54 protein-coding genes and 2 pseudogenes (1 of these 56 only partly in view) are annotated in these 55,706 nt (G+C 63.5%); 22 read left to right on the top strand and 34 right to left on the bottom strand.

Going from position 1 to position 55,706, the window contains the following annotated elements:
* The 19 genes from AC0L23_RS23650 to AC0L23_RS23560 form a co-directional block, all read right to left on the bottom strand.
* Positions 1-517 carry the 5' portion of a xanthine dehydrogenase family protein molybdopterin-binding subunit gene (locus AC0L23_RS23650; RefSeq protein ID WP_473297687.1) on the bottom strand. Its footprint begins 503 nt before the window's first position, so the window shows 517 of its 1,020 coding nt (coding positions 1-517); it begins with the start codon at positions 515-517; its stop codon lies beyond the left edge, outside the window.
* A 1-nt stretch (position 518) separates the two neighbouring features.
* Positions 519-2,102, bottom strand: coding sequence for a xanthine dehydrogenase family protein molybdopterin-binding subunit (locus AC0L23_RS23645; RefSeq protein ID WP_473297685.1), 1,584 nt, complete (start codon positions 2,100-2,102; stop codon positions 519-521).
* Between the two features lie 11 nt (positions 2,103-2,113).
* Positions 2,114-2,590 (bottom strand): (2Fe-2S)-binding protein, encoded by a 477-nt coding sequence (locus AC0L23_RS23640; RefSeq protein WP_007593025.1) that lies wholly within the window; start codon positions 2,588-2,590, stop codon positions 2,114-2,116.
* A 5-nt stretch (positions 2,591-2,595) separates the two neighbouring features.
* Complete coding sequence (locus AC0L23_RS23635; RefSeq protein ID WP_018458732.1) at positions 2,596-3,414, bottom strand: FAD binding domain-containing protein; 819 nt, start codon at positions 3,412-3,414, stop codon at positions 2,596-2,598.
* Positions 3,411-3,860, bottom strand: a complete 450-nt coding sequence (locus AC0L23_RS23630; RefSeq protein ID WP_018458733.1) for an SRPBCC family protein — start codon at positions 3,858-3,860, stop codon at positions 3,411-3,413. Before AC0L23_RS23630 ends, AC0L23_RS23635 begins: the two co-directional genes overlap by 4 nt.
* Before the next feature lie 5 nt (positions 3,861-3,865).
* Positions 3,866-4,303: an SRPBCC family protein gene (locus AC0L23_RS23625; protein ID WP_018458734.1), complete on the bottom strand. Its 438-nt coding sequence runs from the start codon at positions 4,301-4,303 to the stop codon at positions 3,866-3,868.
* 9 nt (positions 4,304-4,312) lie between these two features.
* The gene (locus tag AC0L23_RS23620) at positions 4,313-7,216 is read right to left on the bottom strand and encodes a flotillin family protein (protein ID WP_026233647.1); all 2,904 of its coding nucleotides are present in this window, start codon (positions 7,214-7,216) and stop codon (positions 4,313-4,315) included.
* Between the two features lie 25 nt (positions 7,217-7,241).
* Positions 7,242-8,075 carry a phosphoenolpyruvate hydrolase family protein gene (locus AC0L23_RS23615; RefSeq protein ID WP_473297681.1) on the bottom strand — a complete coding sequence of 278 codons (834 nt, stop codon included), beginning with the start codon at positions 8,073-8,075 and terminating at the stop codon, positions 7,242-7,244.
* Between the two features lie 3 nt (positions 8,076-8,078).
* On the bottom strand, positions 8,079-10,292 hold the full coding sequence (locus AC0L23_RS23610; protein ID WP_018458737.1) for an ABC transporter permease: 2,214 nt from the start codon (positions 10,290-10,292) through the stop codon (positions 8,079-8,081).
* Positions 10,285-11,067 carry an ABC transporter ATP-binding protein gene (locus AC0L23_RS23605; protein ID WP_007593014.1) on the bottom strand — a complete coding sequence of 261 codons (783 nt, stop codon included), beginning with the start codon at positions 11,065-11,067 and terminating at the stop codon, positions 10,285-10,287. Before AC0L23_RS23605 ends, AC0L23_RS23610 begins: the two co-directional genes overlap by 8 nt.
* Complete coding sequence (locus AC0L23_RS23600) at positions 11,060-12,178, bottom strand: branched-chain amino acid ABC transporter permease (protein ID WP_473357446.1); 1,119 nt, start codon at positions 12,176-12,178, stop codon at positions 11,060-11,062. Before AC0L23_RS23600 ends, AC0L23_RS23605 begins: the two co-directional genes overlap by 8 nt.
* 1 nt (position 12,179) lies before the next feature.
* Positions 12,180-13,190 carry a branched-chain amino acid ABC transporter permease gene (locus tag AC0L23_RS23595; protein ID WP_018458740.1) on the bottom strand — a complete coding sequence of 337 codons (1,011 nt, stop codon included), beginning with the start codon at positions 13,188-13,190 and terminating at the stop codon, positions 12,180-12,182.
* A gap of 200 nt (positions 13,191-13,390) precedes the next feature.
* A complete protein-coding gene (locus AC0L23_RS23590; RefSeq protein ID WP_027569321.1) occupies positions 13,391-14,218 on the bottom strand; it encodes an AraC family transcriptional regulator in 828 nt (275 codons plus the stop codon).
* A 130-nt stretch (positions 14,219-14,348) separates the two neighbouring features.
* On the bottom strand, positions 14,349-15,599 hold the full coding sequence (locus AC0L23_RS23585) for an ABC transporter substrate-binding protein (RefSeq protein ID WP_026233649.1): 1,251 nt from the start codon (positions 15,597-15,599) through the stop codon (positions 14,349-14,351).
* 339 nt (positions 15,600-15,938) lie between these two features.
* Entirely contained in the window at positions 15,939-16,904 is a 966-nt protein-coding gene (locus AC0L23_RS23580; protein WP_018458743.1) for an ABC transporter ATP-binding protein, read from the bottom strand.
* Complete coding sequence (locus AC0L23_RS23575) at positions 16,901-17,875, bottom strand: ABC transporter ATP-binding protein (RefSeq protein ID WP_026233650.1); 975 nt, start codon at positions 17,873-17,875, stop codon at positions 16,901-16,903. Before AC0L23_RS23575 ends, AC0L23_RS23580 begins: the two co-directional genes overlap by 4 nt.
* 3 nt (positions 17,876-17,878) lie before the next feature.
* Complete coding sequence (locus tag AC0L23_RS23570; protein WP_018458745.1) at positions 17,879-18,739, bottom strand: ABC transporter permease; 861 nt, start codon at positions 18,737-18,739, stop codon at positions 17,879-17,881.
* Complete coding sequence (locus AC0L23_RS23565) at positions 18,736-19,680, bottom strand: ABC transporter permease (RefSeq protein WP_007608695.1); 945 nt, start codon at positions 19,678-19,680, stop codon at positions 18,736-18,738. Before AC0L23_RS23565 ends, AC0L23_RS23570 begins: the two co-directional genes overlap by 4 nt.
* A 78-nt stretch (positions 19,681-19,758) precedes the next feature.
* A complete protein-coding gene (locus tag AC0L23_RS23560; protein ID WP_473297677.1) occupies positions 19,759-21,300 on the bottom strand; it encodes an ABC transporter substrate-binding protein in 1,542 nt (513 codons plus the stop codon).
* A gap of 15 nt (positions 21,301-21,315) precedes the next feature.
* Here AC0L23_RS23560 and AC0L23_RS23555 point away from each other — a divergent pair, with 15 nt between their 5' ends.
* Together AC0L23_RS23555 and AC0L23_RS23550 are read left to right on the top strand one after the other, a co-directional pair.
* Entirely contained in the window at positions 21,316-21,516 is a 201-nt protein-coding gene (locus AC0L23_RS23555) for a hypothetical protein (protein ID WP_157643066.1), read from the top strand.
* 23 nt (positions 21,517-21,539) lie between these two features.
* Positions 21,540-22,496 carry a MurR/RpiR family transcriptional regulator gene (locus tag AC0L23_RS23550; RefSeq protein WP_456652362.1) on the top strand — a complete coding sequence of 319 codons (957 nt, stop codon included), beginning with the start codon at positions 21,540-21,542 and terminating at the stop codon, positions 22,494-22,496.
* Positions 22,497-22,529: 33 nt separating this feature from the next.
* On the opposite strand, the gene AC0L23_RS23545 is transcribed toward AC0L23_RS23550, so the two are convergent.
* Together AC0L23_RS23545 and AC0L23_RS23540 are read right to left on the bottom strand one after the other, a co-directional pair.
* Positions 22,530-23,897, bottom strand: coding sequence for an amidase (locus tag AC0L23_RS23545; RefSeq protein ID WP_473297672.1), 1,368 nt, complete (start codon positions 23,895-23,897; stop codon positions 22,530-22,532).
* On the bottom strand, positions 23,878-25,074 hold the full coding sequence (locus tag AC0L23_RS23540; RefSeq protein WP_204510816.1) for an MFS transporter: 1,197 nt from the start codon (positions 25,072-25,074) through the stop codon (positions 23,878-23,880). The genes AC0L23_RS23545 and AC0L23_RS23540 overlap by 20 nt, the downstream gene beginning before the upstream one ends.
* 26 nt (positions 25,075-25,100) lie before the next feature.
* Between AC0L23_RS23540 and AC0L23_RS23535 the strand changes: the two genes are divergently transcribed.
* On the top strand, positions 25,101-25,436 hold the full coding sequence (locus tag AC0L23_RS23535) for a hydroxyisourate hydrolase (protein ID WP_026233653.1): 336 nt from the start codon (positions 25,101-25,103) through the stop codon (positions 25,434-25,436).
* Here the strand turns inward: AC0L23_RS23535 and AC0L23_RS23530 are convergent, their stop codons facing one another.
* From AC0L23_RS23530 to AC0L23_RS23515, 4 genes are read right to left on the bottom strand one after another with little or no spacing between them, the layout of a single operon-like run.
* Positions 25,437-26,252, bottom strand: coding sequence for an ABC transporter permease (locus tag AC0L23_RS23530; protein WP_018458752.1), 816 nt, complete (start codon positions 26,250-26,252; stop codon positions 25,437-25,439). It abuts the gene before it with no gap.
* The gene (locus tag AC0L23_RS23525) at positions 26,252-27,115 is read right to left on the bottom strand and encodes an ABC transporter permease (RefSeq protein ID WP_085362425.1); all 864 of its coding nucleotides are present in this window, start codon (positions 27,113-27,115) and stop codon (positions 26,252-26,254) included. The genes AC0L23_RS23530 and AC0L23_RS23525 overlap by 1 nt, the downstream gene beginning before the upstream one ends.
* Before the next feature lie 17 nt (positions 27,116-27,132).
* Positions 27,133-28,179 carry an ABC transporter substrate-binding protein gene (locus AC0L23_RS23520; RefSeq protein WP_007608710.1) on the bottom strand — a complete coding sequence of 349 codons (1,047 nt, stop codon included), beginning with the start codon at positions 28,177-28,179 and terminating at the stop codon, positions 27,133-27,135.
* Positions 28,180-28,209: 30 nt separating this feature from the next.
* Complete coding sequence (locus AC0L23_RS23515; protein ID WP_473297669.1) at positions 28,210-29,304, bottom strand: ABC transporter ATP-binding protein; 1,095 nt, start codon at positions 29,302-29,304, stop codon at positions 28,210-28,212.
* A gap of 88 nt (positions 29,305-29,392) precedes the next feature.
* On the opposite strand from AC0L23_RS23515, the gene AC0L23_RS23510 reads away from it, so the two are divergent.
* Entirely contained in the window at positions 29,393-30,784 is a 1,392-nt protein-coding gene (locus AC0L23_RS23510; RefSeq protein WP_085362426.1) for an amidase, read from the top strand.
* Here the strand turns inward: AC0L23_RS23510 and AC0L23_RS23505 are convergent.
* Positions 30,781-31,530: an aspartate/glutamate racemase family protein gene (locus tag AC0L23_RS23505; RefSeq protein WP_018458756.1), complete on the bottom strand. Its 750-nt coding sequence runs from the start codon at positions 31,528-31,530 to the stop codon at positions 30,781-30,783. The two genes, AC0L23_RS23510 and AC0L23_RS23505, sit on opposite strands and share 4 nt — an antisense overlap.
* Positions 31,527-32,243: a GntR family transcriptional regulator gene (locus AC0L23_RS23500; RefSeq protein ID WP_018458757.1), complete on the bottom strand. Its 717-nt coding sequence runs from the start codon at positions 32,241-32,243 to the stop codon at positions 31,527-31,529. Before AC0L23_RS23500 ends, AC0L23_RS23505 begins: the two co-directional genes overlap by 4 nt.
* 206 nt (positions 32,244-32,449) lie before the next feature.
* Here AC0L23_RS23500 and AC0L23_RS23495 point away from each other — a divergent pair, with 206 nt between their 5' ends.
* A complete protein-coding gene (locus AC0L23_RS23495) occupies positions 32,450-33,190 on the top strand; it encodes a maleate cis-trans isomerase family protein (RefSeq protein WP_473297665.1) in 741 nt (246 codons plus the stop codon).
* Positions 33,190-34,611: a dihydropyrimidinase gene (gene hydA, locus AC0L23_RS23490; protein ID WP_018458759.1), complete on the top strand. Its 1,422-nt coding sequence runs from the start codon at positions 33,190-33,192 to the stop codon at positions 34,609-34,611. Before AC0L23_RS23495 ends, hydA begins: the two co-directional genes overlap by 1 nt.
* A gap of 225 nt (positions 34,612-34,836) precedes the next feature.
* Here hydA and AC0L23_RS23485 read toward each other — a convergent pair whose 3' ends face one another.
* The 3 genes from AC0L23_RS23485 to AC0L23_RS23475 all read right to left on the bottom strand — a co-directional run bounded on the left by AC0L23_RS23485 (position 34,837) and on the right by AC0L23_RS23475 (position 37,049).
* Entirely contained in the window at positions 34,837-35,133 is a 297-nt protein-coding gene (locus AC0L23_RS23485; protein WP_231188681.1) for a hypothetical protein, read from the bottom strand.
* A 141-nt stretch (positions 35,134-35,274) separates the two neighbouring features.
* Complete coding sequence (locus AC0L23_RS23480) at positions 35,275-36,435, bottom strand: iron-containing alcohol dehydrogenase (RefSeq protein WP_018458761.1); 1,161 nt, start codon at positions 36,433-36,435, stop codon at positions 35,275-35,277.
* Positions 36,436-36,470: 35 nt separating this feature from the next.
* Positions 36,471-37,049 carry a TetR/AcrR family transcriptional regulator gene (locus AC0L23_RS23475; RefSeq protein WP_026233656.1) on the bottom strand — a complete coding sequence of 193 codons (579 nt, stop codon included), beginning with the start codon at positions 37,047-37,049 and terminating at the stop codon, positions 36,471-36,473.
* 86 nt (positions 37,050-37,135) lie between these two features.
* On the opposite strand from AC0L23_RS23475, the gene AC0L23_RS23470 reads away from it, so the two are divergent.
* The 5 genes and pseudogenes from AC0L23_RS23470 to AC0L23_RS23450 all read left to right on the top strand — a co-directional run bounded on the left by AC0L23_RS23470 (position 37,136) and on the right by AC0L23_RS23450 (position 42,651).
* The gene (locus tag AC0L23_RS23470; protein WP_247299695.1) at positions 37,136-38,218 is read left to right on the top strand and encodes an efflux RND transporter periplasmic adaptor subunit; all 1,083 of its coding nucleotides are present in this window, start codon (positions 37,136-37,138) and stop codon (positions 38,216-38,218) included.
* 39 nt (positions 38,219-38,257) lie between these two features.
* Positions 38,258-38,713, top strand: coding sequence for a nuclear transport factor 2 family protein (locus tag AC0L23_RS23465; RefSeq protein ID WP_018458764.1), 456 nt, complete (start codon positions 38,258-38,260; stop codon positions 38,711-38,713).
* A 64-nt stretch (positions 38,714-38,777) separates the two neighbouring features.
* Positions 38,778-39,161: pseudogene (locus AC0L23_RS23460) on the top strand (efflux RND transporter permease subunit); the annotation flags it as partial.
* Positions 39,162-39,591: 430 nt separating this feature from the next.
* Positions 39,592-40,791: an ABC transporter substrate-binding protein gene (locus tag AC0L23_RS23455; RefSeq protein WP_018458766.1), complete on the top strand. Its 1,200-nt coding sequence runs from the start codon at positions 39,592-39,594 to the stop codon at positions 40,789-40,791.
* Between the two features lie 57 nt (positions 40,792-40,848).
* Entirely contained in the window at positions 40,849-42,651 is a 1,803-nt protein-coding gene (locus AC0L23_RS23450; RefSeq protein ID WP_018458767.1) for an AMP-binding protein, read from the top strand.
* A gap of 26 nt (positions 42,652-42,677) precedes the next feature.
* Here AC0L23_RS23450 and AC0L23_RS23445 read toward each other — a convergent pair whose 3' ends face one another.
* Positions 42,678-43,190, bottom strand: coding sequence for a winged helix-turn-helix transcriptional regulator (locus AC0L23_RS23445; RefSeq protein ID WP_018458768.1), 513 nt, complete (start codon positions 43,188-43,190; stop codon positions 42,678-42,680).
* A 238-nt stretch (positions 43,191-43,428) separates the two neighbouring features.
* Between AC0L23_RS23445 and AC0L23_RS23440 the strand changes: the two genes are divergently transcribed.
* Entirely contained in the window at positions 43,429-44,061 is a 633-nt protein-coding gene (locus AC0L23_RS23440; protein ID WP_018458769.1) for a 2-hydroxychromene-2-carboxylate isomerase, read from the top strand.
* A 98-nt stretch (positions 44,062-44,159) separates the two neighbouring features.
* Positions 44,160-45,359, top strand: coding sequence for a CaiB/BaiF CoA transferase family protein (locus AC0L23_RS23435; RefSeq protein WP_018458770.1), 1,200 nt, complete (start codon positions 44,160-44,162; stop codon positions 45,357-45,359).
* A 33-nt stretch (positions 45,360-45,392) separates the two neighbouring features.
* Here AC0L23_RS23435 and AC0L23_RS23430 read toward each other — a convergent pair whose 3' ends face one another.
* Entirely contained in the window at positions 45,393-46,070 is a 678-nt protein-coding gene (locus AC0L23_RS23430; protein WP_247455632.1) for a glutathione S-transferase family protein, read from the bottom strand.
* Between the two features lies 1 nt (position 46,071).
* Positions 46,072-46,815: an SDR family NAD(P)-dependent oxidoreductase gene (locus AC0L23_RS23425; RefSeq protein ID WP_026233658.1), complete on the bottom strand. Its 744-nt coding sequence runs from the start codon at positions 46,813-46,815 to the stop codon at positions 46,072-46,074.
* A 229-nt stretch (positions 46,816-47,044) separates the two neighbouring features.
* Between AC0L23_RS23425 and AC0L23_RS23420 the strand changes: the two genes are divergently transcribed.
* The 7 genes from AC0L23_RS23420 to AC0L23_RS23390 all read left to right on the top strand — a co-directional run bounded on the left by AC0L23_RS23420 (position 47,045) and on the right by AC0L23_RS23390 (position 53,071).
* The gene (locus AC0L23_RS23420) at positions 47,045-47,290 is read left to right on the top strand and encodes a hypothetical protein (RefSeq protein ID WP_157643067.1); all 246 of its coding nucleotides are present in this window, start codon (positions 47,045-47,047) and stop codon (positions 47,288-47,290) included.
* Between the two features lie 14 nt (positions 47,291-47,304).
* A complete protein-coding gene (locus AC0L23_RS23415) occupies positions 47,305-48,042 on the top strand; it encodes an SDR family oxidoreductase (protein WP_018458774.1) in 738 nt (245 codons plus the stop codon).
* A 9-nt stretch (positions 48,043-48,051) separates the two neighbouring features.
* On the top strand, positions 48,052-49,233 hold the full coding sequence (locus AC0L23_RS23410) for an acyl-CoA dehydrogenase family protein (RefSeq protein ID WP_018458775.1): 1,182 nt from the start codon (positions 48,052-48,054) through the stop codon (positions 49,231-49,233).
* 23 nt (positions 49,234-49,256) lie between these two features.
* Positions 49,257-50,387, top strand: a complete 1,131-nt coding sequence (locus AC0L23_RS23405) for an acyl-CoA dehydrogenase family protein (protein WP_018458776.1) — start codon at positions 49,257-49,259, stop codon at positions 50,385-50,387.
* Between the two features lie 14 nt (positions 50,388-50,401).
* A complete protein-coding gene (locus tag AC0L23_RS23400; RefSeq protein ID WP_018458777.1) occupies positions 50,402-51,589 on the top strand; it encodes an acetyl-CoA C-acyltransferase in 1,188 nt (395 codons plus the stop codon).
* A gap of 22 nt (positions 51,590-51,611) precedes the next feature.
* On the top strand, positions 51,612-52,622 hold the full coding sequence (locus AC0L23_RS23395; protein WP_018458778.1) for an NAD(P)H-dependent flavin oxidoreductase: 1,011 nt from the start codon (positions 51,612-51,614) through the stop codon (positions 52,620-52,622).
* 152 nt (positions 52,623-52,774) lie between these two features.
* A complete protein-coding gene (locus AC0L23_RS23390) occupies positions 52,775-53,071 on the top strand; it encodes a YciI family protein (protein WP_018458779.1) in 297 nt (98 codons plus the stop codon).
* A gap of 24 nt (positions 53,072-53,095) precedes the next feature.
* On the opposite strand, the pseudogene AC0L23_RS23385 reads toward AC0L23_RS23390, so the two are convergent.
* Positions 53,096-53,263, bottom strand: a pseudogene (locus tag AC0L23_RS23385) (acetyl-CoA C-acetyltransferase); the annotation flags it as partial.
* A gap of 170 nt (positions 53,264-53,433) precedes the next feature.
* Between AC0L23_RS23385 and AC0L23_RS23380 the strand changes: the two are divergent.
* Entirely contained in the window at positions 53,434-54,321 is an 888-nt protein-coding gene (locus AC0L23_RS23380; protein ID WP_018458780.1) for an AraC family transcriptional regulator, read from the top strand.
* 206 nt (positions 54,322-54,527) lie between these two features.
* Positions 54,528-55,601, top strand: a complete 1,074-nt coding sequence (locus tag AC0L23_RS23375) for an ABC transporter substrate-binding protein (RefSeq protein ID WP_026233659.1) — start codon at positions 54,528-54,530, stop codon at positions 55,599-55,601.
* Positions 55,602-55,706: the final 105 nt, after the last annotated feature.

The raw sequence follows: 55,706 nt of genomic DNA, 5'->3' as shown, positions 1-55,706 counted from the left end.
CGACATTGGACAGAGGAACCAGGAAGATGCCACGACCCGCGATAGTCTTGCCCTGCTTGAACTGCGCGGCGATGGCGACGTCCTTGGTGGAGATCGAGCGGTGCGGCGCGCCCTTGACGTGGATGTTGCCACGTCCGTCGGTTTCGAGATCGGCGGCGTTGACCTCAAGTTCTTCTGCGGCCGCCTCCATCATCACGCCGCGCGCCTCGCGCGCCGCCGCCATCACTGCATTGCCGACGCGATGGGTGCCGCGCGAGGCGAACGAGCCCATGCAATGCGGGCCGGTATCGGAATCGGCGGTATCGACATAGACGTCCTCGACCGGTACGCCGAGCGTCTCTGCGCAAATCTGCCGCGTGACCGACTTCATGCCTTGGCCGAGGTCGATCGAGGACAGCGCCACGGTGAATTTGCCGCTCGGATTGGAATGAACCAGGGCTTGGCTGGGATCGCCGCCGAGGTTCATGCCTATGGGATAATTGACCGACGCGATGCCGCGTCCGCGATGTCGCGTCATCTCAACGCCTCCTGGTGCCGAACACGGATGAGAACCGGGCCGCCCCATGCGAGGGCGATGTTGGTCGCGGTGGCGGTGCGGGCGGTGGGGGCTCGCGCGGGGGTTCGCGCGACGCGGCCGTTGGCAGGCGATCATAGCTCGTGCGCTGCTGCGCCGGCGCGGTCGTCCGTACGTGGATGTCGGCAGGCGTCCGCGGGATGGCAGCGCGGCTGCCGCCTCCGTCTTTGCGGGAGGAGGCGCGCTTGAACTCGTCGCGGATCGGCCATTTGGCTTTCTCGGCCGCGACCTGGACGCACTCGATCAGCGCCGTGTTCTTGGCCTCGCGCCGATGCGCCTTCATGTCGCCGTCGCGATAGGCATTGAGGATGCGGAACTCCATCGGATCCATGCCGACGAGGTTCGCGAGCTTGTCCATCTGGCATTCGATCGCAAAGTCCATGGCGGTGACGCCGAAGCCGCGCATCGCGGTTGCAGGCGTACGGTTGGTGAAGACGCAGTAGACGTCGCCATAGACGTTCGGGATGGTGTAGGGTCCTGGCAGATGGGCTGCGCATTTCACCGCTGCATAACTGGAGAGCCGCGTATATGCGCCGCTGTCGAAATATGCGCGGATCTTTCTCGCGACGACGCGGCCATCGCGCATCACGCCGTCCTTGATGTAGATGCGCTCGGCGCCGCGCGGCGGGCCGTATTGCATCTCTTCTTCGCGTCCGAACACGTAGCGCACGGGACGTCCCGTCAGCATCGCACCCAGGATGCATAACGGTTCGGTCAGCGTGTCGACCTTGCCGCCAAAGCCGCCGCCGACGGTGCCGCCAATGAAATGGAAGGTGTTGGAAGGGACGTCGAGGATCTTGGCGCAGGTGTCGACCGAGAAGAACAGCGCCTGCGTCGACGTATAGACGACATAGCGCCCGTTGGTGTCGGGCGCCGCGATCGACCCATTGGTTTCGGTCGGCGCGTGCTCGATTGGTGACATCTGGTAGCGTTGTTCAAGCACGTGATCGGCGGTCGCGAGTGCGGCATCGGCATCGCCGAAGCGGAGCTTTTGGTGGTCGTATGTGTCGTGATAAATGAAGGCATTCTTCGGATAGGTATCGTTGACGACGGGCGCGCCGGCCTTCAGCGCATCTTCCACGTCGAACACGGTTGGCAACGGCTCATAGTCGATCCGCACCTTTGCGATCGCCTCGAACGCCTCGCGCTCGCTGTCGGCGACGATGGCCAGGATCGGCTCACCCTTGTAGCGGACCTTGTCGACGGCCAGCGATGGTTCGTCGTCCTTGCCGAAATTGATCAGGCTCAAAAGTGTGTTGAGGTTGCGGGGCACGTCGGAGCCGCGGATGATCCGGCGCACGCCGGCTGAGCGCTCGGCGTCCGCGGTATCGATCCGCCGGATCCTTGCATGCGAATGGGTCGAGCGAACGACTTTCAGGTGCAGCATGCCCTGGAGCTTGTGGTCGTTGAAATAGCTCGAGGTGCCCGTGACATGGCCAAGCATGTCCTGGCGCTGTGTGCCCTTGCCGATCTCGTTGAGATTATCGTCGCGCTCGTCGGCGAAGATGTCCTTGCGTAGTTCCAGCATGATCTGGTCCTTCAGGCGCTCACCCTGCCGCCGGAGGCGGCGAGGATGGCGTTGATGATCGGCTCGTAGCCGGTGCAGCGGCAGATGTTGCCGGAGATCGCCTCCACGATCTCGGCGCGGCTCGGGGAGGGATTGCGGTCGAGCAGCGCCTTGGCAGCCATCAGCATGCCCGGCGTGCAATAGCCGCACTGGGCAGCAAAATTCTCGGCGAAGGCGCGCTGCAGCGGATGGAGGTTCGGTCCCTGCTTCAGGCTATCCAGCGTCTCGACAGAGCGGCCGGCGACGGTCTCGGCCAGCGTCAGACAGGAGAGATGGAGCTCGCCGTCGATCAGGACGCTACACGTGCCGCAGCCCCCCTGGCCGCAGCCGAATTTCGGCGTCATGTCGCCGATCAATTCGCGAAGCGCGACGAGCAGGTTGGTGCCGCCATCGACGAAAATGGCGACATCGCTGCCATTGTGACGAAATTGCAGGGCAGTCTTGGCCATACGATCTATTCCTGACCCAAGAGAAGACGACGCAGATGGACGCCGACGATCTCGCGGCGGTACCAGGCGCTGCCGAGCGCGTTGTCGGAGGGCGATGTTCCTTCCGCCGCTGCGGAGGCTGCGGCCGCAACGGTCGCGGCATCGAGCGAGCGACCTTCCAGAGCGCGTTCGGCCGCCCGCGCACGTATTTGCGTCGGCGCCATCGATCCCAATGCGATTCGTGCCCCGGCGACCCGCCCGCCACTGATGGGCAGATGTGCGGCGAGCGTGATGACCGAGCCGCCCTTGGGCTTGATCCGTGCGATCTTGCGGTAGCGAAAAGCCTCCGCGCTAGTCGGTCGCGTGCATGACACCGACAGCACGAGCGCGCCCGCCTGCCTTTCACGTGACTGCAAAAACTCCTCAATTGGAATGTCGCGCGATCCAAAGCCGCCTTGCAGGGCCACCGTGGCATCGAGCGCAAGCAGGGCGACGGTGAAATCGCCATAGGGATTAGGCGCAAACAGATTGCCGCCCACCGTACCCATGTTGCGCACCGCCGGGCCGCCAATCGAGCGGGCAGGGGCGTGCAGGAAAGCGAGGTCACGCTCGCCCAGAATCCGGGCGAAAGTTACGCCAGCACCCAAGGTGATCCGCGGACCAGATGGGTCGATGCGCGTCAAGGCTTGGTCATTGGCGCGCACGATGGTCGAGAGCGAGATATCGCCTTCGTTCAGAGCGCGCATCACGAGCGTGCCGCCACCGAGATAGCGAGCGGTGCGATCGGACGACAGCGCGGCGGCGGCCTCGCTCGAGCTTGTGAAGGTCTTCACCGTCACAGTCATGTTGACACAGCCTCCTTGAGGTGTCGGCGGATCGCTACGAATCCCGCTTGGTAGATATCTTCCGCGACCATGTGGGTGATACGATCCTTGTCCTCCGGCCGCGTCGAGAAGCGCGATTCCCAGTGCCAGAAGGTACGGTCGCCGTCCGTCACGGGCAGCAGGCGGACGTGGGCTACGTAGTTGAACATCGGGACCGGCGTATCGAGCAGGCAGTAGCTGAAGGTCTGCTCCAGATCCGACAGCGTCAGCAATTGCTCGCGCAGCTCCGAGCCGTCCTGCAGCTTGAACCGCCTGACGCAGCCGATCTTGTCCGAGGCCTGCGCCCGCTCGATCGTGGAGGCCGCGACCGCCGGATGCCAGCGATCGTGCCCGTTGAAATCGCGCAGCACCGCCCACACGGACCCGGTCGGCGCATCCAGGATCGTGCTCTTGACGATATGCGGCACTGCGCTCAGCCTCCGAACTGGCGTTTGAGGGCGTCGAAGCCGCCCTGGAACACGCCGCCGCCGATATTCGCGACAAGCTCCGCCTCCCGCTCGGGTGCGCATTCGAACTCAGCGGTCCATTCCATGAAGGTCTGGTCGCCATCCGTGACCGGCGTCAGCCGAAGCGTCGCGACGTAGTCCTCGACCCCCATCGGGGATTCGAGGATCGAGTAGGTGCAGAACATGTCGTAATCGGACAGGCCAAGCAGCTTTTCCCGGATGCGATCGCCGTTGCGGAGGCGAAAATCCCTGACGCAGCCGATCTTGTCGGAGGGCTCGCCACCCTCGATGCGGCTTTCCGCAATCGCGGGATGCCAGTTCGGCAGACCGTTGAAGTCGCGCACGCGCGCCCAGACGCGATCGTTGCGCGCCTTGACGACGGTCGAGACGTAGACGCGGGCCATGGTGCGACCTCAGCTCTTCTTTCGGGGGCTGCGCTCGGCGGGCGGCTCGCCGTCGGCTGCAGGCGAGGGTGCAGCGGCTGGCTTCTCGCCACCGCCGCCGCTCTTGCGCGCGGAGTCCTTGATGCCCTGCATGTCGCGAGCTTCCCGGATCAGGCCTGGCATCTTGGCGAGGCTGCCACCTTCGACGCCGATGTCCGCCAGAAGCGAATCGATCAGCGGCGCCTGGACGCGGTAGCGCAGCGCCGAGTCGATCACCTCGTCGGTGGCGCTACGGCCGCCATTCCCGCCATGGCCGTTGCCGTTGAGACCATCGACTTGCAGGATGCGGATGCCCTCGATCTTCTCCATCGGCTTGACGCTCTCACGGACGATGCCCTCGATGCGGTCGAGCAGCTTTCTACGGAATAGCGAGTAGCGCGCCTGGTCGGTCAGCACGTTCTCGGCCTCGTTGAGCATACGCTGCGCCTCGGCCTCGACTGCAGCGCGGATCCGTTCGGCTTCCGCGGCAATTCGCGTCTCCTCGGCCTGCTTCTCGGCGATCAGGATCTCCACGGTCTTGCGACGCTTCGCGATCTCGCTCTCGCGCGCGGTTATGACGCGCTCGGTGGCTTCAGTGGCATGCACCCGCGCTTCCTCAGCCGAGGCCTTGGCCGCGGATTCCTCCAGCGACTTGAGGTGGATAGCAATCGCCTTTTCCATCAAGACGGTCTCGACCTCCTTCTCGCGATTGATTTCGAGCTTGCGCAACTCGCGCTCGCGGCCGATGCGGGCCTCGTCGAGGCCGCGATCGGAGGCGATGCGGGAGCGCTCAACCTCTTCCCGCGCGGCAATCTCGGCTTCCTGGAGCGACTGGACGCGAGCGACTTCGAGCTGTTCGATCGAACGGCGGCGTTCGATTCGCGCCGCCTCTAGCGCATGCTCGCGCGAGACGTCGGTGGTCTCGACCTCCTTGCGCGCGACAATCTCGGCCTGCCTGACCTGGCGGTCGGCGTCGATGCGCTCGGACTTCTTGGTCGAGAGCGCGATGACGCGGTCCTCATCCGCGATCTCGATCGCCTTCTTGTGCTCGATATTGAGGACTTCGCGCTTCTTGGAGGACGTGATCCGCTCGGCCTCGAGCGCGAGATCGACGCCGATGCGCTGGCGCTCGATGGCGTCGCGGCGCTTCAACTCGGCCGCCTCGAGCACGGCTGAGCGCTCGATCTCGAGCGCGCGTGTGTCACGCTCGGCCTGGATACGCTCGGCTGCAACGGACTTCTCCTGCGCGATCCGGGCGGCTTCGATGGCTTCCCGCGAGGCAATGTCGGCTTCCTCGACGGCGCGGTTGCGGGCGATTTCCAGCGACCGCACGCGCTCTTGCTGGGTGATGCGGGCAGCTTCGGTGGCTTCGCGCGCCGCGACCTCTGCGACTTCCAGCGTCTGATTTCGCTCGATTTCCAACTGCCGGGTATTCTGCTCGACCGCGATGCGCTCGACGGCGAGCCTGTGCTCCCGGTCGATTCGCGCCGCCTCGACCGCGCGCTGCGCCTCAATCTCGGCTTCCTGGATGTTACGCACCTGCTGGATCTCCAGCGCACGGGTGCGCTCATCGGATGCGATGCGCTCGACATTGACAATCATGGTCTGGGCGATGCGGGCCTTTTCGGTCGTCTCGCGGGCAGCAATCTCGGCTTCGTCCACGGCGCGGGTCCGGTCGATCTCGCGGCGCCGGGTCTCCTCTTCGTTAGCGATGCGGGCGTCGGTCACGACGCGGTCCTGCTGGATACGCGCTTTCTCGATCGCTTCGCGGGCGGTGATCTCGGCTTCCTCGACGGTCCGCATCCGCTCGATTTCGCGCTGGCGCACCTCGCGCTCGGAAGCGATGCGGCTGGTATCGATCGAGCGCTGGTTGGCGATCCGGGCTTTTTCGATTTCCTCCCGTGCGAGCAGTTCCTTCTCCTCGATGGTGCGGGTGCGCTCGATCTCCCGCTGGCGGGTCTCACGCTCCGAGGCGATACGGGCTTCGGCGATCGCCTGGTCGTTGGCGATTCGCGCCTTCTCGATGGTTTCACGGGCGGAAATCTGCGCCTGCTCAGCTTCGGTCTCGCGCAGGGCCCGTTCGCGTGCGACCTCGGTGCGTTGCAGGGCGCGGCGCATCTCGATGTCACGCTCCTGTTCGAGGCGCGCCGTCTCGCTTTCGCGTTCGATCTCGAGAGCCTGCCGCTCGGCCTCCAGGTTGCGGGAGCGGATCTTGATCATCGAATCCTGCTCGATGTCGTTGCGCAGTTTGCGCTTGGCCTCGATGTCCTCCATCAGGCGGGTCAGACCTTCGGCGTCGAAGCGGTTCGAGGGGTTGAAGAATTCGAGATCGGTCTGGTCGAGATCGGTGATCGCGACTGATTCCAGCTCGAGCCCGTTCTGGGCGAGGGCCTCTGCGGCGTTCGCCTTGAGGCGGGCGACGTACTCACCGCGCTGCTCGTGCATCTGCTCGAGGGTCATCTCCGAGGCAACGGAACGAATGGCCGAGATGAATTTGCCGGCGAGGAGGGCGTGGAGCTGTTCGGGCTCCATGGTGCGGCGGCCGAGTGTGGCGGCCGCGATAGACACGGCTTCGCGGGTCGCCTGCACGCGGACATAGAAATCGGCCTCGATGTCGACGCGCATGCGGTCACGGGTGATCACGGCGTCCTGGCGGGAGCGCACGATGCCCATCGGCTGCACGTTCATGTTGACGGGCGTGTAGTCGTGGATGAACGGCAGCACGAAGGCGCCGCCGTTGATCACAACGCGCTCGCCGAGCAGGCCGGTCCGGACGAATGAGGTCTCCTTGGACGAGCGGTGATAGAGCCAGTTCACGATGTAGACGCCGACCACGATCACCACGACGGCGACGATCAGCCAGAGGATCAATTCACCGACCAGAGTCCCTGACATGTTTCTCTCCCTCGACCTTTCGGCGTTATCGCGCGCCGATCGCCTTGAATTTGCGAACCTGATCCGTCAGCGCCCGCTCGACCGGCAGCCGTTCCATTGAGGAGGCGCCGTAGAAGCCGTGGCAGTTGCGTGTGTTCCTCATGATGAAATCGGCATCGTCCGGATCGCAGATTGGTCCGCCGTGAGCGAGCACCAGAATGTCCGGATTGACGCCGAGCGCGGCGGAGGCCCAGGTGTCGATGTGCGCTGGGCAATCGGTCAGCTTGAGTGCGGTCTGCGCGCCGATGCTGCCCCCGGTCGTCAGGCCCAGATGACAGACGATGATATCCGCGCCTGCGATCGCCATCGCGGCAGCTTCCTTCTCGCTAAAGACGTAGGGCGTCGTCAGCAGGTCCTTCTCGCGCGCCTTTGCGATCATGTCGATCTCGAGGGCATAGGACATACCGGTCTCTTCGAGATTGGCGCGGAACACGCCGTCGATAAGGCCGACGGTCGGAAAGTTTTGTACGCCAGCGAATCCGAGCGCTTTCAATTGGTCCAGGAAAAGATCCATGTCGCGGAACGGATCCGTGCCATTGACGCCGGCGAGCACTGGCGTCCTGGTCACCACGGGCAGCACTTCGCCGGCCATCTCCAGCACGATGGCGTTGGCGTCGCCGTAAGCCATCAATCCCGCGAGCGAGCCTCGGCCGGCCATGCGGTAGCGGCCGGAATTGTAGACGACGATGAGGTCGACACCGCCGGCCTCCTCGCACTTGGCCGACAGGCCGGTGCCGGCGCCGCCGCCGACGATGGGCTCGCCGCGCCTTGCCATCTCGCGGAAGCGATTCAACAGTGCAGCGCGTTCAAACCGGGCCATCGGTCACCTCGCTAGTCTCCGGCGCGCCCCAATGCGGCCGAACAATGTTCGGAACGCGCTGACGATGGTGGAGGCGAACTCGGGGTCATTGATATTCTTGGGAATGCGGATGAGCTGACGGTTGGCGGTCTGCCGCACGTTGCGCTCCAGCGTGCGGAACAGCGCCGCATCGGCGTCCGGATCCCAGAATGACTGTCCTCGCGCGTCGAGCGCGGAGACACCGCCCTCAGGCAGGAAGAAGCGCACCGGGCCGTCCATCCGGTTGAGCCGGTCGGCGATCCAGTGCCCCATGCGCTCGTTCTCCTCTGCAGTGGTGCGCATCAGCGTGACCTGCGGGTTGTGGACGTGGAATTTCCTGCCGCGGTAGCGCTCCGGGATGGTCTCGGGGGCGCCGAAATTCACCATGTCCAGAGCGCCCACCGAGCCGACATAAGGCACCCGGCTGCGGATGATGGCGCCAAAGCGGTCGTCGATGGCCGGGAACACGCCGCCCATCAGGAGATCGCCGACCTCCGTGGTCGTGAGGTCGATGACGCCTGCGAGCTGTCCGGAATCGACGAGCTTCTCCATTGAGCGTCCTCCGACGCCGGTGGCGTGGAAGACCAGGCACTCGAAATCCTCGCGCAAGTCGGCCGCGATCTTCTGCCCCGCCGGCGTGGTGACACCAAACATGGTGATGCCGACCGACGGCAATCCGCTGTCGCCGCGATCCTTCCGCGAATGCTGATCAAGGCGCGCCTTGACCATGCCGGCCAGCGCGTTGGCGCCGTTGGCCAGCACGGCGCGCGAGATCGAGTTGAGGCCCTGAACGTCGGTAACCGAATGCATCATGGTGATGTCCGCGGGGCCGACATAGGGCCCGACGTCGCCAGAGGCGACGGACGAGACGATGAGCTTCGGCACCCCGACAGGAAGCATCCGCATACCGGGCGCGACCAGCGACGCTGCGCCCGAGCCACCGGCAGAAATCACGCCGGCAACATTGTTCTGGCGTCGCAACCAGCTGGCGAAGGCCTCGGCCATCGCGGCGACGGCGGCGCCGCGGTCGGGTCCGAATACCGCCGATCCGCCGCGACCATGGTTCAAGGCAATCTCCTGGGCGGAGACGTCGCTGGCCGCGTGCCTGCCGCTGGTGGAGACATCGACCAATCGGGTTCGCAGGCCGGTCCCGGCGATGATGTCGCGGATGAAGCGGAGCTCCGTGCCCTTGGTGTCGAGCGTACCGACGACGAGGACGACCGGAGGGCCCTGCGTTTGTGCGGCGACCGGTTCGCGCCGTCGCCGTGCCGTCTCGTCGAGTCGCATCACCTGTGTCGAGAACATGCGGGCCGCAGCCTCGATGCGGGCGATCGGCACAGGTTGCGACCACCGTGTCGGCGGCGTCGGGTTTGACATGTAGATGCGGATCGCGCCGCCTGGACGCGTCTGCTGCGGACGAGGCTTCGCTTCCGTATCCGCCGGTGGCACGTCGAGGTCGAGCTCGAGTCCGGCGTGCATTCCGACACCGAGCAGGCGCTGCTGCAGTTCGCGATCGGCGGCAAGCCGCACCGAATCGATGATGCGGTTGACGCGGCCGTTGACCATGATCGCGACATTGCGCGACACGGCGGTCGCCACGCCGATATTCTGCTCGATCACGAGCACGGACATGTCGCCGTCCTCGCCAAGTCGTAGCAGCATCTCCTCGACCTGGGCCACGATGACGGGCGCGAGCCCCTCAGTGGGCTCGTCCATGATCAGGAGCCGCGGGTTGGTGAGCAACGCGCGCGAGATCGCAAGCATCTGTTGCTCGCCGCCGGAGAGCTGGCCGCCGCCGTGATCCTTGCGCTCGGCCAACCGCGGAAACGTCTTGTAGATGCGCTCGACCGTCCAGGCGCCGCGGCGCAAGCCGGCGGCAAGCCGCAGATGCTCATCGACGCTGAGTGAACGCCACAGCCGCCGTCCCTGCGGAACGTAGCCGACGCCGAGTCGGGCTATGTGGGCAGGCGGCTGTCGGGTGATCTCATCCCCGCGGATGCGGATCGAGCCGCCGCTGACCGGCACCAGCCCCATGATGGCCTTGCATAGCGTGGTCTTGCCCATGCCGTTGCGGCCAACGACCGAGAACACGCCGGCCTCGAGCGTCAGATCCACGCCCTGCAGCGCATGCGAATGGCCGTAATAGACGTCCAGGCCGCGGACTTCGAGCGCGGCGGCGGTACTGCGGACCTCATTCATGGCCGCCTCCGAGGTAAAGCTCCTGCACTTCGGGATCGGACTCGATCTCTTGCGGACGGCCTTCCTTGAAGATCCGCCCGTTGTGCATCATCGTGACGCTCTCGACGACGCGCAGGGCGACGTCCATGTCGTGCTCGATGATGATGTAGCCGATATGCGCGGGCAGGGAGGTCAATATCTCGATCAGCTCGGCACGCTCGGTCGGCGACAGCCCCGCGGCGGGTTCATCGAACAGGACGAATCGCGGCGCGCCGGCAAGCGCAAGTGCGATCTCGAGCTGGCGCTGCTGGCCATGCGCGAGCTCGGCAACGCGCTGATCCTTCACGCCCGAGAGATGGACGGCCTGTACGAGATTTTCGGCCGCGTGCATCAACGCATCGTTCTGACCGGGGCGGAGAAACGAGAAGCGTCCCCGTGAGACGCCACGGCAGGCGAGGTAGACATTGTCCTGGACGGTAAGGCCCGGAAACAGCGCGGAGATCTGGTAAGTCCGGCGCAGGCCACGGCGGATGCGCTCATAGGGCGGGAAGTGCGTGACGTCCTCGCCGAAGAAGCGGATGGTGCCGGAAGAAGGTGGGAAGTCGCCGGTGATGCAGTTGAACAGCGTAGTCTTGCCGGCGCCGTTAGAGCCAAGCACGGCGCGCCGTTCGCCGGGGCGGACGGTAATGGTGATGTCGGTGAGTGCCGCCAGCGCGCCGAACAGACGTGTCACGCCGCGCAGCTCCAGCGCCGCGCCGGCGCCCACGACAGAGAGGCGTTGCGCGACGCTATCCATGGTGGGATCCTTGGCTGGATCCTTCAGATTCTCGGCCACGTCGTCCGCTTGAACTTGCCGCGCCGGAGCGTTGGCGGCGCCGCCAGCTCTGCCAGAGTCCGATGACGCCGTCCGAGGACCAGAACACGATAGCGAGGAAGCCGAGGCCGATCAGGAGCCGAAAGCGGTTGCCGTCGAGCCCCAGCTTGACCAGGAAGTCGAGTGCGAAGGTCCGCAGCAGTACGAAGATCAGCGCGCCGATAAAGGGTCCGATGGGACGCGTGATGCCGCCGACGACTGCGATGATGAGGATATCGATGCAGGCCCCAACGCTCACGGATCCCGGCGAAATCTGCCGGTAATTCCAGACCTGGAGTACCCCTGCCAGCGCCGCGACGAAGGACGCGAAGACGTAGGCCGCGACGCGATGCGCATTGACGTTGAAGCCGAGTGCCGCCATGCGGCGGGGATTGTCGCGGACACCTTGCAACGCGAGGCCGAACGGTGCGCGGGAGATGTAGTCGACGGCGAAGTAGCACAGCGCGGCTACTGCGAGGACGATATAGTAGAATGGAATGTCGGCGCGCCAGTTGACGCCCCAGAAATGCGGTGTGGCAACGGTATTGATGCCGGTATGACCGTTGAAGATCGCCCAGTTCTGGTTAGTGAAATAATAGAACGCCGCGCCGATCGCGAGCGTGATCATGATGGTGTAGATGCCCTCGGTGCGCACCGCCAGCGCGCCGCCGAGCGTGCCGAATATGGTCGCGAGCGCGAGCGCCATTGGGACCGCAAGCCACCACGGCCAGCCCAGGCTGATATTGGCGTTGCCGCTGACGCCAAACACCGCGACCATATAGGCGGAGAAACCCGCGATGGTGAGCTGCATCAGGCTGACCATGCCGCCATAGCCGGCAAGAAACATCAGACTCAGCGCCATGGTTCCGAGGATCAGCGTGGTCGCAAAGATCTCGATCAGGAAGAAGCCGTTGGCGATCAGGGGCATGATTAGGAGAATGGCCGCGACGGCCCAGGCCGCCGGATTGTCGATCTCCGGCCATCCGCGCAATTTCGAGCGCTGCACCGCAGTGGCGGGACGAACCGGGACGCGGGCGTCGTGGGCGAGGGACATGTCAGCGCCTCGTCAACAGGCCCTGCGGCCGAATTGCCAGCACCAAAACCATGATCAGGAAGGTCACGACGATGGCGTAGGTCGGGATGTAGACCGAGCCGAGCTGTTCGGCGAGGCCGATGATGAGCGCGCCCAGCGCAGCCCCTGGGATCGAGCCCATGCCACCGACGATCACAACGACGAGGGAGGCGAGCAGGAAGCGGATATCCTCGCCGGGTGAGAGCGACTGGAACGTTCCGCCGACAACGCCCGCAACGCCAGCGAGGCCGGCGCCGAGCGCAAACACCACCACGAAAACGAGTTGGATCCGTACTCCGGTCGCAGCCAGGATGTCGCGATCGTCGACCCCGGCGCGGATGATCATGCCGATGCGCGTGCGGTTGAGCGCCAGCCACATCGCCACGCCGATCACGACGGAGGCGACGAAGATCACGAGTCGGACCAGGGGATAGCGGAGATAGACCGGCTCACCTGAGGACTTGACCGCAGTGACCAGCGGCAGCTCCACAGGTCCGATCAGCCAGTTCGGGGTCTGGATCTGATAGAAATCGCCACCGCATGCCCACAGCATCAAATCGGCGAACACGATCGAGAGTCCGATCGTCACCATGGTCTGGCGCAGGTCCTGGCCTTCCATGCGGCGGAAGACGAGGACCTGGAGCAGGACGCCGACCAGTGCCGTCAGGATGAAAGCGACGATGAAGCTGAGGACCCATGAACCGGTCGCGACGCTGATGGCGTAGCCGACATAGCCGCCGAACAAATAGAGCGAGCCGTGCGCGAGGTTGACGTTACGCATTAAGCCGAAGATCAGCGTAAAGCCGCTGGCGACGAGGAAATAGAGACCGCCGAGCGTGATGCCGTTGAAGAGCGCGTTGAGGAAGACCCGCTTGCGGCCGAACGCATCTTCGACGCTCTGCGGCCACACTGCGAAAATTAGCCAGAGTGCTACCGCGATTGCGATGATGACAATCAGTGCCCAGGCGGGATGGCGTTCGACAAAGCGGGTCATGATCGCCGCTCCGTCTTCGCGTCACCCCATCTCTCACCCCGCAAGCGGGGCGGAGGGGCACGCAGACCGTCGCCGGCCGCAAGCCCTGCCATGAACGTGCGCTCCCTATCGCGCGCGATCCTCGTTTCGGGATCGCGTTTGTCGCATCCTAATGCGGCTGTAACGGAGGCGCTTGATCGTGAGTATCTTTTCGCGTGACCTCAGGCGCGCAAAACCTTGGCCGCGCGGCGATAATCGGTCGGCGCCATGCCGACATTGGCAGCGAAGAAGCGGGTGAATCCGCTCTGCGACGAGAAGCCGAGATCGAAGCCGATATCGGCGATCGGCGCTTCGCTCGCCACCAGCGCCTCCAGCGCCTGCTCCATCATCAGCGTGTTGAGATAGAGGTGTGGCGTGACGCCGGTCTGGGTGCGGAAGAGCCGGTAGAAATGCGGCCGGGAAAGGCCAGATTCGCGCGCGATGGTATCGAGCTCGATCTCGGCGCCAGGACTCTCCGACATCATCTTGATGCACTTGCGCACACGAAAATCCGTGACGGAACCGTTTGCGCGCGGATCGCGCGCGGTCGCCGCCTGTTGCCAGCTTTCGTCATAACAGATGTCGATCAGGCTTCTCAGCTCGCCATCGAGGCTGTTGAGCGAGGGAGCGCCGCACACGAGGGCGGCTGCGTGCCTGATGTGCTTGTCCAGCGCAACGGACCGCGTGAACTGGGTGCGGCCGAAGCGCAGGCGGTCGGCGCCGGGCGCGTCGGGCGCAAACCACTCCGCATTGACGTAGAGCACGAAGAAAACGGCGCCGCCTTCGAGATCGGACGGCAGGAAATTATGCGGCTCCCACGGATTGACCGCGACGACGGAACCTTCGGTGAGCTCGTAACGTCCGTCACTGACATCGATGCATGCGGAACGCCCGCCGACATGGAAGATCAAATGACCTTCGCGATGTGCGTGGATGTTGAAAGGGCGGTTCAACTGATAGACCGTCGCCCGACCAAAGCGGCCGTGGAAGACGGCGAGCGCCCGGCTCATGCCTCTCCTCCCAAAAGCTCTTGGTATTTTTTGGTAGCGTTCAACAACCGAGGAGAGAATGCAAGGGCGCACGTGTCGCGCTTCTGGCAAATCTCTCCCCGGCCGGTCATCGCTCGCGAATGAGACTAGGTCAGTATTTCTTACATTCCGGTACTGTGCGGCTCGGCAAACCGATTTTGGCGAACACCGCGGGATCGTAGCCCAGCGTTTGGTTGACGTCCGGGATCACCTTCACGACCTTTGAGAACAGCGCGCCCTTGCCGTCGTCGACGACCTCGGTGACAAAGTTGGTGCCGATCGCCTGGCGGTTGGAGTCCAGCTTGATCTTGCCGTTGGGTGCGTCGATCTCGATCTTGGCAAGGGCCTCCTTGTACTTGGCCTGATTGTTGGAGAGATCGCCATTGACCTGGCGGAGCGCCTGGATCAGCGCCATGGTCGAGCCGTAATAGTTGGTGGCGAGCAGCGATGGGCTCGGGAAGCGCTTGTTGGGCGGGAAGGCGTCCTGATAGTCCTTCACGAACTTCTGCCAACTTGGGTTCTCCCAAGTGTCGGCCTGGCCGCTCGCGGCCAGCGTGCCGATCAGGGCATTCTTGGCGTTTCCCTTGGACGACAGGATGGTCTGGTCGATCATGATCGAGCCGCCCATCAGATGCGCCTTGCCGCCGGCCTGCTGGTACTGATTCAGGAAGTTGACGGCGTCGGCGCCGCCGAGGCCGAGATAGATTGCGTCGACGTCGTCGGGCAGTGCGGCGATGACCGAGGCAAAGTCCTTGGTGCCGAGCGGCACCCATTGCCGGTTGGTGACCTGTCCGCCGGCACCGCAGAACTCGAGCACGAGGCCGAACACCTGCGTATAGATGAAGGAGTAGTCTTCGCCGACGGTCGCGATCTTGCGATACTTCTTTTCGTCATAAGCATATTTGCCGAGGCCCACCTGCCACTGCGCACCGTCCATGTTGTAGCGGAAAAAGTTCGGAGCCGGATCGACATAGGTCGTTTCCTGGGCCCCGGAGGCGGCGTTGATGAAGGTCAGTTCGGGATGGGTCTTTGCAAAATTTTTGACCGCGATGCCTTCGTCACCAGAGAGCGGCGACAGCAGGATCTGTACCTTGTCCTGCTCGATCAGCTTGCGCACGGCTCGTACGGCGGAGTCCGGCGTCGCGTCGGTCGAGGCGATGACAAATTCGAGTTCCTTGTCGCCGACCTTCTTGCCGAGGACGTTGAGGGCCGTCTGGAAGCCGCGGATGCCGTCCTCGCCGAGTACGGTGTAGGTGCCTTCGAGCGTCGCGGTGACGCCGACCTTGATCTTCTCCTGTGCGAAGGCGGTGCCCGAAAGTAACAGGCTGCTCAACGCGATCAGTCCTAGACTGCCTTTCAACATTGCTCTCCTCCCTGGGCGTTCTTGTCACTGTTTTTCACCGCGCCTTGACGCGCCCGCCGCGCGGTGCGGCGTTCGGACAAGGCTAACGGTGCTTGAAACGGAGGCTAACCGAACTCCGATGCAGCGCACGTGCTGGAGCCGTGCGCGGCTTAACGGGCAGTCTCATTTTGAATGTTGCGTCGCGATTAACATCGCGGTGCAACAGGCGTCAGGCTTCCCGATTTGCACCCGCCAGCCGCATGGCGGCCGCGGACTGCCGCCGCTTGAATTGGATCGCTCGAATAGAGGAGAAATCAATCGTAGGCGTTGCGTCATTTCGCGGCGCGCGGCACTCGCTGGTTATACGTTGTGGCAGGCGATCGTCCGACCGTCCGCACCGACAAATCGAAGTTGTGGCACATCGACGAGACAGCGATCGCTGGCCATAGGGCAGCGGGGCGCATATGCACAGCCGTGCGGTCGCGTGAAGAGGCTTGGCGGTTCACCCATTTCGATCGCGCCCTGGATCCGTTTCGATGGATCGGGCTTCGGAATTGCCGCCACCAACGCGCGCGTATAGGGATGGAGCGGATGATCCAGGACCGTCCGCGTCCCGGCCTGCTCCACGATGCGGCCCATATACATGACAGCAACGCGGCTGCTGATCTGCCCGATCACGCCAAGGTCGTGCGAGATGAAGAGCATCGACAGTCTCAATTGGTCACGCAGATCCATCATCAGATTGAGCACTTGGGCCTGCACGGACACGTCGAGGGCCGAGACCGGCTCGTCGGCGACGATGATGCACGGCGTGGGAAGAATGGCGCGTGCGATTCCGACCCGTTGCCGTTGCCCGCCACTCAGTTCGTAGGGGTAGCGAGCGGCGAAAGACGGGTTCAACCCGACGGCCGTCAAGGTGGCAGCTATGGCCGCGCTGCGCTCGGCGCGGTTCTTGAAGAAGCCGCTGATGTCGGCCGCCTCCGCCACCGAATCTCCAATTGCGCGCCGCGGGTTGAGCGATGCATTGGGGTCCTGGAAAACCATCCGGACGCTCAGACGCATCTCGCGGAGGCCGGAGCCGCGGGCTCCGATCATTTCGGTTCCCTTCAAATTGAAGTTGCCGCTGTCGGGCTGGACCAGCCCGACGAGGGCTCGGCCCAGCGTGGTCTTGCCGCAGCCGGACTCGCCCACGATCCCGAGGACCTCGCCTTCGGCCAGCGACAGCGATACACCATCCACCGCCTGCACCCGGTATTTCCGACCGGCCCGCCTGGCACTGAACGAGACCATCATGTCCCGGACCTCGAGGATTACATTGCCGCTCATGGCAGCTCTCCGCCGGCCAGCGGAAACGCGCAGAGCACCTCGTGCCCTTGGGAAGCCTCCAGGCGGGGCGGGGTCGCCACGCGGCACTCATCGCGCACCGCTGCGCAACGCAAGGCAAACACGCAGCCAGCGGCGACCGAACCTGGCAGCGGCGGCTGACCAGAAATGGTCGGCAGCCGGCGCGCGCCGGAATTTCGCGACGGCATGCAATCCATCAGTCCGCGGGTGTAATGATGACGGGGTGCGCCGAACAGCGCATCGACTGAAGCGGTTTCCACGATCTGGCCGGCGTACATGACAGCGACACGATCGGCGAGCTGCGCAATGACTCCCATGTCGTGAGTGATGAACAATATCGCCATATCGAGCCGATTGCAGAGCTCGCGCAAGAGCCCGAGAATCTGAACCTGTATGGTGACATCCAGCGCAGTGGTCGGTTCGTCGGCGACCAGCACCTGTGGCCTGCAGGCCAGCGCAATCGCGATCATGACCCGCTGGCGTTGGCCTCCGGACAACTGATGGGGATACGCGGACAGCTGCATTTTGGGGTCCGGCATACGTACCAGTTCGAGCAGTTCGCGCGCACGGACCAGCGCCGCTGCGCCCGAAATTCCCTCATGCACGCGTACGGCTTCGGCGATCTGATCGCCGATCCGACGAACAGGGTTCAGTGAGGTCATCGGCTCCTGAAAGATCATTGCCATGCGGCCGTGGCCCGCTTCGACACGTTGCCAGGGCTGCAGCTGCGTTACGTCGCAGCCCTCCAACAGGACGCGCCCGGCCCGGACTCGGGGACCGGGCTGCGGCAGCAATCCCATGACCGCAAGCGAGGTCATGCTCTTTCCGCAGCCGGACTCGCCGACGAGGCCGAGGATTTCGCCCTTGGCCAAGCCGAAGGACACGCCCGCGACGATGTCGACCGGCGCGGTTTCCGGCCCCACTGACACCGTAAGGTCGCAAACTGTCAGCACGGCCTAACCCTTCTCACCAAAGACTTGACGGAACCGCGGATCGAGTCGATCGCGCAATGCATCGCCGACCAGGTTCAGAGAAAATGCCGTCGCCACGATCATCATGCCCGGGAAGAAGAGCAGCCACGGCGCGCGGGTGATGAAGGTCCGTGACTCCGCCAGCATATTGCCCCAGCTCGGAATGTCCGGAGGGGCGCCGAGGCCCAGGAAATCGAGTGAAGCCGCGCCGAGCTGCGCGAACGCGAAGACGAAGCTGGCCTGCACGAGAAGTGGCGAGACCAGGTTCGGCAAGATGTGCCGACTGATGAGCCATGCCGCTCCGGCGCCCATGCTGCGGGACGCCTCGACATAGGTTTCCGCGCGCAAGCGCAGCGTCAGTCCGTAGACGATGCGGGTCGTCGTCGTCATGTAGCCGATCCCAATGGCCAGAATGACGGTGGCCACACTCGGGCTCAAGATGACAATCAGGCCAAGTGCGAGAAGCAGAGTCGGGAAGGCCATCAGCACGTCGACCATGCGCATCAGCAGGTGACCCAGCCGCGGGAACAGTGCGGAAAGTACGCCGGCCGGAACGCCTGTCGCGAGAGCGAAGACGACCACGCCCGAGCCGATCAAAAGTGCCATGCGTGCTGAATGAATGGTGCGCGACAGGGTATCCCGGCCGAATTGGTCGGTGCCGAACCAGTGGGTCATGTTCGGGGGCGTCAGGCGGATCAGGGGATCGATGGCATACGGATCGTAAGGCGACAGCCAGGGTGCGAAGACCGCGGCGAGCACAGTCGCCAGAAGGACGCCGAGCCCGGCCAGCGCGATCGGGCGGGCGATGAACGGCTTGAGCCACAATGTCACGCTGTTGCTGCTCATTGAAGTTCAACCCGCGGATCGAGCAGACGATAGCTCAGATCGACGATCAGATTGATCAGGAGATAAACCACCACGATGACCAGGATGACGCCCTGGATCACAGGGTAGTCTCGGCGAAGGATCGACTGAACGACGAGGCGGCCGATGCCGGGCAGGGCAAACACGGTTTCGGTCACCACCGCCTCGGACAGCAGCGCGGCGAAGGTGAAGCCGAAGGCCGAGACGACCGCCAGGAGTGCATTGCGCCAGATGTGGCGGCGCACGACCTGCCACGGCCGGATTCCCTTTGCCCGCGCCGTGCGCACGTAGTCCTCCCGGGAGACGTCGAGCATGCTGGCGCGCGTCAGCCGCAGGATCAAAGCAGCATTCGGAGCCGCAAGCGCCAGGCTGGGGAGGACGAGATAGCGGAGATTGACGACACCGCCTTCGAAGATCGACGGATAGCCGGAGCTCGGAAACCAGCCGAGCCACGCGGCGAAGATCAGGATCAGATAGAGCCCGACCCAGAACGTGGGTATCGAGGCCATCAGCATCGCCCCACCGGACAATCCCTGATCGAGCCACGTGCCGTGCCGGACCGCCGCAATCATTCCGATCGGCACGCCGATGACGGCAACCCAGATCATCGTCATGGTGGCGAGCAAGGTGCTGGTCTCGGCGCCGTCGGCAATCACCGACAGCACGGGCGCCTGGAAGAAGATCGACCGCCCGAGGTCGCCCTCGAGCACATGGCCGGCCCAAGTGAGATATTGCAGGATGATCGGTTGGTCGAGACCGAGCTGGTGTCGCAAGGCGTCGATCTGGTCGGGAGTCGCGGTATCACCGAGCAAAACATAGATCGGGTCACCCGGCACGATATGGATGAACGCGAAGATGATGATGGACGCTGCCAGCAGCGTCACCGCCGTCGTTCCTGCGCGCTTGAATGCGTAAGACCACATGTGATTGGGCGCCTGTCAGCGGCAACGATGCGCGCCGGCGCCGGCGCTCGACAGTCCTCGCGGCCTCATTGCCCGTCCTTATTTCGTGGACACATTCCAGAACACGGGACCGTTTGGGTTGAGCCCCTTGAGCTTGGGAGAAGCAATGTCGTAGGTGTAGGCATCGCCTACTTTCATCACCGGTACCTGCTCATAGATCAGCGACTGGATCTTGTCCCATGTCGACTTGCGCGCGGCTGGATCGGTCGTGTTGATCAACTCGGCCCGAAGCGAGCCGATCTCCGGGCTGTCCCACCAGCCGGGATAGCTCGCATTCAGGAACGTGAGCAGCAGCGGGTCCGGCGCGAAGGAATGGTGGGTGACGAAGATGTCCCACTGTTCCGGTTGGCCGCGCATCTTCAGAAGGGTCGCCCAATCGACGACCATCATCTGAACATTGATTCCGGCGTCGGCCAGCTGACGGGTGAAGACAGAGGCTTCGTCATAGTGTGCCTGATAGTTCGTCGAGACCAGCAGGCGGATCGGCGTCCCCGTGTAGTCCGCCTCCTTTGCGAGCTCCTTGGCCTTCTTCGGATCGTGCGCACTATAATTTGAGGCGCCTTCCGTCGAGTACCAGGGGGTGCCATTGGGAAAGATCGATCCTTCGGCATTCCACAGGTCTTTGGGACCGAAGGCGACGCGCAGCGCCTGCGACTTGTCCAACGCGGTCTGGATGGCGCGGCGGAGCTTGTAATTGTCCTTCAGGATTCCCTGCTTCGAGTTCATGAAGAAAAGGCCGAAGATCGGCGCGTTGGTACGCTGCACCTGGACCGATGGATCTTTGCTCAGGGACTCGTACAGATCGCCGGAGATCATTTCCGCGTAGTCGTAGTCACCCGCCTGCACGCCGCTCACGCGCGTGCCGACGTCAGGCACCGGAATGAACCGGATCTTGTCGAAGCTCGCAACGCGGGCGCCGGCGAAGCCGTCACCCTTTTCCTTCACCGGCTTGTAGCCCTCGAACCTCTCCACCTCGACATAGCGGTTCGGCCGCCACTCCACGAACTTGTAGGGCCCGGTGCCGATATAGTCCTTTTGCTCGATCGGCCGGTTCCCCGCTTTGGCGGCTATGTCTTCCGGATAGATCACAAGACCGCCATTGACGTCCGCAATGAGAGCCTTCCAGGCGCCGTTCGGCGCGGACAATTTCAGCGTGACTTCATACTTTCCGGTCGCCTCGACCGACGTAGCCGCCGCCATCAGGAGCTTGCCGCGCGCACCGAAACTGCCCCATCGCGTCATCGAGGCGACCACGTCCTTGGCGGTCATCTCCTTGCCGTTGTGGAAGAGGACACCTTCGCGGAGCTTGATGACGATGGTCCGACCGCCGTCTTCCGTGCGATCGCCCTCGGCCAGCATCGGACGCGGCGTATAGGTCGAGTCTAGCGCATACAGGGTCTCGAAGATGTGGCGGCCGATGACCGATGCGACGTCGGCGGTCGTCAGCATGACATCGAGCGGCGGCGGTTCTCCGATGGTGGCTTCGCGTAGCAGGGTGGCGGCATTGGCCTGCGCAATCAAAAATGACGCGGTGGCCAGCCCCACGACGCCACGCATCAAGACACTTGGACCGTATCTCATGATCGCCCTCCCGCCTTGTTGAGCCGCCTGCTTCCCGGTGCAGGGATGTGCCTTTCAGCTGTTGGGCTGACGGCACGCTATTGCTTGTTTGAAAGTTACATACACAATTTGGCAATTATCAAGCAGAAAATGCTGTTATTGATGTGGCATGCCGATATACGTTTGGTCGATGCTGAAGGTTTCTTACGGCAGCTTCTTGCCAAGGGCGCAGGTTGATCTGACCTGGGAAAGGGCGGGCAATGGCGCGTGCAAAGCGAAATCACCCGGCGAGAGCCGTTGGTGCAGCAATCTCGAAGCCGCCCGGCGACGACAATGTCGTGGCCGGCGACATCATCTCCCTCATCAGGCAGAGCGCTCTAAGCCTCAGCCCGTCCGAGCAACGCGTTGCCACGGTGCTGCTGGCCGATATGGAGTTTGCCGTTCACGCCAGCAATTCCGAGTTGGCCCGTCGGGCGCGCGTCAGCGAGCCGACGGTAACCCGGTTCAGCCGCTCCGTCGGTTGCCGGGGCGTCCGCGACCTCAAGGTGAGGCTGGCTCAAGCAATGGCGGTCGGGCGGATTTACGTTGAGCTTCCCCCGCATGTCGGGACCGATCTGGCGCGCCCCGCGCTCTGGCGGTCGGTGTTTCAGGAAATTCGCCGTGCAATTGCCGCTGCCGAGGAGGGACTTCGCAAGGAGGACATCGAGCGGGCTGCCGAAGCTATCTCCCGCTGTTCGAAGCTTGCAGCGTTCGGGGTGGGGGGCGGTTCCACTCTTGCGGCGGCGGAGGTTCAGAACCGGTTCTTTCGTCTTGGGATTGCCGTCTCGCATGCCTCCGATCCGAGCTTGATGCGCATGATTGCCGCGACCTTCGGACGGGATGATGTCGTCGTTGCCATCTCGACCACCGGTGCAGCCAACGAGGTGATCGAGGCAGCCAGTATCGCCAAGCAATACGGCGCCTTGGTCATCGCAATTACCAAGCCGCAAAGCAGGCTGGCCTCGATCGCCGATATTGCGCTTGGCGTACACGTGCCCGAGGCGCCCGACGCGCTCAAGCCGACGGCGTCGCGCTATGCATTTCTCGCCACCATCGATCTGCTTGCGGCGTCAACTGCCTATTGCAAACCGCTCGAAGTCCAGGCGCGCATGCGGCGGATCAAATACGAGTTGCTGAAGGGGAGCGACGGGGACGCCAAAGGGCCGCTGGGAGACTGAGCGGGCAATTAGCCCACCGCCCGCCTCTCGGGATTATGTTCGCAATATGGCCTCGATCTCTTGCGCTGCTTCAAGCAGCGTGCGGTCTTGTCCGCGCGCGGCGATGACCTGAAGGCCGAATGGAAGTTCGCACCGATCCGTTCCGCACGGCAGCGAAATCGCCGGCAGACGAGCATGATTGACAAAGGGCGTTAACGCCGCGTGCGCGCGCGGGCTCGCCGCGCGGCCACCGATCATGTCGGGTCCGAGCTGGGTGAATGGCCAGGCGACACAGGGAACGGTTGGCGCCAGCAGCAGATCAACCTCGGTGAAGAATGCCGCGAAAGCATTGGCGATTGCGGCGCTTGCCAGCAGCGCACCGGCAACGTCGGCGCCCGACCACGACAGCCCTCGCTCGATCTGTCTGGCGATGTCAGGATCGAACACGGTCGGATCCTCGCGGAAGGCATCTCGATAGAGTGCGGCGAGGCCGGCCTGCTGAAGCGGCATGATAGCCTCTTCCGTCGCGCCCGCCGGCCAGACGGGATCGCGCTGCGCGATGCTGAGGCCAGCGGCGGAGAGACGCGCGATGGCGAAAGCGAGCCCTTCAGCGACAACATCGTCGACGGCGACGTCGAGCCCAAGGCGCGGCGAGAACGCGATGCGCAGACCGGCGATGTTTTTGGCCTCTTGAGCGATGCCGGCTGAATCCGGATCGCGCGGATCGACGCCGGCCATGGCCTCGAACGCCAGCGCGATATCGGCAACGTCAGTGGCGATCGGCGCGATGACGGAGAGGCCGAAAAACGGTTCGGCGAAGCCTGGCCCATAGGGGATCGCGCCATAGGACGGTTTGAACCCCGCGACGCCGACATGGGCCGGCGGCCTGCGGCTCGAGCCGCCCGCATCGGTGCCGATCGCTAGCGGCACGAGGCCGGCCGCAACCGCCGTGGCAGGGCCGCCCGACGAGCCGCCGGGCGTCAACGTGGGATCCAGCGGATGCCGCGTTGGCCCATACAGCGGCGAGGTGGTCACGCCCTTGCAGGCGAATTCCGACGTTGCGCCGATGCCGACGACGACGGCGCCGGCCTTGCGCAGCTGCTCGATTGCAATCGCATCCTGCGGCGCGACGAATTCGGCGAACAGGCGCGAGCCCTGTGTCACACGCCAGTCACGGACCCAGATGTTGTCCTTGACGACGACGGGGACACCGGCGAGCGGCATCGTCTCGCCGGCACGCAGGCGATCATCGACCGCTGCGGCGTCGGCAAGCGTACGCGCAGGAGCGGTCGTCACCACTGCGTTCAGCGCCTTGGCGGCCTCGATGCGCGCAAGCGCGGCCTTGGCGGTCTCGACCGCACTCGCTCGTCCGGCGGAGACGTCGGCCGCAATCTCGCACGCGCTACTTCTTCCCTTTGTCATGGCCTCCCCAGACCAGTGCCAATGTGCCGCAGAGGGCGAGGCAAGCCAAGGCGAAGAAGGCAGCACCGAGACTGGCTGCGCTGTCCAGGAAGGACACCAGCGCCGGTGCTGCCAAGAGGCCGGCGTAGGATGCGGTCAGCACCGCGCCGGTGGTTTCGCCAATCCTGTCCTGCGGGGCGAGGCGTGCGATCTCGGCGACGAAGACACCGTTCCACCCGGAGGCCGTCAGGCCGAACAGAGTTGCAATCGCGAACTGGCCGGTCCGCCCGAGCGATACGCCATCGAGACCCAGCAGCGCGGCGCAGAACGTCATACCGAGGCCGATGACGACGAGAACTCCGCGCGAGGCATTGAGGCGCGTTGCGACGAAGCCCCAGCCGAGCCGGCCGATCAGGCCGCCGGCCTGGGCGCAGGCAAGCGCCATGCCGGCCTCGACATGGCTGAGGCCGAGCTCGCGGGTGCCGAGCGTGACGAAGACCGTATTGAGCGACACCTGCATCGCGCTGAAGGGCATCGAGGCCAGCGCCAGCATTGCGATGCGCCGGTCCGCGGTCACCAGTGCCAGCCGCGTGCGAAGGCTAAGCTCCGGCAGTGGCACGACCTTGACGGCGTAGGCGGGCCGCAGGCGCTCGAACCACGCTATCGCCAGCAGCGCACAGGCGCCCACGGCGGCATAGCACCAGGCGGGCCCGAGCGAGATTGCGATCGCGGGCAGAACCAGCGAGCCGCAGACGGCGCCGATCTGGTTTCCGGTCTGGCGAACCGAGAACACGAACGCGCGCCGCTCGGCCGTCACGAGCCGCGCCAGCAGCACCGCGCTTGCGGGCGTCTCCGGTCCGAAGGCGAGGCCAAGACAGAGGCCGGCTGCGAGCAGGGCCGCCGTCGAGCCGAGCGAAGCCAGCGCCATGCTGGCGATGATCGCCGCCGCGCAGAGGCTCGCGATCCGCATCGAGCCCAGGCGGGCGATGAAGCCGCCGCCCCAGAACGAGGCGGGAATGCCGACCGCGAACACGGCGCAGGAGAACATCGAGAGCTGCCAGACCTCGATATGGGCGCGCGGTGCCACCACGCCCGGCGCGAACAGAGCCAGAGCCACCAGCGCCTGCAATGAGGTCGTGGCGCCAAGCGCGGGCAGCAATGCGGGCGCTGGTCGAACGGCCGTGTTTGCGTCTACCATGGTGCAGCGCTCTCGGGGGGAACATTGTGGCAGGTGGCATTTCCATTCACGCGGTCGATGTGGCGAGCGGACGCCCGGCGCAGGGTCTGCGCGTCGAGATCTGGCGGATCGATCCGGACTCGCTGCGCGTCGCCGACGGACGGCTTGGTGTCAACGGCGTGCTCGATCATCCCGTTGCGCAGGGGGCGGGCGTGACGGCGGGCGAGTATGAGGTCCTGTTTCATCTCGGCGAGTTCTTTGGCGAGCGCGACGGATTTCTCACGGTGACCCCGTTCCGCTTTCGCATCAAGAATGTTGACGAGCATTTTCACCTGCCGCTGAAATTCACGCGCTGGGGCTATTCGCTGTTCCGCGGCGCCTGATCAGTTGGTCAGCCGCCGCGATAACCCCGTGACGCGCTCCATAATCGCGACCAACGCGACGGTTGCAATGATCAGCACGCCCGACAGCGCGGCGATGGTGACGTCGAGCTTGCCCTCGAGGTCCTGCCACATCCGGATCGGCAGCATGTCGGTGGCGGCATCACGCAGGAACAGCGACACCGGCACGTTGTCGAAGGACGACATGAAGGCGATGAAGGCGCCCGCGATGATGCCCGGCCGGATCAGCGGCAGCACGATGCGCCGGAACGTGTAGATGCGGCCGGCGCCCAGCACGGCCGAGCTCTCCAGCAGGGTCGGCTCCAGCTGGGCAAGCGCCGCAATCGTATTGCGCACGACATAGGGCACGCAGACCACGGTGTGGCCGATTACCAGCGTCAACGGCGACACCGGCAGGCCGACCAGCGAGAACAGCATCAACGCGGCAAGGCCAAAGGCCAGCGCCGGCAGAACCAGCGGCGACATGAAGAGGGAATCGAGCAGCCGCGCCGACAGCGTCGGTGAGCGCGAGATCGCGAGCGCGGCGGCAACGCCGAGCACCACGGACAGGCCCGTCGCCCACAGTGCCACGATGAGGCTGTTCTTGGCTGCGAAGTGCAGCTGCCAGGCGTTCCACAATTCGGCGTACCAGCGCAGCGAATAGCCCGGCGGCGGAAAACGCAGCGAGAAGCCGCTGGTGAACGAGACGATCAGCACCACCAGCGACGGCGCGATGATGATGATCAGCGCAATCGCGGCGATCAGGCTCATGACCAGCTCGAAACTGAACGCCTCCAGGGTGCGCTTGCGCCCGCTCATCACGCACCTCCATAGCCGCGCGACAGGCGGCCGAGCGTGGTGAAGACGGAGACGACCGCGAGCACCGCGAGCAAAAAGATGATCGAGATTGCGGAGGCAAACGGCCAGTTCTGCAGGGTCGAAGCCTGCTGGTAAAGATACATCGGCATGAACAGCATCTGTCCGCCGCCGATCAGCGACTGGGTGATGAAGGCCGTGATCGCGGCGGCATAGGTCAGCGTGCAGCCGGCGATCACGCCGGGCAGCGACAGCGGCAGCACGATCCGGAAGAACGTGCGCCAGCTTCCAGCGCCGAGCGAGCAGGAGGCGTCGTCGAGATTGGAATCGATCCGGCCGAGCGCGGTGATCAGCGGCAGCGTCATCAGCGGCATCTGCACCTGCGCCAGCGCGAGGACGACGCCGAACTGGGTGTAGAGCAGTTTCAGGGGCGTCTCGATGATGCCGAGCGATTGCAGCGTCGCGTTGATGATGCCCTGGCGGCCCAGGATGACGATCCAGGCGAAGGTACGGACCACGACGCTGGTCAAAAGCGGCAGCAGCACGATCAGGATGATGATGGTCTGAAGCCGCGGCCCGACCCGCTGGTAAAGCCAGGCGATGGGAAAGCCGAGCACGAGGCAGACGGCCGTCACCTCGGCCCCAAGCAGCAGCGTCGAGCCGAGCACGCTGAGGCTGAAGGGATCGGTGAGGAAGTGCAGATACTGGCCGAGTCCCCAATGGAGCGCGGCCGTGTCGTTGTGCAACGAGAGCCACAGTAATTGCAGCAGCGGCGCCACGAAGAACACTAGGAAGAACAGCGCCAGCGGCGCTGCCAATCCCATCCCGTAGGACGTGACGTCTCGTGATGCCGGTGCTGTGCCCATCATGAGTCCTTGAAGCTCTAGATCTTGATCTCGCGGTTGAAACGCTCGATCCAGGCCGAGCGCTGCTCGTTGATCTTCTTCCAGTCCTGGAACACGAATTTCTGCTTCAGCTCGGCCGTGTCCTTGGCGAGCACGCGCGCGATCTCGCCGCCCATCGCCACCTTGGAATTGGTCGGCACGATCAGGTAGGGCGGGTTCATCAGCGTGGTCTGCACTTCCGGGGTCAACGACGCCTCGATCAGCTTGAAGGCGAGCTCGCGGTTGGGCGAGTTCTTGACGATGTGGATCGTGGTCTTGAAGGCGATGGCACCTTCCTTCGGGGCCACGAACTCGACCGGCACGCCGCGCGCTTTCAGGATCTGGATGGCGTTGAAATTGCCGGGCGAGATATCGATCTGGCCCTGCTGGAACAGGGTGGCGAGCGCGCCGGGATTGGCGGCGACCGCGGCGAGGTTGGGCTTCAGCTCCTCGATCGCCTTGAAGCCGGGATCGACATTGGCTTCCGAACCGCCGCGCATCTTGGCGATCTCGACCAGCCAGCCGGTGCCGAGCGTCGAGTTAAGGTTGGTGATGCCAACGCGGCCCTTGAACTCGGGCTTCCACAGATCGGCCCAGGAGGTCGGCGGCGTCTTGACGGCTTCCGGATTGTAGGTGAGGCCGACGACCTGAAAGAAGGGGGCAGGGCCCATCGGCTCCTGGGCCTCGGCGATCAGGTCCTTGTAATAGGCGCTCTTCTCGACGGGGTATGGCTCGACCAGATCCTGGCCGATTGCGACCAGGGCCGGGCCGGGATCGTGCAGCATGACGTCAATCGGCGGATTGGCCTTGGCGGCGTTCACCTTGGCGATCTGGTCGACCGAGAGCATGGGGTCGAGCACCATCGCGGCATCGGCGTTCGCCTTGCGAAAGGCCGGCACCAGCACGGCCTTGTGCGCCTCCTCCCAGCTTCCGGTGAAGGTCGCAAACACCAGCGGGCGGGCCTGGGCGTAGCTCAGTCCGGGAAACGCCTTCATGGCGCCGAGTGTGAGTGCGGTCGTCATCAGGCTTCGGCGGTTCATGATCATGGTCGAACTCCCTCTGGACAAAAACTGAATTCAAAGCGTTGCAGGAAAAGCGTTTGCGAGCGACGGGGCGAGCGGCGCGAGGCGCACCGCGGCGCCGCTCTCCAGGGTGCGCGTCTCGCCGATGCGCGCCTGGGAGATCTTGACGCCGGAGCCGTCCGCGGTGGTGACCTCGTGGATGACGGTGGCTCCTAACGGCAGCGACATGCCGACCACGCCGGCAAAGCCGGTCTCGTCGCCAACGAATTGCAGATGCTCGGGGCGTATGCACACGGTGACGCGGCCGCCCTCGGTGAGAGCGCCGCCGGCGGGACGCGCAATGATTTCCGCGCCGGCATCGAGGCGGACTTTTGCGGCCGTGCGGTCTGCCGAGACGACCACGCCGGGCATGCGGTTGCTGGCGCCGACGAACGTGTTGACGAACAGGGTCTGCGGCCGGTCGTAGACGTCCGACGGCGACCCGAACTGCTCGAGCTTGCCGTGGCTCAGGACGGCGACGCGGTCGGCCATCGACAGCGCTTCTTCCTGGTCGTGGGTCACGATCAGCGTGGTGATGCCGGAGACGCGCTGGAGCCGCTTGACCTCGATCTGCATGTCGAGCCGCAGATTCTTGTCGAGCGCGGCAAAGGGCTCGTCGAGCAACAAGATTGACGGCTTGATCGCGAGCGCGCGGGCCAGCGCGACGCGCTGCTGCTGGCCGCCGGAGAGCTGCCGTGGCAACCGTTCCGACATGGTCGGCAGCTGCACCAGATCCAGCAAGCGCTGTGCTTCGCGCTGGCGGGTCGCCTTGTCGATCCCGCGCGCGGCAAGCCCATAAGCGACGTTCTCGCTGATGCTGAGATGGGGGAATAGTGCGTAGTTCTGGAACACGATGCCGACCGCGCGGCGGTTCGGCGGTAGCGCGTCGACGATGTCGTCGCCGATGATGATCCGCCCCTGCGTCTGCGCGATGAAGCCGGCGATGATGCGCAGCAGGGTAGTCTTGCCGCAGCCGGAGGGGCCGAGCAGGGCGATGATCTCGCCCCCTTTGATGTTGAGATTGATGTTCTCGACCGCGAGCGCGCCGCTCGGATAGCGGTGGGTGACGGCGTCGACCACGAGCGATCGGCCGCCTTGCGCTTCAGCCATGGTGTTGCCTCCCGTTGCCCCGGAGTAGAAAGCAAGTCTCATGCCCGCACCGGTCGCTTTTCGCCGCGAGGTTTGGCATGGTGGGGTGATGACGTCGGATCGATCGGTTTGCGACCTCACTGCCACGGCCCTCGCACGCGCCCTCGCGAAGGGCGAACTCTCCTCGCGCGACGCGGTCGAGGCGCATCTGGCGCGGATCGCGAGTCTTGATAGCCAATTGGCGGCCTTCGTGACTGTCGATGCGGAGGGGGCCCGCCGTGCCGCTGATATCTGCGACGCCGCGCCAACGCGGGTCGGCCCGCTGCATGGGGTGCCCATAGGGATCAAGGACCTCACCGACACTGCGGGGGTTGCGACCACGTACGGATCGGCTCTGTTCCGCGATCATATTCCGGCCGAAGACGATCTCGTGGTCGCGCGATTGCGGCGCGCTGGCGCGATCATTCTGGGAAAGACCAACACACCCGAATTCGGCTTCGGCGCGGTCTGTACCAACAAATTGTGCGGGCCGACGCGCAATCCGTTCGATCCGGTACTGACTTCGGGTGGATCTTCCGGTGGCTCCGCGGTTGCGGTCGCGGCCGGCATGGTGCCGTTGGCCCATGGCACCGATTTCGGTGGCTCCGTGCGCACGCCCGCAAGTTTTTGCGACGTCGCCTCGATCCGGCCGACGCCCGGTCGCATCCCGGCGCCGCATCGCCCCCTCGGCTGGGACATGCTCGCCACCCACGGTTTTCTCGCCCGCGGCGTCGACGATCTCGAGCTTGCGCTGTCGATCTGTGGGGGAGGCGATGTGCACGACCCACTCTCGATCGGTGTCGTCAATGAGGATCGGCCGGTTGCAGTGCGTCCCCGGATCGCAGCGACGCCCGATTTCGGGATCGCGGCCGTCGCGCGCGATGTCCGTGCACGTTTCGCCGCGGCCTGCGAGGCGCTCGGAGCCGTGGCCGATGTGGTGCCGTCCGCGCCCGATTGCGGCGGTGCGATCGAGGCATTTCGGACGTTGCGCGCCGCGCACATCGCCAACGGCTATGGCGAGCTGCTGAAGTCGCGCCGCGCCGAGCTGACGCCCACCGTGATCTGGAATATCGAGGCGGGCGCAAAGCTCTCCGCGGAGGACTATCTCAATGCCGAGCGTCGCCGCACCGCGATCTATCGCAGCTTTCGCGAGCTGTTCAGCCGCGCCGATTTCCTGGTAGCGCCGGCGGCGTCCGTTTTGCCCTGGCCGAATGAGATCAGCGACGTCACCACGATCGATGGCGCGGCGCTGGAGACGCCGATCGATTATCTCGCCGTCACCTTCATCGTGTCGCTGGTCGGTTTCCCGGTGCTGACCCTGCCGGCCCCCCGAGCGGAGAACGAGCTGCCGTTCGGTATCCAGATCATTGCACCGCCGGGATGCGAATCCCGCCTGTTTGCCTTCGGCCGTACGATTGAGAACAAGCTTGGTTTTTCGCATCGCTGGCCGCAGCTCCCCTAGTTATCGCGATGCTCGAGCCGGGCGGCGAGCGCATCGGCAAGACCAAGGGTGGGTTTGGCGGCGGGCCGGCGGTACGTGCCTGCGGTTGCCTTGCGCAGGCGAAGCGCGACCAGGGCCTCGGCCTGCTTCACCGACGCGATGACTTGATCGACGACTGGGACGGGGATCCGGTCGGCCACGCGCTCGGCGAGGCCCGAGAGCGGCGCACCTGCAAAAATCAAGACGTCCGCGTCGTCCTCCACGATCGCGCGCCTGGCGAGATCGACCAGCACATCCTCCTTCTCGGTGCCGACCTCGGAGATCGCCTGGAACGGCGTATCGAGCATGCGGATGCCGGCGCAGCGCTCCCACAGCCCGTGGGCGCGGACGCATTCCTCGTACCAGGGGCCGAGCGCCTGGGCGAAGGTGACGATGGCGAAACGCCGTCCGGCCATGCAGGCGGTCAGCATCGCCGCTTCCGCCATGCCGACCACGGGAATGTCGAAGGTTTCGCGCGCGGCGAACAGGCCGGGGTCGCCGAAGGCGGCGATGATCGCGGCGTCGACCTTGCGATGCTGCCCGGCCAGCATCTCCAGCGCAATGGCACCGCCGATCTGTGCCTCGGTGCGTGTCGAGATATAGGGCACGCCGCGGGTCGCGGTGCAGGGGATCAGCTCGGTCCCGGGCGCAGCCGCGCGCTGCCCGACATCCGTCATCAACTGGGTGACTGCGGTGCTGGTGTTCGGGTTGAGCAGCAGCAGCTTCATGATTGCGCCGCCGTCTGCTTGGCTTGAGAGGCCGCGATGACTTCGAGCAGCGCCGTGCCGGTGCGCCGAACATGGGCGCCGAGCAGGCGTCCTGCGGTTTCGCTATCGCGCGCCTCGAGCGCGGCAAGGACGCCGGCGTGCTCGTCGACCGAATTGCTCCAGCGCCGGTCGGCGCCGAGCGCGAGGTAACGCGCGCGCTCGGCGCGGGAGATTAGCGTCACGTGCGCCTCGCGCAGCGGCGTGTTGCGCGCCATGCGGACGATGGTGTCGTGGATCTCGCCGTTGATGGCGAAGTACTCGTCGAGCTTGCCGTTGCGATGATGACCTTCCATGCGGGTCTGAAGCGTGCGCAGGCGGGCGAGATCGCGCTCGGTGGCGCGCTCGGCGGCGAGCTCGGCGGCCAGCCGCTCGATGCCGGCCAGCGCCTCGAACAATTCCGAGATGCCGTCGACGGCGAGGTCGGCGATGCGCGGGCTGCGGTTGGGGCGGAGCTCAATCAATCCCTCGGCCGCGAGCACTTTCATCGCCTCGCGCAGCGGAGTGCGCGATACGCCCAGCTCCTTCGACAGCCTGGTTTCCTGGGTCTGCGATCCCGGCGGCAGCTCGCCGCGAATGATCATCGTCCGCATCCGCGCGGCGGCGCGCTCATGCAGGCCCATCCGTTTGAGTTTGGGCGACTTTCGGCCCGGGTTGGGTTCGGATTTTTGCGGCACGCCGGCCTTCCTGCTGACGTGCGATCGTAGCTAATTTCCTTCACGTGAGGTGCCCAAATAGAAGACGTATGTGGCTCAAAACACGTGCATATCGAATAAATTGTATGCAGCATGCAGATTGCGGGTTGCGTGGACCGATGCGGACGCGGATGATCCTTTTGAGGAAGCGGAGGAGCGCTTTCGCCGCAACGGAGCGACTGCGATCGATGTCAATTGTGCGCAAACGCCTCGGCATGATCACGCCGTCCTCCAATTCGGTGCTGGAGCCCGTCACCAGTGCGATGCTCGCCGGCGTGGCCGATGTCACCGCGCATTTCTCGCGTTTCCGCGTCACCGAGATCGCACTCGACGCCGCCGCGCTGAACCAGTTCGACGCCTCGGTGATGCTGCCTGCGGCGGACCTGCTGGCCGATGCGAACGTCGATGCCATCGCCTGGAACGGTACGTCCGCAAGCTGGCTCGGCATCGGCAGAGACCGGAGCCTTTGCGAGGCAATCACGGTGCGCACCGGCGTGCCGGCGACGACCTCCACGCTCGCCTGCATCGATGCCGCTCGCGCGCTCGGCGCCAAACGTGTCGGCCTGGTCTCGCCCTATACCGACGACGTGCAGCGGCGGATCGGTCACGTCTGGGCCGAGGAGGGGATCGCCCCGCACGCGGAGCGGCACCTCGGACTGCGCGACAATTTCTCTTTCGGCGAGGTCGCGCCTGCGACGATTGCTGGCATGATCCGCGCTGTGGCGGCTGACGGCGCCGATGCTGTCGTCATCCTCTGCACCAACCTCGACGGCGCCGCGCTGGCGGCTTCGCTCGAACGGGAATTGAATGTCGCGGTGGTCGATTCGGTAGCGGTCACGCTGTGGCGAACCCTGGAGCTCGCCGGCGGCGCTGCCGGGGCTCTTGCCGACTGGGGGCGGATCTTCCAGACATCGACGGTCATCAAGTGATGGAGACTCCTGTGACGCAGCTCGATCTTGCTATTCGCGGCGGCACCATCGTGACGGCCAGCGACGAGTTCCGCGCCGATATCGGCATTCGCGACGGCCGCATCGTCAGCATTGCTGATCATCTCGAAGGCGCAGCGCGCGAGATCGACGCGACCGGGCTGCTGGCCCTGCCGGGCGGGATCGACAGCCATGTCCACATCTCGCAGGCCTCCGGCCCCGACGTGGTGATGGCCGACGACTTCGCCTCAGCGACCCGTTCGGCAGCCGCCGGCGGCAACACCATGGTGCTGCCGTTCGCGCTGCAGCAGAAGGGCACGTCGCTGCGGACCTGCGTCGAGAACTACCGCAAGCTTGCCGAAGGCGAGTGCTATATCGACACGGCGTTCCATCTCATCATCTCCGATCCGACCGCGGTCGTGCTCGGGCAGGAGCTGCCGGCCCTGGTCAAGGACGGCTACACCTCGTTCAAGGTGTTCATGACCTATGACGACCTCGTGCTCAGTGACAAGCAGCTGCTCGAGGTCTTCGAGGTCGCGCGCCGCGAGGAGGCGCTGGTGATGGTCCATTGCGAGGGTTACGACGCCATCCGTTTCCTGACCTCCAAGCTGGAACGCGAGGGCCATATCGCGCCCTATTATCACGGCGTGTCGCGGCCACAGGCGGTCGAGCGCGAAGCCACGCATCGCGCCATCAGTCATGCCGAGGTGATCGGCGTTCCCATCATGATCGTGCACGTCTCCGGGCGCGAGGCGATGGAGCAGGTGCGCTGGGCTCAGCAGCGCGGATTGCCTGTTCATGCCGAGACCTGCCCGCAATACATTACGCTGACGGCTGACGACATGAAGGGTCTGAACATGGACATGTCAGGCGCGAAATATGTCTGCTCGCCGCCGCCGCGCGACGCGGAAAGCCAGCAGGCGATCTGGGAAGGCATCACCACGGGCGTGTTCCAGACTTTCTCGTCCGATCACTGCCCGTTCCGTTACGACGATCCCAGGGGCAAGCTGACGCCGAACGGCCGCACCTCGTTCCGCTGGGTGCCGAACGGCATTCCAGGTGTCGAGACCCGGCTGCCGATTCTGTTCTCCGAAGGCGTGTCGAAGGGACGGATCAGCCTGCAAAAATTCGTCGAGCTGACCGCGACCAACCATGCGCGCATCTACGGCCTCTATCCGCGCAAGGGCTCGATCGGCGTCGGCTTCGATGCGGATATCGTGCTCTGGGATCCCAAATTGAAGAAGCCTATTCGGCAGGCCGATCTGCATCACGGTTCGGACTACACGCCATGGGAAGGGTTCGACGTCACCGGATGGCCGGTAACGACGATCGCCCGTGGCCGGGTGGTGTACGAACACGGCAGGATCGTCGGCGACAAAGGCGCAGGCGACATTCTCAGCCGCGGCAGGTCGAGCCTGATCTGATCGGACTCAACGCGTTGCTGCTCAGCTATGGCGCCCGTGCGCGCGGCGCGACGGCCGTCTCAAGTCCACAGATCATGCCGGTCATATGTTCGTATCCAGCCTTCGCATGCGGCAAAACGAATCTAATCAATTCGGACAAGGTTGTCAGGCCGTCCCCCATAAGGCGACGTCCTTGACACGATTCTCGAAGCTGCCTGGTGGCGTCGTCCGACCTGTGCCGGGCGCTCAGCCGTGCGGAATGAAGCCGTTCAACGAAGCGTCATGGCGCAGATGTTCGACCAGCCCGGCGGCATCGCGGCCGCCATTGCGCTTGGGATCCTTCATTTGCGCGCAGATCTCGGCGCCGCTTTTTCCGAACCGGATGAAGTCAACGGGAGCGAGTTGCCAGTCGATGCCGGCGCGGGGCGGAGCGGGAGCCGGTTCGTTTACTTGCGTCGAAGTCATGTGACAGGTTGAGCAAGGGATCGCCTCCTTGTCTTTACGGCTTTCTCCACCGTGGATGTTCATGCCAGCGGGCAGCATCCGCGCTCTCCTGCATGAACAGTTGATAGACGGTTGCCGGCGCGTCGCCGGCCCTACTTGCCGGCGTGGGCGCGGAGCTGATGTCATGGCTGGATTCTCCCGCACGTCAATTTGGGCAAGTATCAGTTCATTCGGATTTGGCTAGGCGGCCATTCGCAACAGATCGACGATGTCGGCTTCGCTTTTAAAAGGCCGCGGATTGGCCTGCACGAAGCGATGATTGATCGCAATCTTGCTGATCTGCTCGAAATTGTCTTCGCCGATCCCGACGTCGGCAAGGCGACCGGGTAGTCCAAGTCTCCTGGTGAATTCTGCGAAGGCGGCTGCCGCTTCCATGCCCGGCTCGCCAAGAGCCGCTGCTAAGCGCGTTTGCGCATCCTCTGTGAACGCCTTGTTGTAGCGAAGTAGGCTCGGCATGATGACCGGTGTGCAATAATAGTGTGGTACGCCGAAGGTCCCGCCAAGCACGTGGCCGATGCCGTGACTGGCTCCCATCGGGACCCGCGCCTGGAGGCCGAAAGCGGCGAGCCACGCGCCATATTGAGACAGTCGACGCGCCTCCAGATCATCGGGTTGCTGCAAGGTCCGTTGCATTCCCTCCCGAAGCGTGCGGATGCCGGCCAGGACCACCTCGTCGCTAAGCGGCGTGCCGGCGGGTGAGCACAATGCTTCGATGCCGTGGTCCATCGAGCGCGTTCCCGATCCCATCCAGAGCTTCGAGGGCGTATGGACGGTAAGGGCAGGGTCGAGAATGATCGCCACCGGCATCATCAGAGAATGGAAGAAGATCTGCTTCAGCCTGCTGCGTTCATCGGTGACGAGCGCTGCTGCATTGTATTCGCCGCCGTTCAGCGTGGATGGCACCGCGATCTGTCGAACCTTTGGCGATCGGAACGGAGAGACGGTGACGCCCGGGCCCATGGGAAATGGATCGAAACCCGCTTCGTCACGGATGTCATGTTCCATCGCCATGATGACGATCTTGGCGAGATCGATCGCCGAGCCTCCCCCGACGGCGACCACCAGGTCGGCTCCGGCGTCTTTGGCTTGACGGGCAACCTCGGCAGCTTGCTTGCGCGTGGTGTGCTCTGCAATTCCATCGAAGGTCGCGACATGTCTTTCGCCGAGCGCACGCCGGATCTTCTCGATCTCGTCGGTCTTGGTATTCAAGGTGCGGCTGACGATCAGGAAGACGCGCTTGGCATCCAGCCGCACCGCTTCATCGTTCAAGGCCTCAGACGCAGCTTTGCCGTAAACGACACGGTCGATCGCCGGAAAATTGTGTATCCCTGCTTTGCGCATTTGCGTTCTCCCTGTGAGTTATCAAGCACCGATCTTCAAGCGGCGACAGTGTCGCGAATCTGTCGCGACGCCGTTTCCAGAAAGGCCTGAGCGAGATCGGGATCGTTGACGACGCGTGAGAGTGTCAACGCTCCGACCATCGTCGAAAGAATGGCCATGGCTTTGCTCCTGGATTCCTCGTCGCTCGTTTCGGCAATCAGGCGGCTGAGGATTTCGATATGCGCTTTGATCCCGCCTTCGAACGACGCTTTCACCTCGCTGCTCTGTCTGGCCACATCCGAGCCGAGCGCCACGATCGGGCAACCGTCCATCTTTTCGTCGCGATGATCCGTGCTGAGATAGAACCCCATCACCGCCCCGAGGGGATCCTCAGGGGCCGCGGCGATGGCGGTCGACCATCGCAGCGTGGCGCTCTCCAGCGCGCGCGTCGACGCCTGCGCGGCCAGGTCCTCCTTTGACTCAAACTGCTTGTAGAATGCGCCTTGGGTCAGCCCGGCAGCTTCCATCAGGTCCTTGAGGCCGATGCCGTCAAATCCCCGCGACCGAAACAGGCGGCTTGCGACATTGATGACGTTTTGCCGGTTTTCCTCAGCCTGAATGCGACTCACTCGCATCATTGGTCTCCCCATTTTAGATTGCGTTCGACATCTATTATCCGGTATAGAGCTCGAACGCAATCTATCTGGCATGAGGCCACGTTATGAAAAAGCGACAGATGATCGTGCTGGGGAGCGTCCTGATCGCGGGATGCGCGGTGGCCGCATTCGTTACGCTTCGCGCGCCGGCGGCCTCGGCCGTGAGCGATCCGAGGCAAGAAGCCCCGATCGTCAGGATCGCGGCCGCGGGCGCGGGTGACCGGATCGGGGCGCGGGTGCAGAGCAGCCTCGGTTTTCGCGTTCCCGGCAAGATCGTGGAGCGGCTTGTGAATACCGGTGAGCAGGTCAAAGCCGGTCAGCCGCTGATGCGGATCGACGAAACCGACCTTCGTCTTGCGGTCACGGCGAAGCGCAACGCCGTTGCTGCCGCGCGCGCGTCCGTCGTGCAGACCGAAGCGGACGAACCGCGATACGCCAAGTTGGTGAGCAACGGCTGGGCTTCCCGACAGCGCTACGAGCAAGCCAAGGCCGCGCTGGATACGGCCGAGGCGCAGCTTGCGAGCGCTGAAGCCGATGCACGGGTTGCCGAGAACGAGGCGACGTACTCGATCCTGGTCGCGGACGCGGACGGAACGGTGGTCGAAACGCTTGGCGAGCCCGGGCAGGTCGTTTCGGCCGGCCAGACGGTTGTTCGGATTGCCAAGGCCGGTCCTCGCGAGGCGGTGGTCGCGCTCCCTGAAACGATCCGGCCGGCAATCGACTCCGTGGCCGAGGCCAGCGTGTACGGAGCAGCCGAAGGGTGGCGCTATACGGCGCGTTTGCGGCAATTGTCCGACGCCGCCGATGCCCAGACCCGAACCTATGAAGCCCGGTATGTCCTGGACGGTGAAGCCGCGGCCGCACCACTTGGCGCGACGGTGACCATTCGGCTACCGAGCCAAACGAGCGAGCCGCAAGTTCAGGTGCCGCTCCGAGCAGTGCTCGATGATGGCCGCAAGACCGGAGTTTGGATCCTCGACAGCGCCACCTCAACCGTACGCTTTCGGCCGATCAAGCTTGTTCGGGTGACCGACGAAACCGCCGTGATCTCCGGCTTGAATTCTGGTGATCCAATTGTTTCGCTCGGCGCTCACCTCCTGCAGGAGGGCGCTCGTGTCAGGACCGCCGCTGAAAGCCGGAGCAACTGAAGAGTCTCAATCGTTCCGCCCCAGCCGCTGGAGAAGCACATGTACAGCTACATCGTCGAGCAGGAAATCCGAAAGACCTTCGACCATGTCAACAACCATCGCTGGGATGAAGCGGTGAAGGCGGTCGCGCCGCACATCCATCACCGTGTTTCCGGCCATCACGCGTTGGGCGGGGAGCGCCACGACAAAGCGGCCCTGCGCCGCTGGTTCGAGCGGCTCGGACGCGTCCTGCCCACGCTCCATATCAGGGTCAACAACGTCTGGGTGAAGGGCTGGCCCTGGAACACCACCGTGTTTGTCGAATGGGACGGCACCGCAACGCTGCTCGATGGCGACGGCTCGTACGTCAACCGCGGTCTCCACGTGTTCACCCTGCGGTGGGGCAGAGTCCATGCCCTCGAGGAATTTCAAGATTCACAGGAAGCCGCGCGCGGGCTTGCCGCCCAAGCGGCAGCTGGCCTCAAGGAAGCTGCCGCCCAGCCAATTGTAAGTTAGCAGATGAACCTTAATCTTTCCGCGATCGCCGTTCGCGAACGGGCCGTTACCCTGTCTTCATCATCCTGCGTTCGGGTTCAACGCCATTCTTGGCCTGATCGGACTGGCAGGCATCCTGATGCGCAATACCCTGATCCTGACCGAACAGATCAAGGAGAATCGTGCTGCCGGCCTCGATGACTATCACGCCGTCATCGAAGCCACCGTGCAACGCACCAGGCCGGTGATCCTGACCGCACTTGCCGCCGTGCTGGCCTTCATTCCTCTGACGCATTCCGTGTTCTGGGGATCGACGGCTTATACGCTGATTGGCGGCACGGCAGTTGGCAAGGTCCTGATCCTGCTGTTCCTTCCTGCGCTTTATGTGGCCTGGTTTCGCATCAAGCCAGCCCCCTATGAGCGTTCGGCGAAGGATGCAGAATTGCGAACAGCAATCGCCGCCGAGTAGGGCTCGGCGAAATCTATCCCTGCTGCGCCGTGGGTGCCTGGCTAGATAAGCCAGGCACTGCGTGGTCTCGCGGCGGCCTTATAGTTCAAAAAAAGAATGTGTGCAGCAGCATGGAAATGCGCCAGCGATCCTGTCCTAGAACAGCCGAAAACGCGGCCTTATACGCAGGATTTAGACCAAGTTATTTCCAAGTACGAGGACGGGGCCTGTCGTCCAAGTCACGGCACGTGAGCATCTAATCGCTTGACGAGTTCAAAAAAAGAACTGTAGGCTGCGCACGAGATGGCCGAACGCAACGGCCGCGACGTGCCGGATTTGCGGCTGGACCTGTTCTGCGCGATGCCTCTTCGCAAAGGGCGCGACGAGCCGCCACCGGCGCAACAAAACAAAGCCGCACACTCGAGAAGGGGTGCAAGTTTGGGAGGACGCAATGCTGGTGAGATGGAAGATCGTCGCGGCTCTGGCTCTATTCCTGAGTGGTCCCGCATTCGCCGCCGACGAGCCGGGAATCTCTGCTACCGAAATCAAGATTGGCGGGGTTTTTCCCTTCAGCGGACCGGCATCATCGATCGGTCTCGTGGGCAAGGGGCTCATGGCCTACGTTCAGGCGTTGAACGACCGCGGCGGCGTCAAAGGACGCAAGATCAACTACATCGCCTATGACGACGGATATAGTCCTCCCAAAGCGGTGGAGCACGTCCGCAAGCTGGTCGAAAGCGACGAAGTGTCGTTCATGTTCGGCCAGCTCGGCACGCCCGGCATCTCGGCCACTGCAAAATACCTGAGGGCCAAAGGGGTACCGAGTGTCGCCATCGTCAGCGGCTCGTCCAAGTTCACGGACGTCGCCAATTACCCGCTGATCACCACGGGTCTTGTCAGCTACGACACCGAAGGAAAAATCTACGCCAAATACCTGACGAGAACGCTACCGAACGCCAAGTATGCCATCCTCTATCAGAACGACGATCTTGGCAAAGATTACGTCGCTGCCTTCAAGGCGTTTCTCGGCAAGGATTTCGACCGCAAGGTCGTCAGTGCTTCCTACGAGGTCACTGAACCGACGATTGACTCACAGATTACCAATCTGAAGAGCTCGGGTGCCGAGGCCTTGGTGATCGCCGGGACGCCGAAGTTTGCGGCGCAGGCCATCCGGCAAGCTTCGGTGATTGGCTGGAAGGCGACCGTAATCATCAATTTCCCGTCCGGATCGGTCGGAGGCACGCTCGCACCGGCCGGCCTCGACAAATCGGTCGGCGTGATGGTCGGGACCACCAACAAGGACGTCCTGGACGAGACATGGAAAGACGACCGGGGTATGCAGGCCTACCGGGCGTTTTTCGAAAAGTATCTGATGGGCGCCGATATCACCAACGGCAGCTATCTGACCGGTTATCAGCAAGGCGTCCTGCTCGAGCGGATCCTCAAGCAATGCGGTGATGATCTGTCGCGGAAGAATATTCTGGCGCAGGCGAAGAACCTGAAAGACGTCGTCGTTCCGACTGTGCTGCCCGGGATCAAGGTCAACACGAGCGAGACCGAGAACATGATCTGGACGCAGATGCGGCTGCAGCGCTGGACCGGCACGACGTGGCAAGCGTTCGGAGACGTCTTGGACGCCAGGTCGGAGTGACGCTTGGCGCAGCCCGCCCGTTCTATCCATCCGCGGTAATTCAGGAGATCGTTTTCGATGTCGGCGAAGCCATTGACGTTTGCGCCACGGGAGCTCTCTGTCGAGCGCCGCACCGACGGCACGCTCATATTGAGGTCGCCGCTCGAATTGGGGCCATGCGACTGGCGCGTCACCGATTTTCTGCCGCGCTGGGCAAACGCGGCTCCGGACAGAATATTCCTCGCGCAACGCAATCCCAAAGGGGGATGGGACGAGATCACCTATAGCGAGGCATGGTCGCAGGTGCAGGCGGTCGGCCAGAGCTTGATCGACATGGGCGCAAAGCCGGCTGACAGGCTGGCAGTGCTTTCGGGCAACTCCATCGAGAACGCGGTGATCTCCTTTGCGGCGATGTCGATAGGTGTCATTCTGGCGCCTATATCGCCGAACTACACGCTGATGCCCGGCGGCCTTGCGCGCCTCAAGGACATCGCGCAGGTGCTGCGTCCGAACTTCGTTTTCGTTCAGAGTGGACGCGACTTTTCCGCGGCCCGTTCCATTCCCGAATTGGCAGACTCGACCTGGATCAGCGTCGATGGCGCGCCGGAGACGACGCCCTTCCGGGTCCTGACGGATCGAACGGACCGTGAAGGATTCACGCGTGCGTCGGGTGCAATTCCCAGCGACGCCGTTGCAAAAATTCTCTTCACCTCCGGTTCGACCGGCCTGCCAAAGGGCGTGCTGAACACGCATCGCATGATGGCGAGCTCGCTGCAAATGGGGAGCCTGCTGGTGTCGCCTCCGGAGGCGCCGGTTCAGGTCGAATGGCTGCCGTGGCACCATACGATGGGCAGCAACGTCATTCTTCACGGCATTCTCAGGAACGGCGGGACGCTCTACATCGATGACGGTCGGCCGCTGCCTCAGCTCTTTCACAAATCGGTGGCGAACCTCAAGGAGATCTCGCCGACGGCGATGTTCAACGTTCCCGCCGGCTATAACCTGTTGTGCGATGCCATCGAGAACGACTTCGCCCTCGGCGCCAGCATCTGCAAACGGCTGGATCGATTGAGCTACGCGGGGGCTGCCATTTCGCAAGGAACGCTCGAAAAACTCTATCGGCTGACTTCATCGGTCACGGGCCGGCGGATTCCGGTGATGTCGGGGTACGGGACGACCGAAACGGCGCCGACAATCAGCACGACGCATTGGGCAACGGATCGGCCGGGCGAGATTGGCCTTCCCGCGCCGGGCGTGCAGCTGAAACTGATCCCTGTTTCCGACACGTACGAGGCCAGGGTCAAGGGCCCCAACGTCACCCCCGGTTATCTCGGCAGAGCCGATCTGACGGAGAAGGCTTTCGACGAGGAGGGGTTCTACCGCATCGGCGACACCGTGTCGTTTATCGATCCCGAGAAGCCGGAGTTCGGTCTGCGTTTCACCGGCAGAATTTCGGAGAACTTCAAGCTCGCGAACGGCACCTGGGTTGCGATCGGCAATATGCGTGCCGCCATCCTGGCCGCAACGCGCGGCGTCCTACTGGACATTGTCGTTGCCGGAGAAAACCGTGATGCCTGCGCGCTGCTATGCTGGCTGAATCCAACCGAGGCGGCGCGGATTTCGAACGCGCCGGCTGCGGATTTGACCTGCGACCCCAAGGTGCTCGAATTCCTGAGACATCGTTTGCAGGAATACAATGAGGCCGTCGGAAGCAGCGAAAAAATCTGCACGTTCACCCTGCTGAAGGATCCGCCCTCATTGGCCGCGGGAGAAATCACCGACAAGGCCTATGTCAATCAACGTGCTGTGCTCAAGCACCGGGCTGAACAAGCGGACCGTCTCCACTGCAACGAACCCGACGCAGCCGTGATTCGAGTCTGATTCAGTGCCTGACGCCGGTGGCCGGCTCAAGCGGCGCTGCGGCGCGCCTTTGCCTTCGGCTTGTCAGGTGCGGCTGTCGTCAGCGGGCTTTGGGCGCCGGGGCCTGGATGGGTATGAACCTCCTTGGCCGAGAGCGGCTCGCCGCATTCAGAGCACACCATGACCGGGTCGAAGTCCTTTCCGCACTTGCGGTGCTGGTGCAGCAGCGGCCGGCCGCGCTCGTCGACCATGTGAGTGTCGCCCCAATGCACGAGCGCCATCATGATCGGATAAAGATCGAGACCCTTCTGGGTCAGGATATATTCGTGCCGCTTTGGCGCCTCCTGGTAGGGAATGCGGCGCAGAATGCCCTGCCGGACCAGCTTCTTCAGCCGTTCGGCGAGGAGATGACGTGTAATTCCGAGCGCCGACTGGAATCCTTCGAAGCGCCGCGTGCGCAAAAAACATTCGCGCAGGATCAGAAGGGTCCAGCGGTCACCGATCACGCCGATGGTCCGGGCCATCGAACACGGCTCTTCCTCCAGTTCTTTCCACTTCATCCGTATTCTCCAGTCATCCCAGCGAGACCCGCTCGAATCGCTGCCGAGGCCGCCATGTTTGCCTTGCATTCTAGATAGGTACTGAATTCCAAACAATACCCGATGAAACGGTCAAACCAGCATAAATCTAGCCGAATTTGACAGTTCGTTTTTAGAACTGTAGAAGTGAGAACAGGCAAGCCATGCGATTGGATCGCCGGTCCCTGACCATCCAATACGCTCTGCGGGAGAAGCGGTCATGACCCTCAAGGTTGAATTCCAGTTCGATTTCGGCAGCCCAAACGCGTATCTGGCGGAGGTCGCCATCCCCGGGATCGAGCGGCGGACCGGGGTAAAATTCGAGTACGTCCCGGTCCTGCTCGGCGGGATCTACAAGGCGACCGGCAACATGTCCCCGTTCGACTCGCTTCGCGGGATCAAGAACAAGCCGGAATACCAGGCGCTCGAGACCCAGCGGTTTATCCGCCGCCACAACATCACGAAATTTCGTCAGAATACCTTCTTTCCAGTCAACACTTTGATGCTGATGCGCGGCGCCGTCGCGGCCCAGTTCGAAGGCGTATTCGAACCCTATTTCCGCGCCGCCTATCATCACATGTGGGAGGAGCCCAAGAAGATGGATGATCCCGAAGTGTTCCGGACCGCATTTGCCTCCTCGGGGATCGACATCGACAGGCTGGTTACGCGCGCGCAGCAGGATGACGTCAAAAAGAAGCTGATTGACCTGACCAATGACGCGGTCGCCCGCGGTGCCTTCGGCTCGCCGACATTCTTCGTCGGTAAGGAGATGTTTTTCGGCAAGGATCAACTCCGGGACGTCGAGGAATCGATCGTCGAACAGACCCGGCAGCCCGTTTCCAAGACCGGCTAGTTACCGACTTGCGGTCCGTGCGGGTTGAGGCGAAGGGCTGACGGTAAGCCGGAGTTTATCCTCAGCCCGTCGGCAGAAAAACAATCCAGGAGAGTGAAATGGCTGGTCCGCTTAGCGGCGTTCGTGTCCTCGATCTGACCGGCGTGGTGTCGGGCCCGTTTGCGACCATGTTTCTGGCGGACCAGGGCGCCGACGTGCTCAAGATCGAGCCGATCGGTGGCGATATCACCCGTCGCAGCCGGGCCACCATCGACAAGGACGGCGAGTTCTCCGCGCTGTTCATCTCGTCCAACCGCGGCAAGCGTTCGCTCTCGATCGACGTCAAGAGCCCCGCCGGGCACGAGGTGCTGGCCAAGCTGGTCGCGCAGGCCGATGTTCTGGTGCAGAACTTCCGGCCCGGCACCATGGAGCGCCTCGGCCTCGGCGTCGAAGAACTGCGCCAGCGTCATCCGCGCTTGATCTATGTCTCGATCAGCGGCGTCGGCGACACCGGGCCCTATGTGAAGAAGCGCGTCTACGATCCAATCATTCAGGGCCTGTCGGGCTTTGCCGATATCCAGTCGCAGCCGGTCACCAATCGCCCGCAGATGATCCGCACCATCGTGTGCGACAAGACCACCGCCGTGTTCACCGCGCAGGCGGTGGCGGCGGCGCTCTACGCGCGTGAGAAGACGGGGCAGGGGGATCATATCCAGGTCGCGATGCTGGACGCGATGATTTCCTACCTCTGGCCGGAAGGCATGATGCAGTACACGGTGGTCGGAGCCGAGGCCGCTGCCGCCGATCCCAACGACCGCCCGGATCTCGTGTTCAAGACCAGCGATGGTTACATCACGGCCGGCACCATCTCAGATTCCGAATGGCAGGGCTTCTGCCGCGCGTCCGGCGATCCCGAGCTCGCCAACGATGCCCGGTTTGCGACCCCGTCCGCGCGTTCGGTGAACGCCACGGCGCGCATCAACAAGATGGCGGAGTATATCGGCCGGCACACGACCGCCGAATGGCTGGAGCGGTTGGACGCTGCGGATGTCCCTTGCGCGCCGATCCTGCGGCGCGGCGAGATCATCCACAATGAGCAGGTCGTGGCGCGAGGAATCATCGCGGAGTTCGACCAACCGAAGGTCGGTCGTGTGCGCCAGCCCAAACCCGCGGCCCGCTTCGAGGTCAACCAGGCTGCCATCGGCGGACCGGCCCCGCGCGTCGGGGAGCACTCGCGCGAGGTGCTGCGCGAACTGGGCTACGATGATGGCGCGATCGACGATATGGTCGCTGCACGGACGCTACGCGTGGCCATGTAGGTCGAAGCGCTTCGCGCGTCCGGCGAACGGTTCTCAGGCCTTGGCAGGCGTCGGTTTAATTGGTGCGCGCGGAGCATTCGCGGCAACCGCTCGCTGGTAAGCCTCCCGGCTTCGCATGCGCTCGAGATAGGGCCGCGCATTGTCGCAGATGCCTACCCCGTAGGCGACCGCCCAGTCCAGGCACGTCGTCAGCAGGATGTCGGCGCTGCTGAATCGCTCGCCCATGATAAAATGTCGGCCGTCGGCCAGCGCGACCTCGACATGGCGCAGCTGCGCCCGAAAGTATTCTGCGGCTTGAGCTACGACCTCCGGCGCGACGCCGTAAATTGGGCCGAGCGCATCGGCGCTGTGACGGCGCATCACATACAGGCTAGTCGAGTCGAGCTCGGTGACGATAAAGAAGCACCATTCCAGCCACGCGGCATAGTCGCGGGTGGATTCAGGGATCAATGCACGCTCCGGCGTTGAGTACATCCGCGACAGATAAGCGACGATCGCGGCGCTCTCGCCGATGCGGAAATCACCGTCCTGCAGCAGCGGAATCTTCTGGCGCGGATTGAGCCTGGTATATTCGGCGGTCTTGGTCTCGCCGGTCCGTGGGCCGATCGGTTTGATCTCGTAGGCCAGCCCCAGCTCGTGCATCGCCCAGTGCGGCCGAACGGTGCGGCTTGTCCCGACGCCCCACAAAGTGAGGTCTGGATTGTCGCTCATGTCACCATTTCTCTACGGCGGGGCGAAGATCGAGTTCATGGGTCCAGCCGTCGCGGCTTTGCTGATGGGCAAACCAATACGCTTCGGCAATTGAGGAGGTCTTGGTCAGGCTGTCGGGCGGGATCTCACTGGCCTCGATCCCCCTGGCCGCTTTCATGCGCTGATGAATAGCCTCGCTATCGACGCCAGCGTCGATGATGAGATGGACGACGTGAATGTTCTTGGGCCCGAGCTCGCGCGCCATCGCCTGGGCCAGCGCGCGAAGGCCGAATTTTGCCGACGAGAACGCGACAAATCCCTTGCTGCCCCGGATGCTTGCGGTCGCACCGGTAAAAAGAATGGTGCCGCATCGGCGCGGCAGCATGACGCGCGCGGCTTCGCGTCCGACCAGGAAGCCGGCGTAACAGGCCAGCTCCCAGGCCTTGAAGAAGAGCTTTTCGGTAGTCTCCAGCAGGGGCTTGTTGACGTTCGAACCGGCATTGAACAGGCAGATCTCGATCGGACCGATGTCGCGCTCGACGCCCGCGAATAGCTTCTGGACTTCTGCTTCCTGACGGGCGTCGACGCTGAAGGCGTGGATGTTGTGGCCTTTCGCCCTGAGCTCGTCGACAAGCGCCTGAGATTTGGTCGGATCGCGTCTGCAGATGCAAATAGTGTAGCCGCCGCTGGCAAACCGCCGCGCAACGGCAGCGCCGATGGCATCACCCGCGCCGACCAGCATCGCGACCCCGCGACTTTCTCCCATGCTGCCTCTCCCATAAGTTCTTATTTGATACGCTATGGGTATCGGTTGGAAGTCCGGTTGTAAACGGTGTTCTCAAGAGCGCTGGAACAGGGCAGTAAGCTTGCCGTTTTCTCATCCGATCGTGACAACAAAATAGCGATTGACGAGTTCTAAAAAAGAACGCATGTTTCGCTTCGAGGCGCAATGCTGAAAAAGGCGCCGATGTTTTTCAGTCGGGAGGCGGTTAGTCGTGGCGAAGCTGTCGCAAGCACTCGGTCTCGATCAAACCGCTTTTCGGTTTGCTGGCCGCATCGACCAATCGACAGATCGCCATCTTGCCAAAGCGGTGGACCAGATCGGGCCGATCGAGGACTGCGCCACGACCATGGTAGCCTCGATCGGCGCGATGGCGAATCCCGATCGTTCTGGTCTCGCTCAAAAAATGTGGTCCACCAGGGCCGATAGAACTGCTTCGCACACAGCGCGCCTAACCTAACTGGGAGAAGTTCCTTGAAAAAGAGAAATGCAACCGTCGCCGTGATCGGCGCGGGCGATTTCATCGGCGGCGAGATCGCCAAGAAATTTGCCTCCGAGGGCTTTACTGTCTTCGCGGGTCGCCGCAACGGCGACAAGCTGGCGCCGCTGGTCAAGGAGATCGAGGCTGCCGGCGGCGAGATCCACGCACGTTCGCTCGACGCGCGCAAGGAGGAGGAGATCGTCTCCTTTCTGAGCGACGCCGACAAGCACGCACCATTGGATGTCTGCATCTTCAATATTGGTGCCAACGTCAACTTCCCGATCCTCGAGACGACCGAGCGCGTGTTCCGCAAGGTCTGGGAGATGGCCTGCTACTCCGGCTTCCTCGCCGGGCGCGAGGCGGCCCGGCTGATGCTGCCGCGCGGCCAGGGCAACATCTTCTTCACCGGTGCGACCGCTTCATTGCGCGGTGGCAGCGGCTATGCCGCCTTTGCCAGCGCCAAATTCGGACTGCGCGCTGTGGCGCAGGCAATGGCGCGCGAACTCGGCCCGAAGAATATCCACGTCGCGCACCTCGTTATCGATTCCGGCGTCGACACCGAATGGGTCCGCCAGCGGCGCCTGGAAGCGCTCGGGCCTAATGCGCTCGACGATCCGGATCTGCTGATGCCGCCGGCCTCGGTCGCGGCGTCCTATTGGCAGCTGTATCAGCAGCCGAAGAGCGCCTGGACCTTTGAGCTGGAAATCCGCCCCTTCGGTGAGAAGTGGTAGGAAGCGCAGATGGAACTCGCACTGTCTCCCGAAGATGCGGCCTTCCGTGATGAGGTGCGCGCTTTCATCGCCGAAAACTATCCGAAGGAAATGCGGGTCCCTAATCCGGAGACCGACCTGACCAAAGAGCAATCGTTGCTCTGGCACCAAATTCTCTACGAGAAGGGCTGGATCGCGCCGCTTTGGCCCAAGGAATTTGGCGGCCCCGGCTGGTCGATCACCCGGCGTTTCATCTTCGAGCAGGAGACCAGCCGGGCCGGGACGCTGCCGCCGTTGGCGTTCAGCGTCACCATGGTTGGTCCGGTCATTTACACCTTCGGCAATGATGCCCAGAAGCAGAAGTTCTTGCCGCGGATACTGTCGGGTGAAGACTGGTGGTGCCAAGGCTATTCCGAGCCGGGCTCAGGCTCAGACCTCGCCACCGTCCGGACCAAGGCTGTGCGCGACGGCGACCATTACATCGTCAACGGTCACAAGACCTGGACAACGTTGGCGCAGCACGCCGACTGGATCTTCTGCCTGGTGCGTACTGATTCGAGCGCCAAGCCTCAGGCGGGCATCTCGTTCCTCCTGATCGACATGAAGTCGCCAGGCGTGACCGTGCGTCCGATCATCACGATCGACGGTTCGCACGAGGTCAATGACGTCTTCCTCGAGGATGTCCGCGTTCCCGTCGAGAACCTGATCGGCGAGGAGAACAAGGGCTGGACCTACGCAAAATTCCTGCTGGGCAACGAGCGCACCAGCATGGCCGGGATCGGCCGGTCGACGCGCTACCTCGACCGGTTGAAGAAGATCGTGAAAGCGGAGATCGCAGCGGACGATCCGGCGCATCTCGAATTTCGCAAGGAGATCGGCCGGCTCGAGCTCGATGTGCTCGCGCTCGAGGCCACCGAGCTGCGGGTCGTTGCCCAGATGGCGCGCGGCATCGATCCGGGGCCCGCGGCCTCGCTGTTCAAGATCCGCGGCACCGAGATCTTCCAGGGCATTACCGAGCTCACACATCGTGCCATCGGCAACTATGGCCTGGCGCTTCGCGAGCAACCGTCGGGCGCAAACCAGTTCATGCCGGGTGCCGATTACGGCCACACAGCGTCGGAGAAATACCTGAACGCGCGCAAGCTCAGCATCTACGGTGGATCAAACGAGATCCAGCGCAACATCATCGCCAAAGCGGTGCTCGGTCTCTAGCAACAGCGCAACAAGAGGATCGGATGGATATCCAGTTCACGGAAGAGCAGGAACTGTTGCGCTCCAGCGTACAGCGTATGCTACGCGACCAATACAGCTTCGAGGCGCGCCGCAAGATCGTGGCCAGCGAAGAGGGCTGGAGCCGCAAGCAGTGGGGCGCTTTTGCGGAGCTCGGCCTGCTCGCCGCGCCATTCTCCGAGGAGAGCGGCGGACTTGGTGGCGGCCCGCTCTCTACTATGATCGTTGCCCAGGAGTTCGGCCGCCACCTTGTCGTGGAGCCGTACGTGGAGACGGTCGTGCTGGTCGGCGGCTTGATCGAGCAGGCAGGGACGAAAGAGCAGAAGCAGGCCTTCATTCCCGATATCATCGCCGGACACAAGATCTGGGCGCTGGCCTGGACCGAAAAAAACTCGCGCTTCGATCTCGCCAATGTCGCGGCCACGGCGCGGCGAGAGGGAAAGGACTACACGCTTAGTGGTGAGAAGACCGCCGTCATAGCGGCGCCTTGGGCCGATTATCTCATCGTCTCCGCCCGGACTGCCGGCAAGCGCGACGATTGTGGCGGCGTCAGCCTGTTCGTCGTCGACGCCCGGGCGGCGAATCTCGAATTGCGGAGCTTCAAGACCATCGACGGCCGCCGTGCCGCGGAGATCACTTTCCGCGATGTGCGCGGCGAGTTGCTCGGCAGCGAGGGCGAAGGCGTCGCCCTGCTGGAAGGCTGCCGCGACAGGGCCATCGGCGCGCTCTGCGCCGAGGCGGTCGGCGCGATGGCCGAACTGAACTCTGCGACGCTGGAATACGCCAAGGCCCGAAAGCAGTTCGGCGTCACCATCGGCAGCTTCCAGGTGTTGCAGCACCGGATGGTCGACATGTTCATCGCGCATCAGGAGGCGCTTTCCCTGATGCAGCATCTCAGTCTCAGCCTCGGTGCCGGCGAAAGTGGCATCTCGCGCCTCGCCTCCGGCGCCAAGTCGAGGGTCGGCTATGCCGGCAAGTTCATCGCCGACCAGGCGGTGCAGCTCCACGGCGGCATGGGCATGACCGACGAATTGAACGTCGGTCACTACTTTAAGCGAATCTCCTCGATCAATATCCAGTTCGGCGATCCCGCTCACCACTTGCTGCGTTATGTGCAGCTCGACGCGGCAGCGTAACCAAAGAGGCAGCCATGACGACAGAGGCAGTTATCGTTTCCACCGCCCGCACCGGCGTCGGCAAGGCCTATCGCGGTGCGCTGAACAACACCGAGGGGCCGACCATGGCTGGCCATGTGATGGCCGAAGCGGTGAGGCGCGCGGGCGTTGAGCCGGACGAGGTCGAAGACGTGGTGATGGGTTGCGCGATGCAGCAGGGCACCATGGTGATGAACGTCGCACGCAAGGGGGCGGTTCGTGCCGGCCTGCCGGTCACCGTCGCCGGCACCACGATCGATCGGCAGTGCGCCTCCGGCCTGCAGGCGATCGCGGTCGCGGCCCGCTCGATCATGCTGGATGGCGTCGAGATCGCGATCGGAGGCGGCATCGAATCGATCAGCCTGGTGCAGAACGACCACATGAACAGGTTCCACGCCGTCGACGACGAGCTGATGGCGATGAAGCCCGAGATGTACATGTCGATGCTCGACACTGCCGAGATTGTCGCCGAGCGCTACAAGATCGGTCGCGACCGGCAGGACGAATACAGCCTCGAATGTCAGCGCCGCATTGGTGCCGCGATGCAGGCCGGTCGCTTCAATGACGAGATCGTCCCGATCACAACGACGATGGCCGTCGTCAACAAGGACACCAGGGAGGTCTCCTATCAGCAGGTGACGCTGTCGAAGGACGAAGGGCCGCGCCCCGAGACCACGGCGGAAGGATTGGCGAAGATCAAGCCGGTATTCGAAGGCAAGACCATCACGGCCGGCAATGCCAGCCAGCTCTCCGACGGAGCATCGGCCTGCGTGCTCATGAGCGACAAGACCGCCACCAAGAAGGGCCTTAAGCCGCTCGGCATCTTCCGCGGCTTCGTCGCCGCCGGAGTCGAGCCGGACGAAATGGGCATCGGTCCGGTCGCGGCGATCCCGCGCCTTCTCAAGCGCCACGGCCTGAGGATCGATGACATCGATCTTTGGGAGCTGAACGAAGCCTATGCTGTCCAGGTGATCTACTGCCGCGACAAGCTCGGCATCGATCCGGACAAGCTGAACGTCAATGGCGGCTCGATCGCGATCGGCCATCCCTACGGCATGACGGGCAGCCGGCTTGCGGGCCATATCCTGATCGAGGGGCGGCGGCGCAAGGCGAAGTACGGCGTGGTGACCATGTGCATCGGCGGCGGCATGGGCGCGGCCGGCCTATTTGAACTCGTCAACTGATCGGAAAGCGGAGAAAGCGCACGTGAAGACAGCAATCACTGAACTGTTCGGCATCCAGCATCCGATCATCCAGGGCGGCATGCATTATGTCGGCTTTGCCGAGCTTGCCGCCGCGGTCTCGAATGCCGGCGGTCTCGGCATCATCACCGGCCTGACCCAGCGGACGCCGGAGCTGCTGGCGAAGGAAATCGCGCGCTGTCGCGACATGACCGACAAGCCGTTCGGTGTGAACCTGACCTTCCTGCCGAGCTTCACTGCACCGCCTTATCCGGAATATATCGCCGCCATCAAGGAAGGTGGCGTCAAGGCGGTGGAGACCGCCGGCCGCAGCCCGGAAGCGTACATGCCCGCGCTGAAGGCTGCCGGCATTAAGGTGATCCACAAATGCACTTCGGTGCGGCATTCGCTGAAAGCCGAGAAGATCGGATGCGACGCCGTCAGCGTCGACGGCTTCGAATGCGGCGGCCATCCCGGCGAGGACGATATCCCGAACATGATCCTGCTGCCGCGCGCGGCGGATGAACTGAAGATTCCGTTCGTGGCCTCGGGTGGCATGGCGGATGCGCGCAGCCTCGTTGCTGCGCTGTCGATGGGCGCCGCCGGCATGAACATGGGTACCCGCTTCGTCGCAACCAGGGAAGCTCCCGTCCACGCCAACGTCAAGCAGGCCCTCGTCAAAGCCACCGAACTCGATACCGTGCTGGTCATGCGCGCGCTGCGTAACACCGAGCGCGTGCTGAAGAACAAGGGTGTCGATCAATTGCTCGAGGTCGAGCGCGAGAAGGGGGCGAGCCTCAAGATCGAGGACATCCATGAGCAGGTCGCGGGTGTCTACCCCAGGGTGATGGTCGATGGTGACATGGATGCCGGTGCTTGGAGCTGCGGCATGGTGGTCGGACTGATCCACGATATCCCGACGGTGAAGGAGCTGATCGACCGCATCATGAGGGAAGCCGAGCAGATCATCCGGCAGCGGCTGACTGGATTTCTTGACGGTACTGTCGCCGATCTGGCCACGCGCGCCGTTGCTTGACAAAGGTTTGCATGCGAGCGCTTCAGTGCCGAGATCAATGCTCGCTGATCGCATTGAGCAGCGGATCGGCGTGACCGATTGATCTCTCAAGTTGGGGGGGCGGGCCAGGCCGACAAGCAAGCTGAAATGTCGTTTTCACCGAGGAGCGGCCAATGAAGTACTATCTCTGCAAGTACATTCCGCCCCGGGCGGATTTCCTGGCGACCATGAGCGCCGCTGAGAAACAATGGATGAAGCAGCACGGTGCGTTCCTGGATGATCTGCTCGCAAAGGGGCAGATCGTCGCGCACGGTCCCGTCACGGACCCGCGTGGCGGTTATGGCGTGTCGCTCTATCAGATCCCAAACGATCTCGACATCGAGGCGGTCACCTCGGAAGATCCTGTCGTGAAGAACGGCGCCGGCCACTATGAGCATTACCCGATGATGCATTTGAAGGCGCGCGGCTGAGATCCTCCCCTGGACCAATTTGGCAGCGTGGGTGGCATGACCTTTGATCTGTGCCAGCACGGGTAGGCCATCGCGATCGGCGAGACAGCGTTTTGCAAGGATGGGAGCCGCGGCGCCGTCGGCATTGGCGGGGGAGGCGGCCGGCGTAATAGTGCCGTTGGTGCGGAACGCTGCCTTCAATCCGGGAACTTGGCCGGACGGCGTGCTGCACGTCAAAAAAGTATCAGTTCACATCTGAAATGGTGGTGGCGTGCCTAGGTACTGGTCGCTACTCTGCCAACGAGAGGAAGCGCTGAACCAATCAGCCGATAAGGGAGCGGAGGCGGATCATTACAAGCCGCACCGGCCTGAAGGGAGGGGACATGGAACCGGACCTGGAAGTTGTCCAGATACGGCGCGGCGAGTCATTCAAGGCGTGGTCGCACGGCTACCCATTCCACACCGTCCGCTGGCATTTCCATCCCGAGTACGAGCTCCATCAGGTCGTGGCCACCAGCGGACGCTATTTCGTCGGTGACTTCATCGGCGACTTCGAACCAGGTAATCTCGTGCTCACCGGCCCCAATTTGCCGCACAATTGGGTGAGCGATCTGCCGGCAGAGTGCGCCATCCCGCTACGCGGACGCATCCTTCAATTCAGCGAAGAATTCATCGGCGACCTGATGAAGGTCATGCCTGAGCTTTCGGGCCTTGCCGCACTGCTGGATTTTTCCCGGCGTGGTGCGCTGTTCACCCGCAGCACGAGCGATGCGCTCGTCCCACTCATGGAGGAGATCGTCACGGCGAACGGCGTGCGCCGGATCGAGCTGTTCTTGATGATCTTGGGGATACTCTGTCGCGCCGCGCGACAGGCGCGTCCGCTGTCCAGCCCAAACTATCTGCCCGATCCGTCTGGCTACATGTCCGTGGGAATGAACAAGGCACTCGCATTCATCCGGAAGAATCTGACGCAACCTTTCGGCGAAGCGGAGCTTGCTGCGATCGCCGGTCAATCGCAAAGCGCATTTTCGCGCTCGTTCCGCCGGCACACGGGCATGTCATTGGTGCAATACGTTAAGCGGCTGCGTATCAATCTCGCTTGTCAGATATTGATGAGCGACGAGCAGGCTTCCATCACCGACATCTGCTTCGAGGTCGGCTTCAACAATCTCTCCAATTTTAACCGGCAGTTCCTGGCCGAGAAAGGCATGCCCCCTTCGCGCTTCAGACGATTGTTGGCGCACAACATCGATGAGGCGCACGCGGCCTAGCCGCATAGGAGCAAAGAAGGAGGATCGTTACGGAAGAATGACGCGGACACGCCGACGGCGGTCCGCGACAGCAATCGTTCGACCAGAATTCTGCGCGGCTCCGAGCACCGGCGCTCATCGTGCCGTCGGAAACGGAAGCAGCGAGGGCCTGACTTCGAAGGATCAACGACGACACCCTGACACCCAGTCTGGAAAGGAAATCTGAAATGAGAAAGTTCTCTGCTAAATATGCGGGCACAATTGGCATAGCCCTCTCGCTGCTCGGCACAACAGCCATTTCTTCGCGGGCCGCAGAGGTGAAGAACGCGACCGTCGCCTTCCTGATGCCGGACCAGGCCTCCACCCGCTATGAACAACATGATTATCCGGGCTTCGTCGCAGAGATGAAGAAGCTGTGCGACAGTTGCAAGGTGATCTACCAGAACGCCAGCGCGGATGCCGCGCGGCAGCAACAGCAATTCAACTCGGTGATTTCGCAGGGCGCCAAGGTAATCGTGCTCGACCCCGTCGACTCCACTGCCGCGGCATCCCTGGTCAAGATGGCACAATCGCAAGGCATCAAGGTCATTGCCTATGACCGGCCGGTCCCCGACGCCAAGGTCGATTTTTACGTGTCCTTCGACAATCAAGCCATCGGCAAGGCTATCTCCGAATCGCTCGTCAAGCATCTTAAGGCCGCCAACGCGACGGCGAAGGAGGGCGAAGGCGTACTCGAAATCAATGGATCGCCGACCGATGCCGCTGCGGGACTCATCAAGAAGGGGATCCACGAGGGGCTTGATAAGAGCGGCTATCCAATTCTGGCCGAATACGACACGCCGGACTGGGCGCCGCCGAAGGCGCAGCAATGGGCGAGTGGCCAGATCACCCGCTTCGGCAAGAAGATCCTCGGCGTCGTAGCTGCCAATGACGGCACGGGCGGTGGCGCAATTGCCGCCTTCAAGGCCGCAGGTATCGAGCCGGTGCCGCCGGTGACGGGCAACGATGCGACGATTGCCGCGCTTCAGCTCGTCATCGCAGGCGATCAGTACAACACGATCTCCAAACCCAGTGAGATCGTGGCAGCTGCTGCGGCGCAAGCGGCGGTGAAATTCCTCTCCGGAGAGATGCCCAAGGCGGAAGCTACGCTATTCAATGCGCCATCGAAGTTGTTCGTGCCGGCCGTCGTCACTCAGGAGAACCTGAAGGCGGAGATTATCGATAAGAAGATCCAGACGGCCGATCAGCTCTGCACGGGCCGATATGCCGCGGGTTGCAAGAAGCTTGGCATCACGCAGTGACGACGTCGGTCCCCGGGGGGGGGGGGGGGGCGGGGGGGGGGGGTGGGGGGGGGGTGTGGGGGGGGGCGGGGGGGGGGGGAGGGGGGGGGGGGCGGGGGGGCCCCG

The organism is Bradyrhizobium sp. MI1.4, from assembly GCF_055811315.1.
Note: the sequence above shows the minus strand (reverse complement) of the source record. Positions and strands in the feature narration are given on the sequence as shown.

Excerpts from the sequence above, each read along its gene's own strand:
- AC0L23_RS23510 (WP_085362426.1), top strand. The coding sequence starts at position 29,393 with ATGACGTCGGATCGATCGGTTTGCGACCTCACTGCCACGGCCCTCGCA.
- AC0L23_RS23445 (WP_018458768.1), bottom strand. The coding sequence starts at position 43,190 with ATGAAGTGGAAAGAACTGGAGGAAGAGCCGTGTTCGATGGCCCGGACC.
- AC0L23_RS23410 (WP_018458775.1), top strand. The coding sequence starts at position 48,052 with ATGGAACTCGCACTGTCTCCCGAAGATGCGGCCTTCCGTGATGAGGTG.
- AC0L23_RS23545 (WP_473297672.1), bottom strand. The coding sequence starts at position 23,897 with ATGACAAAGGGAAGAAGTAGCGCGTGCGAGATTGCGGCCGACGTCTCC.
- AC0L23_RS23450 (WP_018458767.1), top strand. The coding sequence starts at position 40,849 with ATGTCGGCGAAGCCATTGACGTTTGCGCCACGGGAGCTCTCTGTCGAG.
- AC0L23_RS23405 (WP_018458776.1), top strand. The coding sequence starts at position 49,257 with ATGGATATCCAGTTCACGGAAGAGCAGGAACTGTTGCGCTCCAGCGTA.
- AC0L23_RS23635 (WP_018458732.1), bottom strand. The coding sequence starts at position 3,414 with ATGACTGTGACGGTGAAGACCTTCACAAGCTCGAGCGAGGCCGCCGCC.
- AC0L23_RS23560 (WP_473297677.1), bottom strand. The coding sequence starts at position 21,300 with ATGAGATACGGTCCAAGTGTCTTGATGCGTGGCGTCGTGGGGCTGGCC.
- AC0L23_RS23625 (WP_018458734.1), bottom strand. The coding sequence starts at position 4,303 with ATGGCCCGCGTCTACGTCTCGACCGTCGTCAAGGCGCGCAACGATCGC.
- AC0L23_RS23380 (WP_018458780.1), top strand. The coding sequence starts at position 53,434 with ATGGAACCGGACCTGGAAGTTGTCCAGATACGGCGCGGCGAGTCATTC.
- AC0L23_RS23610 (WP_018458737.1), bottom strand. The coding sequence starts at position 10,292 with ATGAATGAGGTCCGCAGTACCGCCGCCGCGCTCGAAGTCCGCGGCCTG.
- AC0L23_RS23520 (WP_007608710.1), bottom strand. The coding sequence starts at position 28,179 with ATGATCATGAACCGCCGAAGCCTGATGACGACCGCACTCACACTCGGC.
- AC0L23_RS23590 (WP_027569321.1), bottom strand. The coding sequence starts at position 14,218 with ATGAGCCGGGCGCTCGCCGTCTTCCACGGCCGCTTTGGTCGGGCGACG.
- AC0L23_RS23400 (WP_018458777.1), top strand. The coding sequence starts at position 50,402 with ATGACGACAGAGGCAGTTATCGTTTCCACCGCCCGCACCGGCGTCGGC.
- AC0L23_RS23620 (WP_026233647.1), bottom strand. The coding sequence starts at position 7,216 with ATGTCAGGGACTCTGGTCGGTGAATTGATCCTCTGGCTGATCGTCGCC.
- AC0L23_RS23390 (WP_018458779.1), top strand. The coding sequence starts at position 52,775 with ATGAAGTACTATCTCTGCAAGTACATTCCGCCCCGGGCGGATTTCCTG.
- AC0L23_RS23540 (WP_204510816.1), bottom strand. The coding sequence starts at position 25,074 with ATGGTAGACGCAAACACGGCCGTTCGACCAGCGCCCGCATTGCTGCCC.
- AC0L23_RS23515 (WP_473297669.1), bottom strand. The coding sequence starts at position 29,304 with ATGGCTGAAGCGCAAGGCGGCCGATCGCTCGTGGTCGACGCCGTCACC.
- AC0L23_RS23475 (WP_026233656.1), bottom strand. The coding sequence starts at position 37,049 with ATGCGAGTGAGTCGCATTCAGGCTGAGGAAAACCGGCAAAACGTCATC.
- AC0L23_RS23375 (WP_026233659.1), top strand. The coding sequence starts at position 54,528 with ATGAGAAAGTTCTCTGCTAAATATGCGGGCACAATTGGCATAGCCCTC.
- AC0L23_RS23570 (WP_018458745.1), bottom strand. The coding sequence starts at position 18,739 with ATGAGCAGCAACAGCGTGACATTGTGGCTCAAGCCGTTCATCGCCCGC.
- AC0L23_RS23550 (WP_456652362.1), top strand. The coding sequence starts at position 21,540 with ATGGCGCGTGCAAAGCGAAATCACCCGGCGAGAGCCGTTGGTGCAGCA.
- AC0L23_RS23580 (WP_018458743.1), bottom strand. The coding sequence starts at position 16,904 with ATGAGCGGCAATGTAATCCTCGAGGTCCGGGACATGATGGTCTCGTTC.
- AC0L23_RS23425 (WP_026233658.1), bottom strand. The coding sequence starts at position 46,815 with ATGGGAGAAAGTCGCGGGGTCGCGATGCTGGTCGGCGCGGGTGATGCC.
- AC0L23_RS23470 (WP_247299695.1), top strand. The coding sequence starts at position 37,136 with ATGAAAAAGCGACAGATGATCGTGCTGGGGAGCGTCCTGATCGCGGGA.
- AC0L23_RS23645 (WP_473297685.1), bottom strand. The coding sequence starts at position 2,102 with ATGCTGGAACTACGCAAGGACATCTTCGCCGACGAGCGCGACGATAAT.
- AC0L23_RS23440 (WP_018458769.1), top strand. The coding sequence starts at position 43,429 with ATGACCCTCAAGGTTGAATTCCAGTTCGATTTCGGCAGCCCAAACGCG.
- AC0L23_RS23455 (WP_018458766.1), top strand. The coding sequence starts at position 39,592 with ATGCTGGTGAGATGGAAGATCGTCGCGGCTCTGGCTCTATTCCTGAGT.
- AC0L23_RS23430 (WP_247455632.1), bottom strand. The coding sequence starts at position 46,070 with ATGAGCGACAATCCAGACCTCACTTTGTGGGGCGTCGGGACAAGCCGC.
- AC0L23_RS23530 (WP_018458752.1), bottom strand. The coding sequence starts at position 26,252 with ATGAGCGGGCGCAAGCGCACCCTGGAGGCGTTCAGTTTCGAGCTGGTC.
- AC0L23_RS23485 (WP_231188681.1), bottom strand. The coding sequence starts at position 35,133 with ATGCTGCCCGCTGGCATGAACATCCACGGTGGAGAAAGCCGTAAAGAC.
- AC0L23_RS23480 (WP_018458761.1), bottom strand. The coding sequence starts at position 36,435 with ATGCGCAAAGCAGGGATACACAATTTTCCGGCGATCGACCGTGTCGTT.
- AC0L23_RS23495 (WP_473297665.1), top strand. The coding sequence starts at position 32,450 with ATGTCAATTGTGCGCAAACGCCTCGGCATGATCACGCCGTCCTCCAAT.
- AC0L23_RS23565 (WP_007608695.1), bottom strand. The coding sequence starts at position 19,680 with ATGTGGTCTTACGCATTCAAGCGCGCAGGAACGACGGCGGTGACGCTG.
- AC0L23_RS23525 (WP_085362425.1), bottom strand. The coding sequence starts at position 27,115 with ATGGGCACAGCACCGGCATCACGAGACGTCACGTCCTACGGGATGGGA.
- AC0L23_RS23435 (WP_018458770.1), top strand. The coding sequence starts at position 44,160 with ATGGCTGGTCCGCTTAGCGGCGTTCGTGTCCTCGATCTGACCGGCGTG.
- AC0L23_RS23465 (WP_018458764.1), top strand. The coding sequence starts at position 38,258 with ATGTACAGCTACATCGTCGAGCAGGAAATCCGAAAGACCTTCGACCAT.
- AC0L23_RS23615 (WP_473297681.1), bottom strand. The coding sequence starts at position 8,075 with ATGGCCCGGTTTGAACGCGCTGCACTGTTGAATCGCTTCCGCGAGATG.
- AC0L23_RS23605 (WP_007593014.1), bottom strand. The coding sequence starts at position 11,067 with ATGGATAGCGTCGCGCAACGCCTCTCTGTCGTGGGCGCCGGCGCGGCG.
- AC0L23_RS23640 (WP_007593025.1), bottom strand. The coding sequence starts at position 2,590 with ATGGCCAAGACTGCCCTGCAATTTCGTCACAATGGCAGCGATGTCGCC.
- AC0L23_RS23600 (WP_473357446.1), bottom strand. The coding sequence starts at position 12,178 with ATGTCCCTCGCCCACGACGCCCGCGTCCCGGTTCGTCCCGCCACTGCG.
- AC0L23_RS23505 (WP_018458756.1), bottom strand. The coding sequence starts at position 31,530 with ATGAAGCTGCTGCTGCTCAACCCGAACACCAGCACCGCAGTCACCCAG.
- AC0L23_RS23595 (WP_018458740.1), bottom strand. The coding sequence starts at position 13,190 with ATGACCCGCTTTGTCGAACGCCATCCCGCCTGGGCACTGATTGTCATC.
- hydA (WP_018458759.1), top strand. The coding sequence starts at position 33,190 with ATGGAGACTCCTGTGACGCAGCTCGATCTTGCTATTCGCGGCGGCACC.
- AC0L23_RS23585 (WP_026233649.1), bottom strand. The coding sequence starts at position 15,599 with ATGTTGAAAGGCAGTCTAGGACTGATCGCGTTGAGCAGCCTGTTACTT.